Genomic DNA, 54,084 nt, shown 5'->3' with positions numbered 1-54,084 from the left:
CCACCCCATCGGACGAACGCGATCCGACAGGCAGCCCCAGGGCACACCGCGCCCCTGCTCCTCCCTCTCCAGCGTGCTTGCCATCTCCTAGCATGCGAGCCGGCGCAGATGCAATTGATTTTTATTTTCATCGCTCACGCCACCGGCGGGAGCAGCATTTCGACCCCGGTTTGCAGGGATTTTCTGCCGCCCAGTCGCGGAGCGCGCGGCGGTCGGCCCGCGTTGCCCGAGGGCGATCGCGGAGCGCCGGCGTCGCGCCGCGCGAGGATCCTCGGCCCCGGGCTGCGCGCCGTAGTACATAACCACGAGCACATCCCTGGAAGGAGCGCGCGATGGCAAAGCTCATGGTCTACGAGACGTTCTCCAAGTCGGATATCGAGGCGCTGCTCGACGCCGGCGTCATCGTCAATCTCGCGTTCGACGCGTCGCACCCGAAGCAGGAGAAGACGGTCCACCTCGAGCTGCTCATCGACGCCACCCAGGAGGCGATCCTGCGGCTCAGGAGCCGCCACAACGAGACGTACATCAAGCTGAAGGGCGCGCTGATGCAGGGCGCGGGCACCTACAAGCTCGAGTGCCACACCTTCGATCAGGACATCGTCAACAGCTCGCCGAAGTCCTATGAGATCCGTCAGAACCGCGCGATCGTGCGGTACGGCGACATCGGTACCATCATCCAGGACATCGGCTGGTGGTGAGCGCCGGCGCGGGGTGGCCGGCCGGCGTCGGAATCGGAATCGGTGGCCGCCTCCGTATCAAGGCAGCGAATGCCGCTTCAGCGTGGCCCACCCGATCTCGGGGCTCCCCCAGGTCATGCCGCCTCCCTCCGTGGTGCACAGCGTCACCTCCGCGCCGTTTGCGCAGCTCGAGTACGTCGAGCAACCGTCGCTGTCCGCCGCGCTCGGTGATCCCGTGCACCGGTTCAGCTCGGCCCACCTCTCGAAGGTCCCCACGGCGCCGAGGAAGGTGATGTTCGCGCCGTTCGGCGCCTGCTGAGGCCCGCCCTCGTAAGGTACAAGCAAGTCCGCGGTACCCCGGAACGAGATCTCGGTCACCGGCCGCGACGGCTGGCAGGGCTGCTCCGACTCAACGAGAAGGTCGAAGGCGCTGGGAGCGACCGCGGCAAAGACGTCAGCGGCGTTGCAGACCAGGTGGTAGGCCATCCCGCCGCCGTTCGCGACGCCGACGGCATAGACCCGCTTGAGGTCGACACACGCCTCCTCCTGGACCGCTTGGACCAGGGCACGCGCGAACCCCACGTCGTCGACGTCGCGCGACGTCGTGCAACACGGACCGATGTTCCACGCGCCGTCGATGCCCTGCGGCCACGCGACGATGAACCCCTCGGTCTCGGCCAGCTCGCGGTACCCAGAGGCCTCGGCCTCCTCCGCCGGGCTCCCGCCCAGCGTGTGGTAATCGAGCACCAGCGCCATGGGGCCAGCCCCCGTGTAGTTTGCAGGGAGGCGAACGACGTAGCTGCGGGTGGTGTCCCCGACCGTCACCGTGCGCTCGTTGTCGCCGAGCGAAAGCGTGGTCGCCGGGCACGCGGTCGCCGTCTCGCCGTCGCCGGGCGTCCGGCAGAAGCCGCCCTGACAGCGGAACGGCGCGCCGAGCGGCTCGCAGTCGGCGTCGCCGCTGCAGGAAATATCGCAGAACGCAGCGCTCTCGGACGCGTCGCAGGCCGCCTCGGCAGACCGCTCCGCCACGGCCACGCACTCGGCGCCGAAGACGAGCGCCGTACACTCGCGGGCAGCCGAGCAGGCGCGCGTGCAGACGCCGCAGATGCAGGAGAGGCCGTCCGCGCAGCTGGCATCACAGCTCCTGAGAAAGTTGGTCTCGCTCCCGGTCTGAGGGCCGATGTCCCTGCAGGCCGAGCCGAGGAGCGCCCCGCCGGTCACGCTCGCGATGAGGCACGCCGTCACGACCACCCTAGATCTCATCGCCGCCCCCGCTGTCCTGCTGGATCAAGCACTGTCCGATGTACAGGACGACCTGTGTGTACCTGTCCGGCCTCTCGTGCGTCGCGTTGTAGGCTTCGACCTGCTCGCGCAGCTCGACCAGCTGGGCACGCAGGCGCCCCAGCGTCTCGTAAGCCCGCTGTTCGTGCGGATGGCCGGGCCACAGGTCGAGGGTATAGGTGCTCCCCCCGACGCGGTCGCCGAGGCCGGGCGCGGAGCGATCCTCGCGCAGCCGGCACAGGATGGTCTTCACCATCGCCTGGAAGTGATCGAAGATCGCCGCCTCCCACCCCACAGGCGAGCCCAGCAGCACGTAGAGGCTCCCGGCGCTGTATGTCGCGCCCGCGCCCTCCCCGGTCCGCTCGACGCGCGCCGATTCCACGAGACGCCCCAGGGCCGCGTCGAGCTCCGCGCGCTCGATGTGCGTCCGCTGCAGCAGCTCGTCGCGCGCGAGCGGGCCCTCCCGATAGATGATCGCCCAGACCAGCTCGTCGACGCCTTCGCCGGAGCGGAGCGCGCGCAGCGCGCCCAGCTCGTCGTCGGACACCGCGCGATACACCACCTGAGCCCCCTGCCCCGCCTGGAAGATCAGGCGGCTCTCGCAGAGGTCGAAGAGCACCCCGCGGAGCAGGACGTCATCCTCGCCGGCGAACGCCCTCAAGATCTCGGCCCGCGGCGTGATCCCCCGGCGACGGATGTGGTCCAGCACGGCCTCCCAGAGCGACCGGCCGCGCTCGACCGAGCTCTCCGTGATCCGCCGGACGCGGCGCTGATAGGTCCGGAGCCCCATGCCGAACATGTCGGCGCTCACCTTGCGGCTGACCCCTTGCCGCTCGAGCTCGGTGACCAGGTCCTGAAACACCTGGTCTGCGAGCTGGGCCAGGGGTGCGCGCCAGCCGCCCGAGGTCGCCAGCTGGGCGATGAGGACGGTGGTCTGACGAACGATGGCATGAATCAGCTCTACCGTCATAAATTGATGAGTATCGACGAGAAGCCTCGTCGCTCGCCGCAGAGTAACGTCGCGCCGGCCATCAGGGGAGTGACAAACCTGACACCCGCCGGGCCTCGGGCGTGGGGAGGGGCAACGAGCGGCAAACCACGGGGCCCGCAGGGTCGCTGCGGTGTGAGGGAAGCCGCTTCCCTACGTGGACAATGGACCTGAGGTAGCGACGCTGCGGAGCCGCGGACTCATCGAGCCGCTCGGCCTCGGGTCTCCCTCAACCCACGCACCGTCAGCACCAGCTCCTCCAGCGTGTCGACGATGCGGTCGGCGCCCGCAGCCTCCAGCTCCGCGCGCGACCCATAACCCCACGTCACCCCGATCGCCACGAGGCCGTGCGCCTTGGCGCCGAGGACATCGTGTTCGCGGTCGCCGATCATGCAGACATCGGCGGGGGTGAGCGACTCGCGCTCGAGCGCGTGCGCGATGAGCTCGGCTTTGGTCGAGCGCTCGCCCGACAGCTCGGCGCCGTAGACGCGGGGCACGTGCGAGCGAAGGCCGAAGTGGTCGATGATGCGCTCGGCATAAACGGCCGCCTTGCTGGTGACGAGGCAGAGGCCATGGCCCGCCTGGCAGAGCTGCGCGAGCGCCTCTGGCACACCGGGATACACGCTGTTCTCGAACAGGCCGAGCGTGCCGAAGCGCTCCCGATAGACGCGCACAGCCTCCTCGATGCGGGCGCTGTCGCGCGTCGCCAGGATCTCCGCGAACGCCTCGCGCAGCGGCGGACCGATGAAGCGGCGCACCTCGGCGAGGCTGATCGAGCCGTGCCCGAGCACATGGGCCGCGTGCACGAAGCAGGCGGCGATGCCAGGGGCCGGATCCGTCAAGGTGCCGTCGAGATCCAGAAACAACGTGCGCATGGCGGCGCACGTAGGGCACCGAAGGGGGCGGCGGCAAGGGTCGCGAAGAGAAGCATGGGCGACACGTTGAAACCCGCGCGTCCGGCGCGCCCCGCGAAGCCGCTGCGATGCGGTCCCCTGCGCCGGCAGTCGCCGAGCGGGGGATGACAAATCTGTCCAAGGGGGGCGACGACGATCTAGCCGTCTATTCGAGCGGGTCGCAGCGGCAATAGAACAAGGACGGTCGGACGCGAGGCGAGAGCCCGCGCAGGTCCTGGCCAACGCCCCCTAACCGAAGGTGACGACGATGAATTATCCTGCTCTTTCCTCCCGATTGGTGGTCCGCTGCGCTCTTGGGACGGCCGTGCTCTGCCTCGGAGCTTGCAGCTCAGAGAGTGACTTGAACGACGGTTCGGAGTCGGAGAGCGCCACAACCGGAGGGACGACGAGCACCAGCGGCTCCACGACCGGAAGCTCGACGAGCGCTGGGACAGGTGCTGGAACCTCCAGCTCCGTCGGGGTGACCGCGGGGACGAGCGGTGCAGGAGGAGCCCCGAGCGGCGGCACCGGCGGTGCATCCGGCACCGGCGGAGGTGGCACCGGCGGCGCAGATCCGAGCGGACCGGCGTCGGTGGGCAGCACGAGCACGGGCGGCGATCCCGGAACGGGCGGCGGGGATGACGGCCTGCCTCCAACAGGCAACAACTCGGTCGCGTACACTGGCTGCTCGATGGCCAACAACATCGGCACTGGCTACAAGCGCGTCGGCGGCAAGATCATGTGGAACTCGGACAATTATCAAACGGGCGCCATGGTGGTCCAGAACTGGACCAACCCCAGTAGCTCTTCCTGGCAGCTCTTCGACCAGAAGATGGCGTCGATCGGAGGGAAAGACGTCGTCAAAGCCATCATGGTCCAGATCTGCATCTTGTCCCAGAAGGCGACCGACAAGGAGCTCCGTGACATGGTCAACGCGGCGCGCCAGCACGTCAACCCGGGCACGCACATCTACCTCGTGGGTCAGCCGGTCTACAACGCAGGACATGATTGCTTCATCGCGGGGACGGGCGGCGCCGACTGGACCGACATGAAGGCGCAAGAGCTGGCCAAGGACCCGACCATCAACGAGAACATGAGCTATCTCGGGAAGTTCATCCTCAACAACGACGCGGGCGAGGTCAGCGACGGCTGCCACGCCAGCAGCCCGAAGGGCGAGAACGTGCTGGGAGAGCAGGCGAAGGCGTTCTTCGGGGGCTGATCGGGGCGCAGGCCCAACGAGACCGATCTGCGATGTCGACGGGCGCGCGCCACGCGTGGTGGCGCGCGCTGCGGCGGCGAAACCCGGTGACCATGATTTCGCTTGCCCCTCCTTACCACGCCGTCTGCATCGCGTTGTTCGGGCTGCTGCTCTCGGCAGGTTGCACCTGCGGGAACGACGAGAGGACGGCGGCGGACGAGGCGATCGCGAAGGACCGAAGCAGCGGCCGCGCGGGCGCCTGGGCTGGAACGGCGCCAAGTTGCGCCGGGCTGCCGGCGACCTGCGGACCCTCGGGGAACGAGGACTGCTGCGAGAGCTTGCTGGTTCCCGGCGGAGCTTTCGCTCGAAGCTACGACGGCGTGGACTATCTGGATCGGAGCTACCCGGCGACGGTGAGCGACTTCTACCTCGACAAGTACGAGATCACCGTGGGTCGGTTCCGGGCGTTCGTGAACGCAGGCATGGGCACGCAGGCCAGCCCGCCTGGGGATGGCGCGGGCGCACATCCAAAGATCCCAGGCTCTGGCTGGAGCTCGGCGTGGAACACCAAGTTGCCGCCGAACACGGCCGCCCTAAGAAACGCCCTGAACTGCTTTGTCCATCAGAGCTGGATGGACATGGCGGGGAGCGACGAAGATAAGCCGATCAACTGCCTGGACTGGTACGCGGCGTTCGCGTTCTGTGCGTGGGACGGGGGACGGCTGGCGACAGAGGCGGAGTGGAACTACGCGGCCTCCGGGGGCAGCGAGCACAGGTATTATCCGTGGTCGAAGCCAGCGACCTCCACGGCGATCGATGACAGCTACGCGGTCTACTGCGGCGGCACCTGCAGCCTACAGAAGGTCGGTTCGAAGTCGCCCAGAGGCGACGGGAGGTGGGGGCAGTCCGACCTCGGCGGGAACGCGTGGGAATGGACGTTGGACTGGGACCCGGTCCAGTACCCGATGCCATGCCATGACTGCGCCGCCGTGACAGCTGGCGCCTACCGGGCCTTCCGGAGCGGCAGCAACGACGACCTCGCCCCGACCCTTCGGTCAGCCACCCGCCATGTCTACTACCCCGAGCTCCGAGGCAACATCGGGTCGCGTTGCGCCAGAAACCCTTGAGCCTGTCGGTCACCGGCATGCCATGTCACGGTCGCCATCACGCTCTGCCATGACGCCGCACACCGCCGCGGCCGCCTGCGCTACGCGAGGGATCGAGGCTGGGCCGGGCGGCTGGGCGCGTAGGCTCGAAGAAATGCGCGCACCCCCTCGACGAGGAGCTCTCGCATGCGGGCGTCATTCGGGGCGATCGCCGGTCCGAACCCGCTGGCGGCGAGCAAGAAGGTCAGCGCGATGAAATGATCGGCCGCCTGCCGGGGGTTCGGCGCGTCGAGCAGCCCTGCACGCGCAAATTCGGCGAACCGCTCCGCGATCGCCTCTTCCGGAGCGTTCATCATCCAGTGGTCGCGACCGCGCAGCTGGGACAGCTGAGCGGACTCCATCGTCACCAGCCGCAGGAGGGCAAGGTAGTCCACCGAGCCGAGCATCTCGGTCACGACCCGCGCCGAGAAGGTGATCAAGGCGTCCTCCAGGTCCGTCACGTGCGTCAAGGTGTCCTCGATGGCCCGCCGGATCGCCGCCATGAGCAGGTCACCCGTGGACTCGACGACGGCCAGCAAGAGAGCCTGTTTGTCGCCGAAATAGTCATACACCGTCCTCTTGGAGACGCCGGCGCGAGCGGCGACGGCATCGACGCTCGAGCGGTCGAACCCGTCGGCCAGGAACAGCTCCCGGGCCGCCACGAGGATGGCGGATCGCTTTTGCGCGGACCCTTCACGAAGAGCCTTTTGTGCGCCGGTGGAGGACATGCACCTCCAGGTATAGCCCATTTCGGCCTCTTTTTGCCCTGGCCTTTGTATACTACACGGTGTAGTGTAGTCGACGTCAGAGCTACCTGGGCGGAGTGGACCGCGATCGGCAGCTGCTTGCCCTGCCTCGTGGCGGCGGGCGGGTCGCGCCGATCTCTCGCGGATGCGCCCTCCGCCGCTGCGAGCTCACACCGAAGGAAGGCGGACACATGGCGACTTCGCGGAACAAGAAGATCCTGATCTCCGGCGCGAGCATCGCCGGCCCCGTGCTCGCATACTGGCTTCACAGGTACGGCTTCGAGGTCACGGTGGTGGAGAAGGCCGGCGCTGTGCGAAGCGGCGGCTACCCCATCGACATCCGGGGCACCGCGATCGACGTCGTGAAGCGCATGGGCGTGTTGTCGCGCATCGCAGCCGCGCACATCGACTCACGCAAAATCACGTTCGTCGACGGCGACGGCGCGCTCCTCGGGTCGATCCGGCCCGAGGCGCTCACCGGCGGCAAGGAAGGCCGGGATCTGGAGCTGCCTCGCGGAGAGCTCACGACGGTGCTCTACGACGCCGTCCGAAATGACGTCGAGTTCCGCTTCGGCGACTCCATCACCACCTTGAACGAGCACGGCGGCGGCGTCGATGTGCGCTTCCAGAGCGGCCTGCAACGCCCCTTCGACCTGGTCATCGGCGCTGACGGATTGCATTCGAACACACGGCGGCTCGCCTTCGGGCCCGAGGCGCAGTACCACCGTTATCTCGGCTACTGCTTCGCAGGGTTCACCATCCCCAACACCCTCGGGTTCTCTCACGAGGCGTTCATCAGCAACACGCCCGGGAAGGCGGCCGTGCTGTTCGCGGCCGGCGACAGCGATCGCCTGCACGCCTTCCTGACCTTCGCCCGTCCCCAGCCTCCCTTCTCGGAGTTCGCCGACATCGAGGCGCAGCGAAGGTTGACCGCCAGTGTCTTCGCCGGCGCCCGCTGGGAAGTACCGCGGATGCTCGCCGCTCTGCAGGAGGCCACCGATGTCTTCTTCGACGTCGTCAGCCAGATCCACATGCCTCGATGGTCGAAGGGAAGGGTCGCCCTCGTGGGAGACGCGGCCCACGCTCCGTCGTTCTTGTCGGGCCAAGGGACGAGCACCGCCATGGTCGGCGCCTATGTCCTGGCGGGGGAGCTGGCGACCCATTCCGACTTCAGCGCCGCCTTCGCCTCGTACGAGCGCGTCATGAGGCCGTTCGTCGAGGTGAACCAGTCGCTCGCCGGCGGCGGCGCGGCCAGCCTGATCCCCGCCACATCGCGAGCGCTGTGGATCCGGAATCAAGCGCTCCGGATGGCGCCATGGCTGGCGTGCACGGGGCTCGCCGGTCGCAAGGGCCGGAGGGCCTCGACGGCGCTCACCCTCCCCCTCTATGGCGTCCAGGCCAGCGGATAGCCCTCGAGTCGCCGAGCGGATCGCAGGTGCTAAGAATTTAGCACGCGATGCTTGCTAATTTTTTAGCACCGGGCTACGGATGGACGTCATGCCGAAGCCGCCGCTCACGCGCCGAGAGCGCGAGATCATGGAGATTTTGTACCGCCTGCGCCGCGCGACCGCGCACGAGGTGAAGGACAACCTCGCGGATCCGCCCAGCTACTCCGCGGTCCGCGCGCTGCTGCGCCTGCTGGAGGAGCGCGGGCACGTCAAGCACGTCGAGGAAGGGCAACGCTACGTCTACACGCCGGTCGCGGCCCCGAGCGAGGCTCGCAGGAGCGCGCTGGCGCAGGTCGTGCGGACGTTTTTCGGAGGCTCGGTCGAGCAAGCGGTCACCGCGCTGGTCGACACATCGAAGTCCAAGTTATCGCGGGAAGAGCTGGATCGCATCGCCCAGGTGATCGAGCGCGCCAAGAAGGAAGGGGGTTGAGATGAGCCCGATCGAGATGAGTCCGCTGCCGTTCCTCGTCGATGCCACGCGGGGCGCCGTGCTCCTCGGGCTCGCGCTCGCGGTGATGCCGCTGCTCCGCCGCGCGCCGGCCTCCACACGCCGGCTCGTGCTGGTGCTCGGGCTCGCGGCCGCGGCCCTGGTGCCGGTCGCCTCGCGGCTCGCTCCGGCGTGGCGGGTGCTGCCAGTGGCCGAGCTTGGCGTCGCGGACGCGAGTAGACCCTTCGCCGAGCCCATCGGGGATGCCATTGCCCCGCCCTCCGTCGAGCCTGTCTCCCACGCCGTGGTGCAGGCTCCGCCCACGCAGGTCGCCCTGGCAAAGCAGTCCTTTCCGTGGGGCCCGGCGCTCCTTGCCGTGTGGGCGCTCGGGGCGTCTGCGGTGCTCGCTCGCCTCGCCCATGGCCTCGCCAAGGCGCGTGGGATCGCCCGGCGCGCAACCCCGCTCTCGTTGCCCGGGATCACGGCGACCCTCGGCGAGGCGCGCATGAAAGCCCGCGTTTGCGTCAGCGCCGAGGTCGATGTGCCGGCGGTGACCGGGGTCTTTTCGGCGGTGGTGCTGGTGCCGCGGGAGGCGCTCGAGTGGAGCCAGGCGCGCTGGCGGGCCGTGCTGCTGCACGAGCTGGCGCACGTCCGGCAGCGCGATTGTCTTGCCCAGATCGTGGGGCAGCTCGCCTGTGCAACGCACTGGTTCAACCCGCTTGTGTGGCTCGCGGCGCGCAGGCTTCGCATGGAGCGCGAGCTCTCGGCGGACGAGCGGGTCCTGGCGAGCGGGACGCGGCCGACCGAATATGCCGAGCACCTGCTGGCCATTGCGACGAGCGCCGCGCGGCTCCGTGAGGTGCCGGGCGGAGCGCTCGGGATGGCGGAGCCCTCGCAGCTCTTTGCGCGGGTCGAGGCCATCGTGCGACCGCACGCCGGGTCTCTGCGCACGTCGGCGGCGCGGGGCGTTGCCATCACCGCGTCGGCTGCGGCGCTGCTCGGGGTGGTGGCGTGCGTCACCGCCGGCAAGGAAGGACCTGTCGCGGCCGTGGCGGCCAATCCGTCCGGGAGCTCGGCGTCGGTCGCTTCTGCACCGGCGGGCGCGTCCATTCCCACCTCTGCCTCCGCCGTTGCTGTCGCCACGCCGGCCTCTCTGGCCGATCTGACCGCGGAGGTCGCCTCCGTGCTGGGCGCCCCGGCCGATCGCCTGGAGCTCACGATCGATCGCGACATCCAAACGATCGTCGATGAAGAGCTGAAGCGGATGGAGGACGAATGGCACCCTCTCGCCGCCACTGCGATCGTGCTCGATCCAAGAACCGGCGAGGTGCTGGCCATCCATGATCCGAGCACCGCCGCGGCGCCGCGCGTGAGCGGCTCGACCATGAAGTCGCTCACCATCGCGGCCGCTCTCGACGAGGGGGCCATCGCGGTGACCGACAGGTTCTTCTGCGACAAGGGAGCACGGAGCTATGGCAAGGAGATCCTCCGCGACGCGAGCCCGAACGAGTGGCTCGCGGTGCCGCAGATCCTCGCGCTCTCGTCGAACATCGGGGCCTCGCGGATCTTCGACAAGCTGGGCGGCGAGGCGCTCGGGCGCTGGCTCCGGCGCTTTCATCTCGGCGAGGCGATGCGCATCCAGCTCCGCGGCGCGCCGGTCGGCGAGGTCCCTCCGGTCATCGCGGACGGCTCGCTCCGCGGCGGGGCCCTGGCATCGGGCCATGGCGCCGCGATGGCCAGCCCGCTGCAGATGGCCGCCGCTTATGCCGCGATCGCCAATGACGGCGTGTTCAATGCGCCGACGCTCGCCCGGCGCGCGCGGGGCGCGGACGGCGGCGTCCGCTTCGAGCACCACCCGGAGAACGAGCGCGTGCTCCGCCCGGAGACGGCGCGGGCGGTCATGGGCATGCTGGAGCGCGCCGTGAGCGACGAGCAGGCGACGGGCAAAGCGGCGCGTGTGCAAGGGGTGCGGGTCGCCGGGAAGACCGGCACCACGGACGAGGAATCGGCGGCGGGCGAGCCGCGTGCTTACGCGAGCTTCATCGGGGTCGCGCCGGCCGAGCAGCCGCGTCTCGTCATCCTCGTCGGCGCGGTGGTCGCCGCGGAGGGCGCGACGGGCGGCAAGGTGGCGGGGCCGGTGTTCGCGCGCATCACCGCGCGGGCGCTCGGGCGCTGATTCGAGCGCGCCCACGTCGACGGGTACGCGCCGCCGCCCTTTCCCCGGCTACGCGATCCGCTCCTCCCAGTCGATCCGGTACGCGTGCGCGCGCTCCTGCGCGGCGGCGCCGATCCGCAGGAACAGCGGCAGCGCCCTGTCGCGGAGCCACCCCGCGACAGGCCCCGAGACCGCCTTGCGGCTGCCGTTGCGGCGCGCCTGGCGGACGATCGCCTCGACCCGCGGCCGCCGCAGCCGCTCGAACGCCGCGAACGCTCGCTCCGGCTCGGGCTCGTCCCGCAGGCACCTCGCGAGGAGCATCCCGTCCTCCATGGCCAGCGAGGCGCCCTGGCCGGCGTGCGGCGTCGCCGCGTGCGCAGCGTCCCCGATCAGGCAGACCCGGCCGGCGTGCCAGCGCGGCATCGTCAGGATGTCGTGCAGCAGCCACGGACCGAGCACCTCGGGCGTCGCGCGCACCACGTCCGCGATCCAGCCTGGATCGCCCTCGTGGAGCGCGAGGATGCGCTCGCGGAGCGGCCCCGGCGCGGCGGCGCCCTCCGGCGCGGGCTCCCCGCTGTTGTGGAACCACCAGACCTCGCCCTCCGGCGCCGCGAACGCGCCGAAGAACGCGCGCCGGCCAAAGACCATCACGCTCCAGCCAGGATGGAGCGGCGCGCCGGGGCAGCGCGCGAAGCCGCCGAAATCGACGAGGCCTGTGTAGCCCGGCGCCGGCGCGCCGGGCAGCGCCGCCGTCCGCGTGCGCGATCGGACGCCGTCGCACCCGATGAGCACGTCGCCGCGCGCCTCGTCGCCGCCCTCGAAGCGCGCCACGACCTCGCGCGGATCCGAGCAGTCCACCCCTTCGAGCCGCATGCCGTACCGGATCGCGACGCCCCGCCGGGCCGCCTCCTCCGCGAGCGCGGCGTGCAGCGCGCCGCGCCGGATCATCACGAGCCCCGCGCCGAACCGGCGCGCCGCGTCGCGCTGATCGATCACGCCGATGCCCCGACCGCGGGCGTTCTCGAACCGGATCCCGTCGCACACCGCGCCCCGCGCCTGCACCGCGCGCGCGACGCCCAGATCTGCGAGCACGTTCATCCCGTTCGGCGCGACGCCCAGGAACGCGCCCTCCTGCTCCAGAGGGGCCGCGCGCGCCTCGAAGATCGTCGCCTCCACGCCGATGCGCTGAAGGAACATCCCGAGCACCGGGCCCGCGATGCCCCCGCCGATGAGCACCACCCGCCGCACACCTCGCTGTGTCATCTCGCCACCTCCAACCTCGATCCAGGGCCAGCATGGGTGGGACTGACGCTCATTGCCAGTGATGATTCGTGATGGTAATCGTCACCATTCGTGAACTTGTCGACGCTCGATCTCAACCTGCTGCTCGTCCTGCACGCGGTGCTCGAGGAGCGGAGCGCGGCGCGGGCGGCGCGGCGGCTCCGCGTCACGCCGTCGGCCGTGAGCAACTCGCTCGCGCGGCTGCGCGCGCAGCTCGGCGACCCGCTCGTCGTGCGCAGCGGGCGCGGCCTCGTCCCCACGCCCCGCGCGCAGCAGATCGCGCCGCGGCTCCGGGCCGCGTTCGGCGAGATCGCCGGCGCGATCGAGGGGGATCGCGCGTTCGACCCGCGGGCGACCACGCGCGCGTTCACGCTCGCGCTCTCGGACCTCGACCAGATCTGCAGCCTGCCGGCGATCGCGCGCGCGTGCGCGGCCGAGATGCCGCGCGCGACCCTCCGCGTCGTGAGCGTCGACCACCTCGAGGCGACCGGGGGGCTCGGCGGCGGCGACGTCGACGCGACGATCGCGCCCGCGCACCCGCTCCCGCCGGGCCACCACGCCGCGGACCTCTTCGAGCAGGACAGCGTGTTCGTGGTCCGCCGCGGTCACCCGTGCGCCCGCCGCCGGCTCACGCGCGAGGCGTTCAACTCGCTGCGCCACATCGACATCCACATCGCGCTCGGGCGCGGCGGCATCGGCAACCGCGCCGCCGTGGAGGCGCTCGCGGCCCAGGGGCTGCACCGCGAGATCGCCGCCGCCGTCCCGACCTTCTCCGCCGCCGCGGTCATCGCCGCGAACACCGACCTCGTCGCCGCCATGCCGCGCCGCATCGCCGAGGCGCTCGCGCGCCTCGCGCCGCTCACCCTCCTCGAGCCGCCCGTGGCCGCGCTCGTCTTCCGCATGCAGCTCGTCTGGCACGAGCGGACCCACGAGGACGAGGGCGCCCGCTGCTTCCGGGAGCTCGTCATCGCCGCGCTCCGCGACGGCCCGCGGGCGCGCGGCCGCGCGGCGGAGGGCACGAGGAAGAAGCCCAGTGGACCTCGGGACTCGAGGCCTACGTCCCGCTCACCGACAAGGTGATGATGCGGGCGCTCGGAAGGCCGCGGGTCACCGGCAGGGCCACCGGCCGCCGTCGAGGTCGAGCGGCATTTCCATGCTGTTGAAGCCCCAGGCGTTCGCCTGTTCGCAGAAGAGCGACCTGTCGGTCATGTGACCGGAGAACGGATCGTCGTACTCCACCTCGAACACGGCCTTGCCGTTCGCCAGGAAGGAATCGACGAGGATCTCGCACTCTTCATACTCGAAGCACTGCTCGTTCAGCGTCCAGTCGAAGTGCGGCCACAGGTCCTCCGCCTGCTCGATGTCGCCCTTGAGCCCCACGGACATGCCCATCTCGTGCGCGAGATCCGCGATGAACATGTTGTACGCGATCTGGTCTTCATAGGAGAGGGGGAACCCGGAGTCGTTGGCGTAACCGTCGACCTCGTCGGGCTCGATGGCGTCGAAGCCCTTGTCCTTGCAGACCTGGAACCGGGCCTGCATGATCGGCCCGAGGACGTCGATCTGCCGGATGTCGAGCCAGAACGAGCCTTCCCAGTGATAGTCCGGGTTGCCGTTGACCGACTCCGGGAAGTCGCCGGCGTCTGGCCGGTAGTCCTCGAACGCGCCGACGTCGACGTAGCAGATGACCTTGGCGCCCATCGCGTGGAGCGCGGCCACCGTCTCGGCCGGCGTGTACTCCCAGTCGATGTCGTAGACCGTGGGTGGCGGCGACTCGATGGGCGCTCCCGTGGGATCGACAAGGCCCATGTCCCTGGGGTCGTCCAGGTCCAGGGGGTGGTCGATCATCCAGTGCCACGACGTCTCGAGCGCCGGGATCCAGATGCCGGGCTCCCCGCCTGAGGACGTCGATGAGGTGGACGTCGATGACGTGGACGTCGACGCCTGCGTGCTCGAGCTGTCGGGCGGGTCCGGGCGCGAGCCCCCTGCCCCGCCCGGATCCACGCCGGCGTCGCCGCACGCGGCGTGCAGTGCTGCGAGGGCGAAGCTCAACGACTTGACCACCGCGGACCACGATCGATTCATGATGGCGCTCCTCCATCGCTCCGGAGCTCGCCGCCCCGGCTGGGCGCGGCGATGTTCACCCGGGACCCTGGCGCTGCGCCCAGGGGTGTCCTGTGCTTCCGGGTCATCTCCGCCTCGTCAAGAAAGTTGCCAGTGGACGAACCTTGAGCTCGTTAGGCTTCGCAGGCCTCCCTTCCACCGATCGATGTCCCGGCAGGCTACAGGCAAACCATGCTGGGTCAAGCTCTCCGGGACGGAGAGCCCTTCGAAGTCCGCGGTCGCGAGCGACCGAGGGCCCGCTCGCGCCTTCGTCCGGTGTAGAGGTCGCACGGTCCTGCGCTGGTCTCCTTGACAAGGTGGTGCAGCCGTCGGCTACGCTACCTTTCCCCGATGCTGGGCACGAGGGGGTGGGGTCACGGCGGGCTCCCAGGACCGCGAGGCAATCCATGAGCATGTATTACTCTCATCTTCTCGTCCCGCTCGATCCGGGTCTGGTCTTCAAGGCGGAGGCGATGACGGCGTTTCTCGAAGCCACAATGAGCGCTGGGTTCGTCGGGAAGAACCCCGAGCGGTTTGTGCGGACGGACCCCGAGCCCGTTGGGTCCTTCGTGTTCGCCATGTCGCGCGGGATGCCCAAGGCCGGCAAGGATCGCGGGCGCAACCCGGGATCGTGGCTGCGTCCCGACTCCGCGGAGGAGCTCTGCCGTTCCCTGGAGAATGATGACAACGCTCAAGCTACGGTCTGGAGCGAGTTCCGACCGGAGCGACCGCCTCTGCTTGCGCTCGAGGCGCTTCAAGGCGGGGCGCGGTTCGATATGACGCAAGCGCAGTTCGACGACGTCTACTACGTCGCGATCACATGCCATCGTACCCAGGTGCCCGTGTCGATGTCCGCCGACCGCGACTCCGACGATGCGGCGCTCGAATTCGGAGCGCGCATGGATCTCGTGGACGTTCCGCCGGTTGCCATCGCCAATTACCCCTACAAGGCCGGGCACATGGAGATCGCTGGAATCGCCGCCGCTCGATCATGGGTGAGCATCACCTTTGGCAACTACGTTTTTCCGCCTGCGCGGCTCTTCGAAGACCTCTTCTCGCGCGAGGGAGGTCTTCCATTTGCCGTGCCCGACTTCACGGCGCTCGCGGAGCGATGCCTCGGCTGCGATCTCCGCCAAACGTGCCATTGGTGCTGATGAGCCCCGACGAACTCGCCACGTGCAGCTGGCCCGACCTCCCGCCGAGGTATGCGACAGCGCTCCGCGCGGTCGTCGCGTTTGTATTCGAGACCTTCGAGCCACAGGCGATCGTCGCCGCGGGGTCGGTCGTCCGCGGCGCGGGTGATCGAACCAGCGATCTCGACATCTTCGTCGTCCAGGAGCGTCCGTACAAGCAGCGTCTACAGCGGTGGTTCGGCGACGTTCCGGTCGAGATCTTCGTCAACCCGGCACGCGCAATTCGAGCGTACTTCGCCAGCGAGCATGAGCACGGTCGCCCCTCCGCGGCGCACATGATTGCCACCGGCTTCCCTGTGTTCGGCGGCCACGCGATCGAGGGCCTGCGGGAGGAGGCCGCCGAGTGGCTGAAGAAGCGCGCCGTGCTCACTCCGGATGAGGACGCGTTCGCTCGTTATTCGGCGGCGACACTCCTTGAAGACGGCGAGGACATCGTGGAGCGCGATCCCGCCATGGCCAGCGCGCTGCTCGGTGAGGCGGTCATGGCGATGCTCCGGTACCACCTCCGCGCCGAGCGCGGGACTGTGCCAGGGGACAAGAGCCTGCTGCTCGAGGTCGAACGCAGCGACCGTGAAATCGCCGAGGCGGCGCGTCGCTTCTTCGGGGTCTCCACGATCGAGGAGCGCCAGCTCGCAGCGCGAGCGCTGGCTGACCGCACCATCCGTGCGCGGGGCTTCTTCGAGTGGGACTCCGAAAGGATCCCCGTGCCGGACGACTGACACGGAGCGCCGCCCAACGAGGGCTTGCGAACCGAAGCGCGGGTGCGCTGCGCACACCCCACGCGGCAGAAGCCGAGGCGTTCGGCGAGCGGGCGTTGTGCCAAGGTGGGTCCGGTATTTGCCGTCAAACGGTGGGCACAGTGCCCCCGTCGATCAGGTACTCGCTCCCATGGATGGACGCCGCCCTGTCGGAGGCGAGGAACGCGACGAGCTCCGCGACCTCTTCGGGCCATGCGGGACGCCCGATGGGGATGCCACCGAGCGCGTTCATGATGCCCTGCCGGGCCGTGTCTTCATCCGTACCGGCGTTGTCGGCAAGGCGCTTCACCAAGGCGTCGGCGGCCGTCGTGCGGATCCATCCCGGGGCGATCGAGTTCACGCGGACACCCTTCGGTCCCAGCTCCTTGGAGAGCGCCTTGCTGTACGTGGACAACGCGGCTTTCGCGGACGCGTACGCGATCGTCGCGTCGTGGAGAGGGAGCCGGCGCTGGATGGACGAAACGTGGAGGACGACCCCCGCGCCTCGCGCGATCATGCTCGGGAGGAGCGCGCGATCGAGACGCACGGCGGCCATGAGGTTGAGCGACAGCTCGTCGCTCCAGATGTCCTCGGTGAGCGACGCGAAGCCGCCGCCCGGCGCAGAGGAGCCGCCGACGGTGTGGACCAGGATGTCGATCCCGCCAAGCTCGCCCAGGACCGTGCGGACGACGGCGTCCACACCCGCTACCGTCGCAAGGTCGGCCTGTACGAAGACGTTCGGCGACTGGCCTGCCGGCAGCGCAGAGCGCGCCGTGGTCACAGTGAAGGCGCCCCCTGCGCCGAGGCGGCGGACGATGGCCTCGCCCGCCCCCTTGGTGCCGCCTGTGACGAGCACGCGCTTGCCGGCGAACTCCTCAGGATCGATCGAGAATTTGCGGGGCGTGTTCACTTGCATGGGCGATGGTTCCTCCTGGGAGACGATGACCCGAGGCCCAGCACGTGGGCCCCTCACACGCAAAGTTGGGCTAGGCTCATCGGGTGGCAAGAACGCACGAAAAGGTGGGGTACGCACCCGAAGGTGAGTATGACGAGCCGGCCACCCCCGAGATCGCCGCCGAGCGTGTCGAGCAGGCCCTCCAGCTCGTCAAGGGGCGCTGGAAGCTGGTGATCCTGTTCCGCCTCTTCGGAGGGAAGGTGCAGCGCTTCTCGGAGCTCGAACGCGCCATCCCTGGCGTCTCGCAAAAGATGCTGATCCAGCAGCTCCGGGAGATGGAGCGGGACGGGATGGTCTGGCGCGTCACGCACCCCGAGGTGCCGCCCCGGGTCGAGTACGGGCTCACCGAGTGGGGACAAGCGCTCTGCCCGGCGCTCGACGCGCTGCTGCGATGGGCAGCGAAGCGCGGCGCGTCCTCTCCCGTCGATGCGCGTTCGTGATGGCCTGGTTCAGCTGCCACCGGAGGCTGCACTCGAAGGGCTTGCTCCCACCGCGGGAGCATGATATGCCTTCCACTCCGTGCGGATCTTCAGCCGCAGCACTCTCGTCGAGTTCTGGACTCGGCATGCCGATGCCGAGATTCCGCTGCGGCTCTGGTTCTCCATCGTCCAGAATGCCACCTGGACGGAGCCCGCTGACATCAAAGCCGTCTTCGGAAGCGTCGATTTCCTTCCGAACAACCGGGTTGTGTTCGACATCAAGGGCAACAATTACCGTTTGATCGTTCAAGTCAAGTACGGCCCATTGTATCTGGTCTACGTCCGATTCATCGGCACCCATGCCGAATACGACAAAATTGACGCGACGAGCGTATGAGGGCACCGCGATGATCGAGCCTGTTGTGGATAAGGAGAGTCACGGTCGGGCGCTTCGCAGAATCGAAGAGCTCTGGGACGCGGAGCCGGGCTCGCCCGAGGCGCAAGAGCTCGATGCGCTTGCGACGCTGGTCGACGCGTACGAGCGCAAGCAGTTCCCTGTTGCGCCGCCAGACCCGATCGCAGCGATCGAGGCGCGCTGCGAGCAACTCGGGTGGACTCGCAAGGAGCTTGAGCCGCTGATCGGTTCCAGGGCACGCGTCTCGGAGGTCTTGGGCCGCAAACGGGCGCTCACGCTCCCGATGATCCGAAAGCTCCACGCATCGATGCAGATCCCGGCCGAAGTGCTGATCGCCCATCCGCCTCATTCGCGTGGGAAGCCGCCGCCGCGGCGAACGTCGGGACGGAGCACTCATGGTAAAGGCGCGAAGCGCGCCGCGTGAACGGCGCCTTCCATCTGACTCGAATCAGCCGCCGAACAAGCCCATGCTGCCGACCGCACTTCGCGCGGCAGCAGATGGGCAGATCGTTCGGCCGCGTACTTGGACCTGAACTACTTCATCCCACTTGCGAAGCTGCGGCAGGCAGGAACAGCCCCATGACGAATTGGATCAGCGGAGTCTGCGAAACGAACGGCATCAACATCCACTATCTCCGAACCGGAGGCGCCAAGATTCCCGTCGTCCTGCTCCATGGATTGATGGGGAGCGGCGCCTGCTGGACTCCTCTGGCGCGGGCGCTCGAAGGTGAGTTCGACGTCGTCATGCCCGACGCCCGAGGGCACGGCGGCTCGAGCGCGCCGCACCACGGATACCAGTACGACGATCACGCGAGCGACGTCGTGGGCCTCATCCGCGGCCTGGAGCTCTCCCGTCCGGTTCTGCTTGGCCACTCGATGGGCGGCATGACCGCCGCGGTGGTGGCGAGTCGAGGGGCGGGGATCCTCCGCGGCCTCATCCTTGTCGACCCGACGTTCTTGAGCCCCGAGATCCAGCGCGAGGTGCACGCCAGCGACGTCGCCGAGCAACACCGCCAGGCCCTCGGCTTACAGAAGTCTGACCTCGTTGCGAAGGCCCGAGCCCGAAACCCGCACCGCTCGCCCGAGATCATCGAGCTGCAAGCCGAGGCGAGGCTGAAGACCCGCATGGAAGCGTTCGACGTTCTCACGCCGCCCAACCCCGCGTACCGCGACGTGGTCAGCGCGATCGACGTCCCGAGCCTGCTTGTCATCGGTGATGACAGCCCCGTCGTCACGCTCGAGATGGCAACGGAGCTGCGGAGCCTCAACCCACGCGTACGGATCGAACAGGTACAGGACGCCGGCCACGGCCTTCCATTTCAACAACCCGAGCGCCTGGGAGAGGTGGTCCTGTCGTTCTTGCGTGAGCTGGCGTAGCTGCTGCGGTCACTCCGGCTCGCCCTCGGCGAGCGCGACGCGCTGGCCGTTCTCGGTCAGGACGCCGCGCCCGTGCCACACCATCAGCACCGCATAGAGCGCCGCGAGCACGCGAAAGCCGCTGAACAGGCCGAAGCGCTGCCCGAGCGAGCCGCCCGCCACCGCGCCGATCAGGCCCCCGGCCGGTCCCGAGAGCGAGAACAGGCCGCCCACCCGGCCGCGGCCGAGCTCGGCGGTGAGCGCCGCGAAGCGGTTGACGCTCGTGAGGTGCTGCACGCCCAGCCCGAGCCCGAGCAGGACCGCCCCGATCCACAGCGACGCGACGCCGAGGGGGAAAGCGAGCAGGAGCTCGGTCGCGAGCAGCAGCGAGAAGGCGATCGCGTAGCGGGCAGCGTCGCGCAGCGGCGACAGGGCGCCCCCGGCGAGGAGCAAGGTCAGCACGAAGACGGCGCCCTGGAGGGTCACGAGGCTCGCGGCTTGTGGCACCGAGAGGTCGAACTCGCGAATCGCGATCAACACAACGAACACGGCGAAGTAGGACATCGCCATCTGACCGCACAGCTCGATGAGCATGCTCTGGCGCAGCTCGCGGCGAGACAGGATGATCCCGACCTGTCCGCGCAGGCGCTCGAGGAGCGGCGTGGCCGAGCGCCCGCGGCCGGGGGGAGCCCCGGAGAGCACGCGATCGCCGACGAGGACCGTCGCCAGCAGCCCGAGTCCGGTCACCACGAACACGCCTGTGTAGCCGAGCAGGCCCAGGAGCTGCGCGCCGAGCATCGGGCCCACGAAGAACATGCCGAGCGAGTGGGACGCGCGCTGCCAGCCTGCCTTGCGCGGGCCGAGGCGAGGAAGCAGGTGAAGGAACTCGGTCTGGGTCGCGACCATGCGAAACGGGTTGAGCAGCCCGAAGAGGACCACGCCCGCGATGAGCTGCCAGGGCCGATCCATGTGGGTGAAGCCGATCAGATACAGCGCCGCGCCCGCGAGGCCGCCGAAGCGGAACAGCGGCCGGCTGCCGTGGCGGTCGATCAAGCCTCCGACCGGCATCGAGAGCAGCAGCATGCCGGTGAACTGCAGGCCGCCGACCAGGCCGATCTGCCAGGGGGTGGCGTGGAGCGAGGCGGCATACAGCGGCAGGACCACCTTGGCCACGCCGTTGCTCGAGCCCGCGAGCAGGCCGAGCACCATGAAGCCGAGGAGATAACGCTGGGGGAGAGGCGGCGAAGAGGTCGTCATCACGCGAACCGAGGCGAGCGGCCGGTCGATCGGCGCGTTCGTCCGCTGTGCCGAATCGGGTGGTGCTGCCGCGCGGGCGCCCTGCAAGCCACGCTCCCGAGCCGGAGCAGGCCCATGGCGACCGCTGGCTGCTGCGCCAGCAGCACATGCGCAGCACGCGCCTGCTGCTGGCGCAGCAGGGAGCATCCGGTACTGCGGAGACACGTCGTCCGGAGCGGAGGTTCGCGCAGCCTGTCGAGCAGCCGGTAGCTCATCCAGTCGGCCTGGGCGTCGGGGTGGCCGTCGCCGCGGCTGGCGCTCATGAAGCTCATGAGATAGCCGCCAGCGCGGCCGGGCGGCCAGGGCGAGACTTCAGCCCGGCCTGACCCGCTTGGCCGCAGGCCGGCTCGTACAGCGTGCGATCCACGCGTTCACGTTCGCGAAAGGCGAGAGGTCCACGCCGAAGCGGGCCAGGAACGGCAGCGCCGTCACGAGCGACACGTCGGCGAGCGAGAACTGGTTGCCCACGAGGTACTCCTTGCCCTCGAGCGCGCGGTCGAGGATCTCGATCCCGTTCGCGAGGTCCTGCTTCGCGCCCTCGGCGACCTTGGGGTTGCGTTCCTCGGCGGGGAAGCGCTCCAGGGTGTTGCGCAGGAGCCGCGTCGTCGCCTCGAACAGCGTGACGCTGCCCCAGGCCATCCACTTGAACGCCTCGGCGCGATCGGCGTTGAGCGCCGGGAAGAGGCCCTTGTCCACGCCGAAGCGCTCGCCGAGGTAGAGCAGGATCGCGAGCCCCTCGAAGATCGGCTTCCCCGCCGCGACCAGCAGCGGGACCTTGCCGTTCGGGTTGAGCGCGAGGTACTCGGGCTTGCGCTGATCTCCCGCCGCGAGGTCGAGCTTGACCTTCTCGTAGGGGACGCCGAGCTCCTCGAGCGCCCAGTGCACCCGGTCTGCGCTCGTCATGGGGGCGTAATAGAATTTGAGGTCGGACATGCGGCGAGCAGAACCCCGCCGCGCGCGGGCCGCAAGCGGGCTTCGTTCGTCGCGCATGACGCCGCCCGCGCCAGGTGTTCGACTCCTTCTCCTCCGCCGAGATCCGTGCGGCCTACTGCGCGGCCTTCGGATCCATCCACAGCACCTCCCAGTGGTGCCCGTCGAGGTCCTCGAAGCTCCGGCTGTACATGAACCCGTGGTCCTGCGGCGGGTCCGGCTCCTTGCCGCCGCCGGCGAGCGCCTTCTCCACCATCGCGTCCACCTCGGCGCGGCTCTCGCACGTGAGCCCGAAGGCCCCCTCCACGTGCGTCGCGGTGTCGCAGATCTCCCTCTTGGTGAACGTCTTGAAGAACGGCTCGACGAGCAGCATCGCGTAGGCGTGCTCGCCGACGAGCATGCAGGCGGCCTGCTCGCCCGTGAACTTCGGGTTGAACGTGAAGCCGAGGGCCTTGAAGAACGCCGTGGTGCGCTCGAGGTTCTTGATGGGCAGGCTGACGAAGAGCTTGTGGGACATGAGGTTGGCCTCCTTTTGCTCCATGGACGCCCCGCCCGAGGAGAACTCATCGGTCGCTCGAAAAAAATCTTCGCGCCCTGCTCCGGCAGCTCCATGGGCAGGCCAAACGCCGGGAACAGGCGCTCGGGCAGACGGGCGTCGCCGGCGAAGACGATGCAGAGGAGCCGTTCAGCTCGACCTCAGCTCGGTGGTGAACGATGACCGGGAGCGTCACCGGAGCCGCGCGCGGGCGTCACGAAAGACGTCCTCGGCCGGTCGCCCCCGGGACGGATCTGCGTCGAGCGCTGCGTCCCGGAGCGTCGCTTCCTCGGTCCAGAGGCGCCTGTGCTCCTCCTCGGAGAGGCAATCGGGCTGTACCGCGCCGCATGCTACCGCGAGGTCGAGCCGTTCAACGGGGAGCTGTACGCGCACCACGAGCTGGCCACTGCGCGCACGTAACGATTTCCGCTCCCCTGCTGGGAAAGACGGTGTTGACGAGGAGCTCGTGCACCGCCGGGTCCGGGTCGGCGCAGCCGTCGCGGAGCACGGTCAGCCCGTAGCCCCGGTCCGACGCGTCGTACAGCGTGGCCGCGACCATGGCGCTCGTCGCGACACCAGTGAGCGCGAGCGAGTCCACGCCGCGGGCGCGGAGCACCATATCGAGATCCGTTCCTGCGAACGCGCTCGTGCGCCGCTTGAGCACGACGACGTCGTCCGCGGTGACCTCCAGCGCGACCTCCGTACCCGGCGAACCCTCGTGGAACAGGTTACCGGCCCGGTGGAAGGCCGCGAAGACCTCACCCGCCAAGTCCGCGCCGTTGGCCCGAAACGCGGTACGCACGAACACGACCAGCACCCCGGCTGCGCGGGCTCGCGGCAGCAGCTCGGTCACCGGCGGCACCACGGCCTTCGTGAACGGGTAGTTGTCGAGAATCCCGACCTGGAGGTCACCGACGATCAGCGCGCTACTCATGGTGCCAGCTTCTCCATCCGGCGGCCCACCGTCAACAGCACACCGACGCCGGGACGGTCGTCGAGGTTCGCGGGACAGTCTTCTGCCCTCCCTCGGCGATCATGACTTGCCTCAGGCACGACCCTCGATGGCCTGTCGACTGGCACACAAAACCACCATCCGCCAACCTATGGAGTGATAGCTGACAGATCGTTCAAGCCGACGCCGCTTCGCGGCGCGGCTCAACTCAGGCGTTGCGCGGGCGGACGTTTGAACTTGCTGCTCCCTCATCCCATCCCCGGGACGATGTCGCGCTGGCCGTGGACGACGCCTTGCTGCTCGTGAACGAGGTCGCCCTACCTTGGGGGCCAGGTCGTCATACCCCGTGGGCAAGCTCGTCCTGGGGGCAGCGTTCTCCTGCGCGGGCCGAGGGCGGCTGGTCGTGGTACAGCCCATCCCCGACGTGAACGGCGCGAGCGATCGCCCGTCTGCGTCAGACGATGCACCTGGACCGCCGGCGTCCGCGCTCGATCGCGGGCGGCTCGGCTCGAAGGAGTGACGAATGCAGATCGGAATCATCGGCGCCGGCTCGATCGGCGGGTCGCTAGCGAAGCTGTTGGGGAAGCTCGGTCACCAGGTCGTGATCGCGAACTCGCGCGGGCCGGACACCCTCCGCGAGCTTGCCGCCGAGACCGGGGCCACCCCCGTCTCGGCCGCGGAGGCCGCGCGCGGCGGCGAGATCGTGGTCGTTACGATCCCCCAGCGCGCAGTCGTGGACCTGCCGAAGGATCTCTTCGCCGGTGTGCCCGCCGACGTGGTCGTGATCGACACCAACAACTACTACCCGGTCCGCGACGGCAGCATCCCGGCCATCGAGGCGGGGCAGGTCGAGAGCGCGTGGGTCGCCGAACAGATCGGGCGGCCGGTGGTCAAGGCGTTCAACAACATCTACTTCGAGAGCCTGCTCGCGAAGGGCAAGCCGAAGGGCACGCCGGGGCGCGTCGCGCTCCCGATCGCGGGGGATCCGCCGGAAGCGCGGGCGAAGGTCATGCGCCTCGTCGACGAGCTCGGCTTCGATGCGGTCGACGCGGGCGGCCTCGAGGACTCGTGGCGCCAGCAGCCGGGTACCCCCTGCTACATCCACGACCTAGACGCGCCTCGACTGAAGGAGGCGCTCGCCGCGGCCGAGCGGAGTCGCGTCCCCGAGTACCGCAAAGCCTCGGACGACTGGCTGCGATCGCTCATCGCGTCACAGAGCCCGAGCTGATCCGAGCGCAAGCGGAATCGTCGGTCGCAGCGGCTGCCTCAAGGACACAGTATCCTCGGATTGATCCAAGCGTCGCTGATGCAGCGAAGCTTCCCGGGCCTGCCTTCACCGGCTGGGCTTCAGAGCAACAGCAATGACAGTGCTGTTCGTTGGAACCATTCCGACCGCTTGATTTCAGAGGAGACGCAGCATGGACCGATTCACCGGCGGCTGCCTGTGCGGCAACGTGCGAATCGTGGCGTCGGGACTCCCATACCGGGTCGGCCTTTGTCACTGTCTCGACTGCCGCAAGCATCATGGAGCCCTTTTTCACGCTTCTGCGGTGTTCCCTCAGGATGCGGTGACGATCGATGGCGAAACCCGCGACTACGCCGGGCGGTTCTTCTGTCCCCGCTGCGGCTCGTCTATTTTTGCGCGCAGCGCAGACGAGATCGAAGTGAACCTAGGATCCCTGGATGCCCCAGATCAACTGATGCCAACCTACGAAAGCTGGATCGTTCGTCGCGAGTCCTGGTTGCCGCCGTTTCCACTCACGAGACGATACGACCGCGATCGTGACGCCACGGGTCGCTTTGAAGAGTAGGTCGCACGAACGGTTTTCTCGCGCGCCATCCAGGTCGAGGTCGCACGTCGGGCGCACGAGCATTCAGCTCGACCTCAGCCCGGTCGTGAAAGATGACCGGGAGCGTCACCGGAGCCGCGCGCGGGCGTCACGAAAGACGTCCTCGGCCGGTCGCTCCCGGGACGGATCCGCGTCGAGCTCTGCGTCCCGGCGCGTCGCTTCCTCGGTCCAGAGGCGCCTGTGCTCCTCCTCGGAGAGCTCATCCAGGCTTGCCAGAAGCGTCTCTGCGAGACGTGCGCGCTCCGCGACGGGCAGCTTCAGGGCTTCGGCTTCCAGCTCGGGAAGGTTCACGGGGGGATTGTACCGCGCGGCTCGGAGGCCGCGCAGGCGCGCTTCCCCATCGGCGAGGAGATGCCGCGACGACGGCGATGGCCGACGCCGACTGGCGTGGCGCAGGCACGGAGCGACCTGACCGAGCTCGGGCTAGCCAATAGCCAAGCCACGGTCGGTTGCTCCACGTGCTCCAGCACCTCTGCCGCTGCCCGGGCTCGCGGAGCTCCCGGCCGGGGCGGTGCGCGGGAGGCTTTCGGCTGGATGCGCAGGGGCGCAGCGCGCCGCGAGGCGACCTACTCGTAGACGGCGGCGTAGCGGCCGCTGAGCGTGACGATGACGTGGGCCGTGAGCGGGATTTGCAGCTCCGAGCCGAGGTGGCGCAGCTCCAGGGTCATCGCTTCGTCTTCGCGGGTCGGCGTCGGGTCGCCGCTGGGGTGGTTATGGGCCAAGACGAATCTGTGGCCGCGAGTAGCACATATCGATGTCGTTCGTCGTGCGGCTCGAGCCTTGAATTACCAGCGCGAGCCCGCCGATGATCACGAAATCGACACGCTCACCGACGAGCGCTTCAACGACGCGCCGAAAGTCGGTGACCATGGGCTGCCTTCGCCTCCTCGATGAACTCCAGAGCCTTCCGCATCCGCTCGACTCTCTCGGTGGGAGTCAAGCGCAGGTTCTCGGCGATGAGCGATGGATCAACGCCGGAGGGGACTCTTTCGAGTATCCGCTGATCCCAGCTCTTCTCGGCGTCGGAGGGTTCAGCCGCTGTTCGTTCGGCTTTGCGATCATGCATCGGCGTCGGGCTCCTGACCCACTGTACCACGGTGGTGATCCTCGACGATAGCGAGCGAGCATGGCTCCCGAGGCCGGCCGGCTATCGTGCCCTGAGCGCGTACGCCAGTCGCAGTCTTCCCGCCTTGGACGTCGCAGCGGTCGGGTGGCTCCCGTCGCCCGACCTCGCGAGCGCCTTTCTCGCGCGCCATCCAGGTCGAGGTCACACGTCGGGCGCGCGATGCCGGGCCCCCGGTGCGGATGCCGGCGCGCCGGCGGTCGCCGGAGGCGATGCGTGAGTGCGGGTCGACCTCGATGCGGTGCCCTGGGTCGGGTCCCGCGGCGGCGCCATGTGCTCCAGCGCCTCGTGCCGCTGCCTGAGGCCTACGGCGCTGCCGGCCGGGGCCATGCGCTGGAAGCTTGCTCTGGATGCGCAGGGGCGCAGCTCGCCGCCGCAGGGGCGCAGGGGGCGCAAGCGCCCCGCGAGGGTCTACTCGTAGACGGCGGCGTAGCGGCCGCTGGGCGTGACGATGACGTGAGCCGTGAGCGGGACTTGCAGCTCCGAGCCGAGGTGGCGCAGCTCCAGGGTCATCGCTTCGTCCTCGCGGGTCGGCGTCGGGTCGCCGCTCGGGTGGTTATGGGCCAGGACGAAGCTGTGGGCGGCCATGTCCAGCGCCGTGCGCAGGACGGTTGAGCGGCCGACGTGGAGGGCGTCGTCGGAGCCGCGGGCGAGCAGGCGCGTCTCGCGGACGCGGCCGTGGGCGTCGAGCGCCGCGATCCAGAGCTCTTCGTGGACCAGGGACGCGAGCCTCGGGCCGAAGTACCGCGCCACGCGGGCGGCGTCGGTGAGGAGCGCGCCCCGGCGCGCGCGGGCGGCGTGGTAGCGGCGGCCGAGCTCGAAGGCGGCGGCGAGCCGGGTCGCGTCGAAGAGGGCGATCTGGGTGCGCTCGGCGAGCGCCGCGGGTGAGAGGCGACCGAGCGAGGGGAGAGCGGCCGTGCCGAGGATGCGCGGGCCGACGCCGGGTAGGCCGAGCACCATCTCGAGGAGGGCGGCCTCGGTCGCGGTCGGCAGCTCGGCCGCCGTCTCGGCGGGGGCGTCGACGGGGGCGCGGCTCATCGGGCTCATCGGGGCCACCTCCGAGAGCGGGTGAGGGCGCGGGCGAAGAGGCGGCGTGCGAGGTGGAGGCGGGTGGCGACCCTGGGGCGCGGGAGCGAGAGGGAGGCGGCGGTCTCGTGCGAGGAAAGGCCGGTGGCGGCGAGCGACAGGATCTCGCGCAGCTCGGGGCGGAGACGGTGGAAGGCGCGGAGGAGGCCACGGGCGACGAGGCGGGCCTCGGGAGAGGGGGCGGCGAAGGCGGAGAGGCGGTCAGGGTCGACCGCGGGGAGTTCGTGGCGGCGGTGGGCCTTGTCGCGGTAGTGCGACGCCTGCCGCGAGGCGATGCCGGCGAGCCAGGGGCGGAGGGCGTCGGCGGGAGGAAGAGCGGGGGACGGGCGGAAGCGGCCGGCGCGCATGCTGCGCCAGGCGCCGAGGACGGTGTCCTGGGTGAGGTCGTCGAGATCGGCGGGGAGAACGCCGCGGGCGCGGAGGGTGCTGCGGACGAAGGGGGTGTGAGTGAGGATCGCGGTGACGTCCAAGTAGACGGCGGGATGCGCGGCTGGAGACCCGCGCCTGCCAGGCCATTGCCCGGGCGGGCGTGAAGCGCCGGAGCGGACACGGCGGCAGGAGGACGGATTGATCTCTTGGCCCTGTTCAGGGCGTGAACGTACTGTTCCCATGTCGGACCTCGTTCGAGCGGGGTTCGGCCACGCCGCCCGGGGTGTTACCAGCACCCGCGGGCGGCACTATTCGTGGTCCTGCAACCCTACGGGCTGCCGGCAGGAAGCGTCAACAAAAAGCACGGCCAGGCCGCGTTATTCTGGGTCGGGCAACGGTGTACGCACGAGCTGGTGCGAACGCTCACCCTGGACACCGTTCTGGTCTATATCGCCGCGAATCTTCGGCGTTTGCGCCAGAAGCGCGGCATGACCCAGGAAACCCTCGCGGAGGCTGCCGAGCTCGATCTCCGGACGCTGCAGGACATCGAAGGCATGCGGCAGAGCGTGAGCCTGGGCGCGCTCGTTCGGCTCGCGAACGCGCTCGACGTTTCACCGGCGGCTCTCCTCCGGCCTGCGGAGATGCCGGAGATCAAGCGCGGCCGGCCGCGCAAGCGTCCCGCCGGCACCTGACACTCAGACGCCGTGTCCGCGCCTCGACAACCCGCGGCCATCCGCGCGCTTCTCTACTTGGCTCATCGTCGGCGCGTGCTTTGCTGCGGCTTCGGACGCCCTCCCGCTTGGTGGAGAACTCGGCAAGCTGCGGCGACCTGAACAGCACCGCCGCTGATCGGCCGGGCCGTTGCAGAGGCACTCGCTTCGGAGCGGTAGGGCATCGAGGGCCCGCTCGCGCCTTCTTCCGGTGTAGAGACAGCACGGTCCTGCGCAGGTCTCCTTGACAAGGTGGGGCAATCGTCGAATACGCTATCCGCAGGGACCCGATATGCCCCGCTGCGATTGCATTTCACCCGGCGAGCGTGACTGCTCGGCCACGGCTTTGGAAGCGCGTGAGTATGAGTACTAGCCAACCAGATCCCCTTCAGAACATGCACACCTTTCTGTGCTTGAGCGAGGCTACGGGATCACCGATGCCCGTGAACATCCTTCTCCCCTCTGTGCCAACGTCGGTTGAGACAGGCTCCCCCTAGAAATCTGTGGTGAGAGGGCGGAGAATGGACCTGACTCGTGCCGAAGCCTTCCCATCTCCGATCCGTCGATCCTACCCCCGCCCCAGCGGCGCAGGGCGCTGCTCCCCGCCCGAGTGGCGTCGCCGTCGAGACCATGCCGAAGGCGGGCAAGAGGCGGAAGTTCTCGGCGGCGGAGAAGCTGCGCATCGTGCGCGAGGCGGCCGCGTGCACCCAGCGCGGGGACATCGAGGCGCTCCTGCGCCGTGAGGGCATCTACAGCTCCCTCCTGACGGCGTGGCGCAAGCAACTCGCCCTCCACGGCAGCGAGGCCCTCTCGGGGCGCAAGCCCGGCCGCAAGCCGAAGCAGGACGCGAAGGACCGGCGCATCGCCGAGCTCGAGAAGCGCTCGGCGCGGCTCGAGGAGAAGCTCGCGCTCGCTGAGAAGCTCATCGATCTTCAAAAAAAAGTCTCTTCCATTCTGGGCATCAACCTCACGAACGACGAAGAGCGCTGATGGACATCATCGAAGAGCTCGATGACCCGCACGTCTCCATCGCCCAGGCGTGTGCGGCACTCGGCGTCAGCCGCGCCACGCTCTACCGGCAGACCCAGCCCGCGAAGCTGCCCGCGCTGACCGGGCCCGCTCCGAGCCCACGCCGGCTCAGCGACCCCGAGCGGCAAGCCGTGCTCGACGTGCTGCACAGCGACGAGTTCGTCGACCAGCCCCCGCCGGAGGTCTACGCGACGCTGCTGTCGCGCGGCGTCTACCTCGCCTCCATCCGCACGATGTACCGCCTGCTCGCGGCGTCCCGCGAGAGCGGCGAGCGACGCGCGCAGCGTGGGCCGATGAAGCATGTCAAGCCGACCCTCACCGCCACGGCCCCCAACCAGATCTGGACGTGGGATATAACCAAGCTGCGCGGGCCGCTGCCCGGGGTCTTCTACTGCCTGTACGTCGTCCTCGACCTGTTCAGTCGCATGACCGTCGGCTGGCTGCTCGCTGAGCGCGAGAGCGCGGAGCTCGCCGAGCACCTCTTCGCAGAGACTGTCGCCCGCCACGGCGTCGAGCCCGGCTCGCTCACCGTGCACGCCGACCGCGGCTCCGCGATGAGGTCGGAGGGGCTCGCTCAGCTCCTCGGCTCGCTCGGCGTCGTTCGTAGCTTCAGCCGGCCTCACGTCAGCGATGACAACGCCTTCTCCGAGTCGCAGTTCAAGACGCTTAAATACCAGCCCGACTATCCGGACCGCTTTGCCTCGCTGGCTCATGCACGAGCGTGGTGCCAGGAGTTCTTCAGCTGGTATAACGACCTTCATCAGCATTCTGGCCTTGCGCTCTTCACACCTGCTGATGTATTCTACGGCCGCGTCGATGATATCGCGGCTCGGCGCCAGGTCGCCCTCGACACGGCCTACGCCGCGCATCCTGAACGCTTCCCGAACGGCCCGCCCGTCGTGCGCAGGCCGCCCGCTTCGGTAGCCATCAACCCGCTGTCCATCGACGACGACGCCTGCGCGGCCGCGGCGCCGCCGCACACGGGCACGACCAGCGACGCGCCCACCGCCGTGCCGCGGCCGCCCCGATCTCGACCGGTTGGGGCCCAGAGCCGGAACGCGCCCCTCGTCGCGATCCCCTCATAGGATTCTCGTCCGGCCTGTCTCAAACCCGTTGGCATTCTCCGCTCTCCTACTTCAGGAAGCTGGAGCGCGCTTCGACGTTCACCATGCTCGCGCACCTTGCCGCGATTATCGCCAACACGGACGGCGGGGTTTTCGGTGAAGAGTCCAGACTATTCACGCGCAGTGCTCTTGTTTTTAGCCCAGGAGATTCTGCGGTTGAGAGCGCGGTTCGCGAATATGTACTATCCGCTGCCGATGACAGAGCCATCGCTCACGAACAGGTGATCTACTTCTCACAAGCTATCGCTTTACTGGAGTGTCCGGAAGTGGGTGAAACACCAACGGAAGGCTTAATCGCCTTCCTGCTGTTAGCCGCGAACGATCATGTCCATGACTGGCTGTCTCCGGACAATGTTGATTTGGATGCGCTCGATGATGCCGTAGCAGACTTCTGGTTTCTTGGCCTCTTCAACCACGGCGGGGATCCGCTTCAGCAATTGGTTCGCATGGTTCTCATGATGGAGCAGCAGCCGCGCATCAATGCGCTCAGCGATCCGAACAAATGGCACGAGCTACAGCGGCATGCCCTTGGCACGACCTTTCCCGAATATCTCGATTCTTTTCTTGGCCCCATCTTCATGTTCGGCAGACACTGGGGCAAGGACTCCCCCCCCGTAATCAATCCCAGCTCGTTGTTCAAACACACGGACCTCGCTCCGGGGGTCGGTGAACGGTGGATTGCTGAGTTAACGTGGTCGCTCGACGACGCGGCATCTCACCTGGCATCTCGGAAGAGGTCCAACGGCCTGCCTCATGCGCCAACAATATTCTATCGAAAACCATTCGTATCAGTGCGTCCAGATGTAGTTGTTGCTAGTTCGCCATGGATGGTTGCTCAGCAGCTCACGATCGGACTTTGGGGACGATTCAACGCGGCGGCAAATACCATGTTCGGAAGGAGCGGAAATCAGATCTGGTCGAGCACATTTGGCGAGCTGTTTGAGCGATGGTGCCGGAGCCTTGTCGAAGAGGCTCAAGCGCAAAGCTTGTTCGCTGGGACTGTTTTTATGTCTCCGAGCGTAGGGGACGACAATGAGATCGAGGACGTAGTAGTCTTCGAAAACAATCTAGTCATGCTGGGCTCTGTAAAGGCCAAAGTTGTTCGCGAAACAGCTGTCAAGATCGCGCACTCCCGCGAAGATCCGGTTGCATGGCTCAGGTCGTTCTTCTTCGAATCGAGAATTGAGGGCAAGGCCAAGGGGTACCGTGCCGGTGCCTTGTGGTTGCTTCACGATAAAGTCGACCGTATAAGGGCAGGCGAATACGAACCGCGGATCCCTAGGGACGCATATGTTTTGCCCGTGCTCATTGTATTCGACAACGTCTGCGATACCACGATGTTCTACAGGTGGCTGGAGCGAGAATGTATTAGGCAAGGCGTGCTACAACAGGTCGATGTTCTTCCGGCTACTCTTGCGTCTGCCGACAACTATGAAAGCATGATGGCTTTTGCATCTCGTGGAAAATCTGTGTGCGGAATGCTTCAAGAGAAGACTTCGGCGCAATAGAAGTACATTTCGCTTCAGCAGTATCTAATTCATCTCCATCCTCATCTTGAGGACCACCGAATGCCAATTGCTGAGCGAGCTTTTGACAATATTGGCGAAAGAATACTCGACCGACTATTTCGTCGACGTATAGCACCGCACGATGGCGAAGATCCCAACACTGAAGCGGACTAGCGCAAAGGGCCAACATGCACGGCCCAGCCCGAGGCTGCTGCCAACACCGCTTCGCGGCGCAGCAGAGGCGCACGCTGTTGCGCGGGCGCTGGGCGAGCTCCACTCCAGCTATTCAGGAAACCGGTGTATCTTCACAGCGATGCCGCCCTCGCCCGAGCTCATCTTGCCCTGGTCGTCCCAGCTGATGCCGCCCTTACCTGTCGGCCCTTTGTTGACGCTCAGGCTGGCTGATGGTCCGCCGAGCAGCCCGCTTGATGGCCATCGCGGGCGTGCGCGGTTGCGGTCAAGGAGGTATCCGCTCGACGAGCTCCGTCTCGAAGAAGCTGGCTACCCTGGCCGGTGCACGGCGGCGCCGGGGACGGCCTGGACGGCCTGCACCTACGCGGGCGTGACGGCGGCATCGTGCAGCGGGCGCGCCGGCGGCACAGTCAGTGGTCCCAGCGGCAGCGCCGTCTACGACTGGTCCAGCAGGGCTCGGGTCGCACGCCAGTGCTCACGCCGAGCCCGCCCCTGCGGCCGCCACCTCCGCCGCCGCCCTGGCCCGGCGTGCCCCAGCCGCCGTCGCCGGCCCAGTCCGCTTCCCAGCCGGCCTGGCTGATGCGCCCGGTGCCCTCGCCGACGATGCCGCACGCGCCGTCGATCCCGTGGTCGCCGTCCGTGCGGCCCACGTCGGCCACGTCCCCGCGTCCTCGCCGTCTGTGGTTGCTGGCTCCGCGTCGGGGTCAACACTTCTGTCGGTCGCCACGCCCGCCCGCGACGACCTGCCCAGCAGATGCCGCCCTCGCGCCGCAGCCTGCAGGCGGGTCTAGACGCCGAAGGCTGTCACCTGTACGTCGCGTTCGGGAGGGGCGCATGAATTGGTAGATCCTGGGGCGGCGCTGGAACGATCGCGCTTGATGCCGCGCTGCCGACGCCGGTGCCGTCCGTCTGCTTCGCGCGTGCGAATCAGGAGCGATCCGGGGACGCCGAGGTGATCTGCCACCTCGGCGAGACGACGACGACTGGCCGTGACGCCTCGGGAGAAGCTTGCGTTCCGTCCTGAACTGGAGGAGGCCATGTCGAAGAAGCTCGTCTCGCACATCGCAGCACTGTCATTCGTTGGCACTCTCGGCGGGCTGGTGGTCCCCGCATGCACGATCCACATCGGACCAGGGAGCGGTGATGGGATCGACGATACGCAGGCCGATCCTGGTAGCGGTGAGGAGGTCGCTGGCGACCAGGACGACAACGGCGAAGACTCCGAAGTCCCGGCCGTGGAGGATGAAGAGGCGACCACCGCGCTGGAGGAGGCGCTGGCGATCGCCGATCCCTACGAGCTCGCTCTCGTGGATCTCAAGACGCAGTACTCCAGCTACGCGCTCGCCGCGATGATCGAGTCGCAAGGCAGCGATCCTGCGGCAATCGACCCGGCGCTCTTGCAACAGATGATCGATGAGTACGCGCCCATCGTCTGGGAGCAAGCGCAGCAGTGGGTCGAGGGGCTCGATCCGTCGGCGGTCGAGCTGGCGAAGATCAACATCAAGGAAGAATGCGTCGACAAGTGGGACTTCGGCTGCAGGCGTAAGCAGTACTGTGACTTCGAGGACGGCAAGGGTTATGGGAGCTGCGCGGTCACGGGATGTGGCAAGGGAAGGTGCTCGCTGTGCCCGAGCTTTATTGATATATCAGCATTCATCAACAAGGGGTGGTGCACTTACACCTGCGTTCGCGACAAGCAAATCGTGGGCATCAAGATGATCTGGTACGTTTTCATAGACAAGAAAATCGAAGAATGTATGCTGCTCGAGCATCCGGTCCCCTTCGAATGAGGGTTCCATGGCACACGATGACGACATCGTTGATACCGACAGGATCCTCCAGATGGCATTCGAGCATGCCGCGAAGCGCAGGCCCGATGGAAGCTCTGCGCTCTCCGACTTCGAGCAAGCCGCTGCGGCCATCCTGTGGGTGCACGCACTCGCCGTTCCGCGGCTTTTCCTCGGGATGAGCCGCATGCCTCCGCGCGAGCACCTGCTTCGGATAGTCGACTGGTACGTCGCGTACGTTCGTCGCGGTAAGCGCCACGTGTCCCCGGAATTCAGCCCCGTGCCCTACGAAGAGCGCGAGCCTCTGGCCATGCGGCTCCGTGCGCTCATCGAAGCGTGGTTGCCTCCTGGACTGCCGGCGGAGATCACGGAGGTCGCGCGCGCCCTCCTTCACGCCGAGGGAATGTTGGCGCCACCGGGCGGGTGGGACAACTCGCCTGAGCCGGAAATGCCACTGGAGGAATTCCTCTACTGGCCGGAAGGCGTACCTGCGCTGCTGAAATCCAAGAGGCAAGGCCCTGGAGACCGCGAGCACGGGGACTCCTGACCCGGCGGGCAAGAATCCTTTGGCGAGCCCGGCCGATCGAGGAAACCGGGGCGTCTCCACGGCGACGCCGTCCTCGCCCGAGATCATCTTGCCCTCATCGTTTCAGCGGATGCCGCCCTTGCCCGGCGGCCCCAGCGTGTAAGGTGACCGGGCAGCGGGCCACGGCGCTGGCGGAGGGGGCGCACGAGGGAGGAAGAACTGCGCAGCAACCACAAAAGGCGCGCGAGACGACGCCGGGGCTGCGCAGGAGAGCCACCGGGGCTGCGCAGGAGCCGGACGATCGTGACGAAGGACACCAACGGGGGCGCGCAGGAGGGGCGCGGAGGCCGCGCAGGACAGGGGCGAACGTTGCGCAGGACACCAGCGGGGGCTGTAAAGGAACGCGCCCAGGCCGCGCAGGAAACCCCCCGGGGCTGCGCTGGAGGGTCGTCGAGGCCGCGCAGGAGAGCACCGGGTCTTGCGCAGGAAGGCCGATGGCCTGCGCAGGACGGCCGGCGGCGCTGCGCAGGAGGCCGCCGCGCCGCCGCTCCGCCTGGTCCCCCGCCCCGCGATCACCTCACTGCCGTGCACGCCGCGCGCCCAGCACGCCGCCTCCGCCGCCGCCCTGGCCCGGCGTGCCCCAGCAGCCGTCGCCGGCCCAGTCCGCTTCCCAGCCGGCCTCGCTGCTCGGTCCCCCCCGGGACTGCTTCGTGCGCAACACCGCACCCGCAAAGCTGCTGCCTGCGGAACAGGCGCGGCGGCACATCACGCTTCCGCCACCTCGCCGAGCCTCGTCGAGCGCAACCCCTTGCTCAACGCGCGCTCGGCGCGACGGACCGCGCGACCGCGTCGCCACGGCGGGGTGAGGCCATGCCCCGAGCTGTGCGGCCCTGCAAGAATTTCTCGAGTCACCGGACTGGAACGGCGCATGCTCAGGGCGAGCCGCGAGCTGGCGTCCAGGCTCGTTCAAGACTGCGAGAAGAGTGCCATGTCCGCCCTCATTGCCGAGCAACAGACCTACCCTCTGCGGCTGGATGTACGACCGCTGACGCCCGTGATCGGGGCGGAGATCCACGGCGTCGACCTGCGCAAGCCGCTGGCCCCTGCCACGGCGCAGGCAATCGAGCAAACCCTGCTCCAATGGAAGGTGATCTTCTTCCGCGAGCAGGACATCTCCAACGAACAGCTGCTCACCTTCGGCCGCTCCTTCGGCCCGCTGACGCCGGCCCACCCGATCGCGCTGGGGCTCCCTGAGCACCCGGAGATCTGGGAACGAAAGGCCGCCGAGTACAAGGAGAACCACCGGTCGGACCTCTCCATCCCCACCGCCAAGCCGCCGCGCGACTACAAGGGCTGGCACATCGACATCACCTTCGTCGCCAACCCGAACAGGTACTCCATCCTGCGCGGCGTGGAGATCCCGCCGTACGGCGGCGACACGCTCTGGAGCAACCTCGAGTGCGCCTACGACGGCCTGTCGCCCACGATCAAGGCGCTCGTCGACGGGCTCCAGGCCGTCCACCGCACGAGCAGCTACGATAGCGGAGAGCCCAGGCCGGGCCGCAAGGCCGCAGGCCCGTTCGCCGCGCTTCACCCGCTCGTGCGCGTGCACCCGCGGACCGGCCGCAAATCGCTGTTCGTCAACCCGGGGACGACGAGCCACATCGTGGGCCTGCGAGAGCGCGAGAGCCAGGCGCTGCTCGATCTGCTGGCCGACGAGGTGACGCGGCCCGAGTACGCGGTGCGCTTCCGCTGGACGCCCAACGCGATCGCCGTATGGGACAACCAGGCCACCGCCCACGCCGGTCCCATCGACTACGCCCACTTCGACCTGCCGCGCGTCGTTCGCCGCATCACCGTCGCAGGCGAGCTGCCCCAAGGGCCCGACGGGTTCCGCTCGCGGCCGCTCGAAGGCGAGCTGTTCGGCGTGCTCGGTTGACGCCGCGCCCCCCACGCCCTCTCCGCGCCGGCGCCCCGTCCGCCTCGCTGGGGCCCGCCGCCGTCGCCGCCCTGGCCGCCGCCGGTCGTCTCGATCTCGCTGTCGCGCACGGTCACCTTGGCGTGCAGCGCGACGAGGCCGATGCTCGGGTAGCCGTTCTCGCCCCCTCGCCGCCTCGTCCACAGCAGCCGCCGGCCCCGCCCGAGCCTCCCCCGGCGCCTCCCCTGCACGCTGCACACGCCGAGCCCGCCCCTGCGGCCGCCACCTCCGCCGCCGCCCTGGCCCGGCGTGCCCCGGCCGCCGTCGTTGGCCCAGTCCGCCTCCCAAGCCGGCCTCGCTGATCCGTTCGATGCTCGGGTGGGCTGCACGGCCGCCGATCCGTGGCGGACATTGAACCGACGGCAGACCGATGACATCCTGACGCGAGGCGCTGAAGACGGAGACACTCATGGAGAAGCGAACCATCGAGCAGCTCGAGGCGGCGCTCGACGCCGTCAGCAAGGACCTGGCGCCTCGCGTCGAGGAGCTCGCTCAGAAGAGCACAAGCGGCGTCCTTACGCCTGAAGAGCACAGAGAATATACCGAGGTCGTCCGCTTGAACGACATGCTCAGCCTCCTCAAGCTTCAGACAGAGGAGGTATGGAGCATGCGCGCGGCGTCGTGAAGCTGCCGAGCGACACGCGAGAGCTGGTCCAGCGGCGCGCCCAGGGGGCATGTGAGTACTGCCACCTTCCGCAGGACGCATCCATCTTGCCCCATCAGGTAGACCACATCATCGGAAGGCAACATCGTGGTTCGGATGATGCCGACAACCTGTGTCTATGCTGCATTCGCTGCAACTTGAAGAAGGGGCCGAACATCGCGTCGATCGACCCCGAGAGTAAGCTTGTCGTACAGCTCTATCATCCCAGGCGGCACGCGTGGCGGGAGCACTTCGTCACGGAATCGACTGGAGTCATCAACGGGCTTACTGCGGAGGGGCGCGCGACTGTCCAGCTCCTGGACATGAACGACGAGGATCGAGTTCGCCTGCGCGCGTTCCTGCTGCGCCGGGGCCGGCATCCGTGAGGTCGCGGCGATGTGCGCCATGACCAGTTGCCGGAGGGTGAGCGTGGCGCGGGCGAGGCGTCATGTGCGGCGGGCGGTCGGGACCTCGTAGGCGAACGAGCCGCGCTCATCGAGGTGGTAGGCGGAGACGTCACGGTCGATCTTCCGCCCGCCGGCGCTCGTGAACATGCGCCGGGGAAAGACGCGCACGCGGGCCTGCGCGGCGCCGGGGAGCAGCTCGAAGCGGCCGGCGCTGAAGCCATGGAGGCGGGTGACGCCGCGGCCGCCGGGGCCGTCGTGCTCCTCGAGACCGAAGAGGGAGGCGCCCTGCAGGGCGTGACGCGCGTGGCCGCCGCCGTGGGCGGTCGAGGTGGCAGTGCCCTCGTGCATGTGGCCGAAGAAGTGGGCGGCGAAGCGACCGGCCGGGTCGACCTCCTGGCGGAAGTCCTGGCGTGCCTGCGGGTGGAGCCACTCGGGCGGGTGGTGGGTGAGCAGCAGGTTGATGTGATGGCGCTGCAACCATTCGGGGGCGTACTCGTCGCAGACGACGTGGAGCTGGCGCGGGTCCACGGCGAGGCGCTCCTGGTAGTCGCCGCCGGTGAGCTGCAGGAAGGCCGAGTTGAGACCGATGACGCCGAGCTCGAGGCCGTGGAGCGACAGCGAGTACGAGCTGTCGCCCGGCAGGATGCCGAGCGTCCGGCGGTCGCGGACGTGCCACCGGCAGGAATCGACCCACGCGTTGTAGGGCCTGAAGATCTGCGCGAGGCGCTCGCGGTAGCCGAGGCTGTCATTCACGTCGAACACCTGGTCGCGCAGGCGCGCGTTGGCGTGCCACTGCGAGAGGGCGAGCACGTACGGATCGAGATCGCTGGGGCGCCTCAGGTCGTGGTTGCCGGGTACGGTGATCAGCCGCGGCTGCGAGCCGAGCTGGTCGAAGCGCCGCCACAGCCTGTCGAGGGTAGCGTCGAGCTTCTTGAACTCGTCGGCGCTGCCGCGCTGGGTCAGGTCCCCGGTGAACAGAACGAGGTCCCAGGGGCCGCACAGGTCGTGCAGGCGCGCGAGGTCGTCGAACAGCGTGGCCATGACGTTCGGCCACAGCCAGCTCGTGCCGCCCATGCCCTGGTGGAGGTCGGTGAGGTGCAGCCAGCCGACCGAAGCGGGCCTCGCGGGCGTGGACGGCGCTGGCCGCGGGGCGCTCGGGTCTTCCTCGGGAGAGCGGGTCGAGCGCGACAGCTTGGCCGAGGAGTCGACACCCCGAGCGGCCAGGCCGACGGTCGTGGCGTCGCGTCCGGCGGCCGGCTGCGCGGGCTCCGGCGCGGGGGTCGCGGCCGAGGATTCTTCGATCTCGCCCGCGTCCGAGTCCGCGGCGTCTCCGGCGAGCTGGGCCCCCTGCCAGAGCAGCACGTCGACGCCGTGTAGCGAGATCGTGTGTTCCTCGAGGAGCTTGCGGACGCGTGCGCTGTAGTCGAGGTACCCGGTCGGCTTGCCGAGCGCGATGGGCGGGCCGCCGTCGATCGCGGCGAGCCCCCGCGCCATCGTCGTGGTCGCCGGCGAGAAGCGCATGGGATCCCGGGTGTGCAGGATCATCGACGGGAACAGCCAGCCGCCGCCCGGCAGGCTGCCCCCGCGGCGGAGCGCGGCCAGGTGCTCGGCGAGCCAGGCATCGTCGGCTTGCCATAAAGAAGGCACCGCCGCGTTCACGCCGTCAAGCGCGGCGACCAGCAGGTTCGCGTTGTTGCCGATCAGGCCGGTGGCGAAGCGATTGTTCACGTCGCGGCCGTCGACGTGGTCGGCGTTGAAGAGCTGGAGCAGCCGCCGGAGGCCGGTCTCGTCGAGGTGCCCGAGGGAGCCCTCGATCAGCATGCGCGCTCGCGCGAGCGCGCCCTCCCGCCGGGCGATGCGCTCCGGGTGCAGCCTGGCCCGCGTCTGGTGCAACACCTGTTGGCGCTCGAGCATAGGCGGCGACTATACCCGGTCGCGGCTCCCGTCGGCCGCCTCGCGCAAACGGGCGTCGCCCTGGCCGGGCGAGGCCCATCTGAGCGATCATGCCCTCGTGGAAGCTATGTCAGCGCACCACGAGCGCCGCGCCGAAGCACGCCGTCGCGACCAGCATGGTCACGATCGGCGGCGGCGGAAACGCGCGTACGGCGATGGCCAGCAGCGCCAGCGACACCGCCGCGTTCAGCGCCACGACAGCAGGGAGCGCGGCGAGGGCGGGCGCGGCGAGCACGCAGACGGCGCCGTGCAGCGCGAGCACCAGGCCCATGGCCACGCTGAACCCCCTAAAGAGGCCGAGCAGGTCGCGCGACAGCCCCACCATGGACATCCGGTGCGCCCGCATCGCGCCGAGGACCGCGGTCTCCGCGGCGGGCGTCGCTGGGCGACCGAGCAGCAGCGCGGTGATCGCGAGGTGCCCGATCCCGGTGACGACCCACGCCCACGCGCCCACCTGAAACAGCACCTGTGCACGGCTACTCACAATCGGTAAACGGCGAACATGTTCCTCCGCCCCGCCGCAGATCTTCAGAGCTGGCTCGCTGACAACGGTTGGCTTCAGACGCGGTCGTGGAACGTCTCGATCCACCGCCGACGTCGGCGCCGGGCTCCGCCCTTCCGGGCAGCGTACGCATGTCGCTCTGGATTCAGGTTGGCGGCAGCTATCGCGCTGGGGAGCAGCGGGTCGTCCGTCAGCTTGAACTCCCGCGCCATGGACATCAAACACCACTCGGTCTCGGAGAGCGGCTATGTCCCCGGGCACTGCAAGCCCATCGCAGCGCCGACGCACCTCCATGATCGGCTGCAGGTGTCACCGTTGGCGGCGGGAGGGAATAATTGCGCTCCGAAGGTCCCGCCCTGCCCCCTTCCTCGGCGGCCTCGGCGGCGGGCTCGACGCCGCGGCTCGCTCGCTGGACAGTGCGGCAGGCTGGTTCTAGGGCCGACGCCGCCCCTCTTGCCGTCCTCGCCCCGGACGCCGACCCAGCCCACGGGCAGCGGGCCACGGAGCTGGCGGAGGGGGCGCACGAGGGAGGAAGAATTGCGCAGCAACCACAAAAGGCGCACGAGACGACGCCGAGGCTGCGCAGGAGACCCACCGGGGCTGCGCAGGAGCCGGACGATCGTAACGAAGGACACCAACGAGGGTGCTCAGGAGGTGCGCGGAGGCCGCACAGGACAGGGGCGAATGTTACGCAGGACACCAACGGGGGTTCACAGGAAGGCGCCCAGGCCGCGCAGCAGACCCCCCGGGGCTCCGCAGGAGGGTCGACGGGGCCGCACAGGAGGGTGCCGGGTCCTGTGCAGGAAGGCCAATGGGCTGCACAGGACGGCCGACGGCGCTGCGCAGGAGGCCGCCGCGCTGCCGCTCTTGTACGAGCGGAGCCCTGGTCGGGTGGCCTCGCCCTCCGCAGACCGTGCCGACTATGGCCGCCTGTCAAGGCTGATCGATATCTCCGTGAAGCCTGGAGCAGCATCGCAGCAATCGCGGATTCCTGCGCTGCCTTGCTCGCAATCCGGCGCCTTCCCGCGCGGCGCCATGGCGTGACCGACCCACGACGCCCTGGCGGTATGGCACGCGCGGTCGGGCCGTAGCGCATCGGCAATGGACACCCGCTGCAGCATGCGGAGGTCAGCGCGTTCATCGCGACCTTGGGAAGCGGGTGCCATAGCGGTGGGTGTCGCCGGCGTCGATGTCCAGGACCTCCTGGAAAGCGCGCTCATAAACGCACGCGTGCAGATCTCGGGTATACCTCCCCCATGAGCAACCTGGCTGCCATCGGCTTCGCTGTTTCCTCCGAGGACGATTTCCAGCGTACGATCGGCGCCGCGCTCGAGCGCGCCGCTCCGCCGCCGGACCTCGGCACGTCCGCGGCGCACTACCTCTGGTTCCGCGACCCGAGCGGCGCCGCGCTCGCTGCCCGGCTTGACGCCCGAAAGGCGATCGAGTGCATCACCCCCTTCTTCGCCGCGCCCGACGGCGGCACGCGCTGGCGAGTGCACACGAGCGCGCCGCACCTCGATCGCGAGTGCCTGCATTGTAGCGGCGCGGACTGCGACGTGCTCGACCCTTCGTCCGGCGTGATGTGCACGCGGACCGCGCTGCAATTCCTGTTCTTCGAGCCCTATCAGGCCTGGCTCGCGGACGAGCGGACGTTCGAGGTCGTGATCGTCGGCTTCGCCTCGTCTCTTTCACTCTGCACCACGGCCGACGACCTCGAGCGCGCGCAGGCGGCGCTCTTCGGCGAGGCAGAGCCCGGCGTCCCGCGCGAGCCCGGCAAGCCCATGCGCCTCGCGGACCAGGCATTCCTGCCTCACGGCATGTTCGGCGCCGAGGGCGAGCTCGGCGCGCGCGCCCGCGCCCTCCTCACGGGGAACGTCGAGTCGGTCACCGTTGCACGCAACGAGATCGCTGGGAGCAGGTTCGTACACACGCGCGTCCGTACACTCGGCGGTCCCATCGACATCGTCGCGCCGGCGGACGCCGTGGAGGTCCCGGAGCGCGCGACGCTCGCGGTCGCCGACTGCTGGCTGGTCGGGCGACCCGTCGAGGCCCCGCCCCCGAAGACCGGTTTCTTCCGCCGCATCCTCGGCAGGGCCTGAGGACGGCGGGCGGCGACGAATGCATGACTACCCGATGGGACGTCGAAGGCACTCTGGCGCGTTGGTTCGCCGTCGATGCGGACTCCCAGCTTGGTGTCTTCACTGGACCGTACGCGGCGTGGCCTCGGTGGTTGAGCGTGTGCCCATCTCGGCGGATTTCTCGCGGCACAGTGCCGCCCAACTCGCCGGCAGGACCGCAGTGGTTGGGCGGGGAAAGACCGGGGTACGGTCTTTCAGGCACAGGTTCCGGCACATCGCGCCGGGTCGAGCTGGCGCCTGCCGGACGTGTTCGTCCGGGCCGCGCGCACCGGCCGGCCCACCTCGGACATCGCGCGTGACGCCGGCGAGCTCTGACGCTAGACTGAGACCGCCGGTAACGGAGCAGGAGGAAGCACCGTGCAAGCCGCCAAGATCCCCATCGTCATCCCCGCAGACCGTCGGGTAGAGCTGCAGGTGCCCGCAGACCTTCCAGAAGGTCCAGCGGAGGTGATCGTCCTCATCACCGCCCCGCAGAAGGCTGCGCCACGCGACAAGCGGGCGGCGCTTGGCATGGATCGGGGTACGGTCCAGATCGCCGATGACTTCGACGCGCCGCTGCCGGAGGACCTACAGCGAGCGTTCGATGGCGAGACATGAGGTTGCTGCTCGACACACACTGCTGGCTCTGGCTCGTCGCCGACCCTGAGAGGATCAGGCGCGGCGTCGTGGAGATGCTCGTCGCAGAAGGTACTGACGTCTACATCTCGGCAGCGACAGCGTGGGAAATCGTCATCAAGCACGCGCTCGGAAAGCTCTCCCTTCCCATCCCGCCTGCCGAATACATTCCTTCTCGCATGGCCGCCCTCGGTCACCTTTCTCTGCCCATCGAGCAACGGCACACCCTCCAGGTCGCCGGACTTCCCCTGCATCACAAGGATCCATTCGATCGGATCCTGGTCGCGCAGGCCCAGGTCGAGGACATTCAGCTCGTCACCGCCGATCGGCTCATGGCGCCCTACGATGTCCGTGTGATCTGGGCAGATGCATGAGCGTGCAGCGCGACGGTGCCGATGCTCGGGCAGCCGTTCTCGCCCCCTTGCCGCCTCGTCCGCCCCAGCCACCGGCCCCTCCTGATCCTCCCCCCGGCGCCCCCTTGGACGCCGCGCCGCACACGCCGAGCTCGCCCCTGCGAGCGCCGCCGCCGCTGCCGCCCTGGCCCGGCGTGCCCCAGCCGCCGTCGCCGGCCCAGTCCGCTTCCCAGCCGGCCTCGCCGATGCGCCCGATGCCCTGGCCAGGGACGCCGGCGGTGCCTCGCGCGCCGTAGATCCCGTAGTCGCCGTCCGTGCAGCCCACGTCGGCCACCTCCCCGCGTCCTCACCGTCCGTCGTCGCTGGGGTTCGGCGTCGGCTCGCCGTCGCGCCGTAACCGCCCACCCATCGCCGTGGTCGTCGACCGCGGCGAGCGCCGCATCCGGGGCCTGGAGCGCCTGGAGAGGGCGCGGCGGACGGGCAGCCGGAGGCGCCGCGCCGAAGGGACCGCGTTCACGCCCCAGCCTGCGGGCCGCCGCCTCGCGATGGCGGCGCGGTCCGCCGGAACCTGAACGAGCGATGCCGCAACGGTTCGTCCGACGGACCGCTCGTGGCGACTGCGATGAACTATGGGCTATCTTCGCCCGCGCGCTCAGCGCACCACGAGCGCCGCGCCGAAGCACGCCGTCGCGACCAGCATGGTCACGATCGGCGGCGGCGGAAACGCGCGGACGGCGATGGCCAGCAGCGCCAGCGACACCGCCGCGTTCAGCGCCACGACAGCAGGGAGCGCGGCGAGGGCGGGCGCGGCGAGCACGCAGACGGCGCCGTGCAGCGCGAGCACCAGGCCCATGGCCACGCTGAATCCCCTGAAGAGGCCGAGCAGGTCGCGCGACAGCCCCATCATGGATATCCGGTGCGCCCGCATCGCGTCCAGGACTGCGGTCTCCGCGGCGGGCGTCGCGGGGCGACCGAGCAGCAGCGCGGTGATCGCGAGGTGCCCGATCCCGGTGACGACCCACGCCCACGCGCCCACCTGAAACAGCACCTGTGCACGGCTACTCATGACAGCCCTCGTTTCTTTGCCGCCGGTCCCTGGCGGGTGCGCTCCACATGCTGCCGTTTGGACCTAGAGCACGGCCCTGGAGATCTCAATACGGCACCGGATGGCCTCGCTTCCATCTCGGTGGAGAGAGGCTTGCGGGAGCGGAGCGACGGCGGAGTAACCCACGCGCAAACCGTCAGGCGGATGGCTGATCTGGCAGCGCCACCACGCGCCCCGCGTGGGAAGATTCGACGTGCAATCGCGAAACCGCTAGCGTGGAGCTCGGCTGCACGCGCTGGAGGCGACGGGCGCATTGCTGCAGTTCGGAGAGGGGCCGATGGTGTTTCAGGACGTGATCGTCCGACGCGAGATCGGAGGCTCGAGTGTGGTTGTATACGACGAGGCGAATGGTCCGCTCGTACAGATCCACATCTCGGGTCTCGTGACGGGGCCGTGACGATCCGCCGAGCGCCCCAGCGTTCTGTGATCTCTCCTCATCATCCTTGGGCTGCTCGCCGCGGCGCCTCGCCGCCTGCATGCGATAACCCGCCGCCAGGCCCTGCGACGCGACGGATCACGACGTTCGGCGGGCGGACGCAGTGTCAACGTGGGCCAGGTGGGAGACCCCACCTCGGTCGTCAGGAAGGGGTCCTCGCCGCTCGGCCCGAGCTGGGCCTTCGCCGCGTGCCCGGGGGCCGGGCCTTCGCCGCCACCGGCCGTGTTTCGCGTGCCTGGGTCGCATAGGCACCAAGCTGCGCGACGAGGTGCTCGAAGACGAGGCGGACGCGGCGCACGGCGCGCAGATCCTCGTGCATGACGACCCAGGCGTCCAGGTGGAAGGCGAGCGCGGGCAGCACGCGCACGAGCGGCACTGGCCGCCGGCTGAGCGGGAGCTGGCACACCCCGATGCCGAGGCCGGCGCGCACCGCGGCGAGCTTCGCGATGTCGCTGTCGCTGCGGAACGCATAGTCGCGCGGCGTGGTGACGAGCCCGGTGGCGGCGAGCGCGTCGATGATGGCGCGGGAGCCGTCGGCGCCGATGAGGGCGTGGCCCTGCACGAGCCCCGCGAGCGACGTCGGGGCAGCGTGCGCGGCGAGGTACGCCTTGGTGGCGAAGAGGCCGAGCTCGACGCGCCCGGCGCAGCGCCTCACCAGGCCGGCCTGCGTCGGCTCCGCCATGCGCACGGCGACATCGGCGTCGCGGCGCAGGAGATCCTCGGAGCGATTCGTGGCGACGAGCTCGATCTGAAGGCGCGGATGAGCAACGAGGAGCGGGGCGAGCATCCGGGGAAGCACCTCGACGCCAACGACCTCGCTGCACGTGACGCGCACGGTGCCGCGGTCGGCATCGGTGGGGCTCGACACGGCGCGCACGAGGGCGCGCGCGCTCGCGGCGATGGACTCGGCGTAGGGCAGCGTGGCAAGCGCGAGCTCGGTCGGCACCAGGCCGTTCGGCGCGCGGGTGAAGAGCACGACGCCGAGCTGCGACTCGAGCTGCTCGATCTGGCGGCGCACGGTGGGCTGCGCGACGTCGAGGGCACGCGCGGCGGCGGAGAGGCTGCCGGTGCGCATGACGGCAAGGAAGGCACCGTAGAGGTCCCACGAGGGCTCGGCTGGGCTCATCAAAAGATGATGAGCGGATGGACGCATTTGTACAATGTTCATGAGCCCCCGCAGCGACCATGCTCTCCACGTCGCCGGCACCCGCGCCCGCGAATTCACGGAGACGGCGCGCACCACGCGAGGATGGGGTCTACAGGACGGATACCCCGCGCCGGTACGCACGACGAGGAGAACGACCATGACCACCGCCGCGATGCTCCCTGCGCTCGACCTTGCTCCCTCTACCCCCCGCCCCGCGCCGCAACCCACCTGCGAGGTCTCGGCGGGCGGGGCCAAGGGCATGCCGCGCGCGCTCCTGCGCCTCGAGGGCGCGCTCGTGCTCGGAGCAGCGCTGCTCGCCTACGCGCACCTGGGCGGGAGCTGGGGATGGTTCGCGGCGCTGTTCCTCCTGCCCGACCTGTCGCTGCTCGGCTACCTTGCGGGCCCGCGGGTGGGCGCGGTGGCCTACAATGCGGGGCACGGCCATCTGGCTCCGGCGCTGCTCGCGGCCGCGTCGGTCGCGCTTGGCTCGCCGGCGCTGCTGCTCGGCGCGGCGATCTGGGCCGGGCACATCGGCTTCGATCGGATGCTGGGCTATGGGCTCAAGTACGGGACGGCGTTCGGCGACACGCACCTCGGCCGCGTGGGCGCGAAGCGCTCTTTCAAGCAATGATGGTCTCAACGGTCGCCGACCTGAAGACGGCTGCCTCGCTGGTGCGCTCGGCGACGCATGGGGCGGTCCGTACGAGGGCCTTGCCGGGCCGGTACAGCCCGTCTTTCCAGAGGCTCCGCGGCTCTCCGATGACACCTGGCTGACCCTCGCCACGTGCGAGGCCATCGTGCTGAGCCGAGGACGCGTACAGCCGGAGCGTATCGCCGAGCGCTTTCGTCACGGGTTCGAGGCTGGCCGCATCTCCGGCGTAGGCTCTGCGACGCTCAAGGCGCTTCGCGATCTCGCCGCTGGTGCCCACTGGGCTCTTGCTGGAGCTCGCGGTGAGTTCGCCTCAGGCTCGGGCGCTGCCATGCGCGCGGCGCCGTTGTCGTTCTTCCTGGACCCGAGCGTCGAGGCGGACCGTCGAACGATTCGTGACGTCTCACGGATCACACACCACAGCGACGAGGCCTACGCCGGTGCGCTCGCCGTCGTCGTCGCACTACGACATTGCGCGTCCCATGGGACCGTTCCGCAGGATCTCCTCTCCGTGGTCGCGGCCGATCTGCCGGACACGGCGGTTCGCGATCATCTGCTTGATATCGCCGGCTTTCGAGGCTCACCGAGCGAAGCCGCTGTCCGGTTCGGGTGCTCCGGCCATGTGGTCGAGGCCGTACCGATGGCCCTGTTCGTCGCAGCGGCGACCACGGACGAGCCCATCGGGGCGGTCATCGCGACCGCAGTCTCGCTGGGCGGTGACACCGATACCATCGCGGCCATCGGGGCCCAGATCGCCGCCGTCGGGGGACGGCCGATCCCGGATGAGCTCGTCGCGAGGCTCCCCGAGCTTCCGCAGATCACTCCGATACTCAACCGGTTCGTATCCCTGCTGAGATGACGACCGGGGCCGGGCTCGGCGAACAAGCGGCTGGAGCCGACGAACCCGGCGGCGTGGATGGCCGGAGCCTCGCGACAGATCGGACGGGCGTCGCACGCTAGGACGTCGGCATCGGCGGGCTTCGCGGCTCACCCGCGAGCCGTTAGACAGCGCAGGGCAGGCGAAACAGTCCGCTTGAAGGGGGGAGACTGTGGCCTGCGGGCGAAAGGCGTGTCACCTTCTCCCGGGAGGCCCGTCAGGCAATCGAAGGCATCGAAGGAGCCAGGTGCGATGAGAAAACCGGAGCTGGTGAGGTTCGAGATTGAAGGTGCCGAGATGGCGGTCCGCCTGGCGGGCGATCGGGAGAAGCCGGCGATTCTCCTGATCCACGGATTTCCGAGCTCCTCGGAATCGTTCCGGAACGTGATCGGCACCCTCGCGCGAGACTGCTTCGTGATCACCCCGGACCTTCCGGGGTTCGGCGGCTCCGGGCCGGTCGAGCGCCCCTCATTCTCGCGTTTCGCGGACATGATCGACGGACTGCTCGCGCGGCTCGGAGCCGGGGCCTTCCACCTCTACCTCCACGATTATGGAACGGCGGTAGGACTTCATCTCGCCACGCGCGCGCCGCGCAGGATACGCAGCCTCATCGTCCAGAATGCCAATGCCCATGAGAGCGGGATGGGGCCGCAATGGTCGGCGACCAGGGCCTATTGGGACGATCCTACGCCGGAGCGGGAAGCCGAGGCGACAGCGCACCTGACCTTTGAGGGGACGCGCGACCAATATGTGGGCGGCGTGCCCCGGGACATCGCCGAGCGCATCGATCCCAGGCAGTGGGAGGAGGACTGGCGGATCATGTCGCTCCCCGGCCGGCTCGAGGCGCAGCGTGCGTTGGTGCTCGACTATCGCAGCCATGTCGCGCGGTTCGGGGAGATCGCCGATTATCTCGCTCGCTGGCAACCCCCGGCGCTGATGCTGTGGGGGCGGCACGATATCTTCTTCGATCTCGAGGAGACCCTCTCCTGGATGAAGGCGCTCCCGCGCATGGAGGCGCACATCCTCGACGGCCCGCATTTCCTGCTGGAGACCCATCCGGCCGAATGCGCCGCGTTGATGAGCGCCTTCGTCCGGCGCGTGGAGGGGCCGCGTTAGGACGCGTGCACCGTGAGCTCGTACAGGAGAGCCTCCTCGCGTTGGTCCTCGCCGAGAGCGCTCGTAGTAATTGTACGACGCGCTGCGACGAGCTTGCGCTCGCCGCCGAAGCGCCGGTATCTTCGGCGAGCGGAGGCGGTAGGGCGCGATGCGATCGGTCGTCGTTTTCCTGAGGGACACGATGGAGTCTGCGGTCACGGCGTACCTCGACGCCGCCTACCCGGAGCAGCGGGAGCCGTGGGTCGTGTTCGTGGCGGGTGACGCCTGCCTGTACATCAACCTGTACCGGCACGGCCCTCTTGAGCACGAGCCGGAGGACTGGGCCGATATCGTGCAGAGGCTCGGCGGCGAGCCGGCGACCTGCGTGATCGCCGACGTGTCCGGGCGGCACCCCGGCGACGAGCAGGTGGCCGGGTTCGTGGCCGGGCTGCTGTCCCGGTTCAGCGGGGCGGCGATGGACGACTACACCCCGCACCTGTGGTCGCTGGACGAGCTACGGGCCGGGCACCGGGTTCGTGGGCACCCGTTCTTTGACTACAAAGACTGGTTCGCGGAGAAGAGCTGACAGGGCCGAGCCATGCGCTGCACCTCACCTCGCGGGCCTGTAGGCTCTTCCAGATTCGTGGCTCCCCCGCCCGCCGGGCAGGTGAGCTTGTGCGTTCGCTATCCTCAGGTGCATTCGTGTCGAAAGTTGATCTCAAGAGGGAGCTCAAACATCTCTACCAGGCATCCGCGAAGGAGGTGGTTCAGGTCGAAGTGCCGACATTTCAGTTCCTCATGATCGACGGCGAGGGCGACCCCAACACTTCACAGCAGTATGCCGCGGCAGTGGAAGCGCTGTTCTCCGTTGCCTACGCGACGAAGTTCATGATGAAGAAGGGGGCGCAAGGAATCGACTATGCGGTCATGCCTCTCGAAGGCCTCTGGTGGTCGGACGACATGTCCGTCTTCACCTCCAACGACAGGTCGAGGTGGAAATGGACGATGATGATCATGCAGCCTCATTTCGTGGAGGAGGCGATGATTCACGCGGCCATGGCAGAAGCGAGGCGAAAGAAGGCGCTCCCCGCGGTGGACGCGCTCAGGCTGGAGAGCTTCACCGAAGGATCATGCGCTCAGGTACTTCACATTGGCCCCTTCACTGAAGAAGGGCCGACCATTCAGCGAGTCCATGATTTCATTGGTGCGCGATCGGCGCTTGCAGGGAAGCACCACGAGGTGTATCTGAGCGACATACGTCGCGCCGATCCGGCCAAGTGGAAGACCATCATCCGCCAACCCATGGTGCGATAGCCAACAGATCGTTCGAGCCGACGCCGCTTCGAGGCGCGGCTCGACTCAGGCGTCAGGTCGCAGAAACACAGTCTCTCTCACCACCACCCGTCCTCGGAGGTTCTATGAAGCGAGTCACTGGAATTGGCGGCATCTTCTTCAAGGCCAAAGACGCTCCGGCGCTGCAGGCTTGGTACAAGCGGCACCTCGGGATCGATGTCCAAGAATGGGGTGGCACGGCCTTTACCTGGACCGACGGTGAAGGCAAGCCGGTCGCCGGAACGACCGTCTGGTCCATTGCTTCGGCGCAAAGCGACCAGTTTGCGCCCGGCGCGGCGACGTTCATGGTCAATTACCGTGTCGAGGATCTCCACGCCCTCGTCAAGGTCTTGCGCGAAGAAGGCTGCAACGTCCTCGAGAAGATTGACGATTCCGAGTACGGGAAGTTCGCCTGGGTCATCGATCCAGAAGGAAACAAGGTAGAGCTCTGGCAGCCGCCTGCCGGCCAATGACCCGGGGCAATCGGCCTCGGCAGCCCTCTCGCGCCGCAGCGCTCGCCTTCCGAAGGAGCTATGAGCGCTGTCGATGCCGCTCAGCGGACTACGCGCGGCTCCTGGACGCGGCATGGACACCTGTATACGCTCGTCGAATGAACGACTTGTTCGGCACCGACTCGAACGATCTGTTCCCGCCCGCCGACCGGGCGAAGATCGAGGCGCTCACGGAGGATCCGGACGCGAAGGTGGGCTACGAGCTGACCAAGGGGATGCTGGTCTGGTCGGATGAGAAGCCGCGCGACGTCGAGCTGTCGACGTTCGAGAAGATGATGATGCTCCTGTCCTATCGATCCATGATGTACCGGCCGGAAGGGTTCCGAGATAGCCAGGACGAGTTCGTTCGTGACTGGTTCGCGGCATGCCGCGCGACATGGGAGAGGGCGAGGGCCAGCGGCCTCCGGTGGATCGGCTTCGCGCCGTCGCGCACCGATCCCGCGAACCTCGCGCTGCTCCTCGAGCTCGAAAAGATCGAATTCTCGGACATGTAGCCCAGCGGGTGCTCCCGCGGGCCTTCTGCTCGACGGCCTTCAAGACCTTTCACACGTCCCCTCGTGGGGCCCACCTTGCCTCTTCGATGGCCGACATGGCCATTCGCTCACGCTGCCGAGAGACAGAAGGGGGTCCAGTGCGCCGGGTGTCGTGGGCCGCTGGCGTGGCGGGGTGTCGTGGGCAGCTGGCGTGGCGGGTAGAGCGTCAGTAAGAACTACTGTCGCTTGACAGGGCCTGGGGAGCTCACGGCTCTTCACCGGCGAGCGGCGGGCCTGCGCGCGCCGGCTCACGCTTGCTACGCGCCAAAGGAGCCCGCGCCGTCGCGGAGCAGGGCGAAGCCGCGCTTGGCCATGCGGCCGAGCGCGGCGCGGATCTTTTTGTCGGGCTCGCCGCGGAGCAGCCGCGCGCGGTGCTCTCGGATGATCGTCCACTCGAGCGCCGTGATGAGCGCCGCGATGATCTGGGGAGCGGGGTCGTCGCCGCGCGCGCCCACCGCCTCGCGCAGCGCCTCCGCGAGGAGCTCCTCGCTGCGATCGAAGAGCGCGCGCTCGCGCGCCTTGAGCGCAGGGCTCGCCTCGATCGTGGCGAGGAACGGCAGGACCCTCGCCCCCTCGTAGGCCGACATCGCCCCCTTCTCGCGCAGGCCCCGCTCGAGCGCCGCGAGCACGGGCTCGCCCGGGCGGCGCGCTCGGACCATGCGCGCGGGCTCTCCTCCGACCTCCTCGCCGCGATCGAAGAAGAGATCCTCCTTCGTCGCGAAGTAGTTGAAGATCGTGTTCACCGAGACGCCCGCGGCCTCCGCCACCTCGGCGACGGTCACGCGATCGAAGCCGCGCTCGATGAAGAGGCGCGTGGCGACGTCCGAGATCGCGAGCCGCGTCGCCTGCTTCTTCCGCTCGCGCAGGCCGGCCGGCGGCGGGGGCGCCTCCGGCTCGGCGCGCTTCTGCGCCGGGGCGCGCTTGGCCGCCGGGATCTTGCGGTCTCTTGAAGATTGATGTGACATAAAATTTGCACTCACTACAAATTTGGATCTACTCTCAGTATGTACCAGCCGGAGGCGAGGCTCATGACGCAAATGACGCAAATCGACGGTGACGAGGTGGAACGGGTGAAGGTGCTCATCGTGGGCGGCGGCGTCGTCGGCCTGTCCGCGTCGCTCTTCCTCGCGCAGCACGGCGTGCCGTCCCTGCTCGTCGAGCGCCACGCCGGGACGAGCATCCACCCCCGCGCGCGCGGCGTGAGCGGGCGGACGATGGAGCTCCTCCGCGGGCTCGGGCTCGAGGCCGCGGCGCGAAAGGCCGGAGAGGCGATCGCGCCGAGCATGGGCGTCTACAAGGGGCGGACGCTCTCCGAGGTGATGGCGTCGCGCCGCTCGAACGGGCTCGTCATCCGCTGGCTCCGCGAGCGGATGATGCGCGGCGAGGGATCGCCCAAGAGCCCGACCTCGCCCTGCCGGGTCACGCAGGACCACCTGGAGCCCGTGCTCCTCGAGGCGGCCAGGGCGCGCGGCGTCGACGCGCGCTTCTCGACCGAGCTCGTCGAGCTCACGCAGGACGCCGAGGGCGTGACGGCGACCCTCCTGGATCGAGGGAGCGGGGCGCGGCGGCGAGCTCGCGCCGACTACGTGATCGCGGCCGACGGCGCGCGGAGCCCGGTGCGGACCTCCCTCGGCGTCGGCCACAGCGGCCGCGGCGTCCTCACGCACCAGCTCAACCTCTACTTTCGCGCCGATCTCACCGAGCTCGTCCGCGGGCGGGAGTTCAGCATGTGCCTCGTCGAGGACGGCGATCTCCGTGGGCTCTTCGCGTCGGTCAACAACACCGATCTCTGGGTCCTCCACGTGCCGTTCGACCCCGACAAGGGCGAGCGCGCCGAGGACTTCGGGCGCGAGCGCTGCGAGGAGATCATCCGCCGCGCCACGGGCATCCCGGATCTCGCGGTGGAGCTCAAGGGCGTGATGCCCTGGCAGTCCGCGGTTCGCGTCGCCGACGGGTTCCGCCACGGGCGCGTCTTCCTCGCGGGCGACGCGGCGCACGTGATGCCGCCGTGGGGCGGCTTCGGCGCGAACACGGGCATTCAGGACGCGCACAACCTCGCGTGGAAGCTCGCGGCCGTGCTCGCGGGGCGCGCGGGCGAAGGGCTGCTCGACACGTACGACGTCGAGCGGCGGCCCGTCGCGCGCGCCGTCGCCGACATCGCGGGGGACATGAACGACGAGCGCGGGCTCATGACCGGCAGGTCCGGGCTCGCGATGCTCTGGACCATGCGGCGCGCCTTCCCGTACTTCGTGGTCGGGTACGGCTACGCCTCGGAGGCTGTGATCCTCGAGCCGGGCGCGCCTCCCGGCCCGGGCGCGACAGATCTCCGGGGGCGCCCGGGCACGCGCGCGCCGCACGTGTGGCTCTCGCGGCAGGACGCGCGCATCTCGACGCTCGATCTCTTCGGGCGCGGCTTCGTGCTGCTGGCGGCCGAGGGCGGCGACGCGTGGTGCGAGGCGGCGCGCAAGCTCGCGCGCCGCACGGGGATCCCGCTCTCCGCGCACCGCGTCGGCGGCGACGTGAAGGATCCGAGCGGCGCGCTCGGCGGCGCATACGGGATAGGGCGCGACGGCGCCGTCCTCGTCCGCCCTGACGGATTCGTCGCCTTCCGCGCGCGGACGGCGAGGGCGGCGCCGGAGGACGTCCTCGCCGACGCGCTCGCGAGAATCCTCGTTGCACCGGCTCTGCGGGCCGCAGGCCGTGGCGTGAGCGCGGCTCCCTGGATGCATGGATGAGTTGCTACGATTCCGCGGGGGCGAACCGTCGCGATGATGCCGAGCGCGCGATCCCAAAGGCGGGATGGCCTGGTCCGACGGGCCCACGTGCGCAGAGTGAGGCCTCGGGTCGAGACCCGCGGACTAGGTGGTGACCTGCGCGCGCCCTCGCCGGCTCGAGTGGAGGGGCTGGTATCTTTGCCGAGACTGCGGACGGGGGCCCCGGCCGACACATTCGACCAGCTTGCCGCCCTCGCGCCGGGCAAACCGATGTTCATCGCCGAGACCGAGTTTCCGGCGCAATCGACCGAGCTCCCGTCATCCGGCCTCACCTTCGAAGGCACGGATGGTCGGCCCATGACGAGGTCGCGTTCGAGGCGTGGCGTGGCCACGAATCACGCGCGGGAGACGGCGCTGTGGCTGCGTCTCCTTATCCCTCGGCCCCCTGGACGCGCGTCGTCGCTCGCGGCATGAATACGGCGTCTGCCTCGAGCATCAGAGGCGGCATGGCAAGACCGTTCGAGTCCATCGGTTCGACTTCCGGGCTTCACCGGCGTGCCTCCGCCGCCCTGCTCCTCGCCGCCTTCGGCCCCACGAATGAATGCGGTCCGAGCGGGCCCGGCAGCAGCAGCAGCAGCAGCGGCGGCGGCGCGGGCGGCGG

Annotated in this window: 60 protein-coding genes and 1 pseudogene (1 of these 61 running past the window's edge); 35 read left to right on the top strand and 26 right to left on the bottom strand. The window is 68.8% G+C overall.

The annotated features are described in order from the left end of the window. Positions 1–332 precede the first annotated feature (332 nt). On the top strand, positions 333–698 hold the full coding sequence (locus WMF19_RS37880; protein ID WP_437325319.1) for a hypothetical protein: 366 nt from the start codon (positions 333–335) through the stop codon (positions 696–698). 57 nt (positions 699–755) lie between these two features. Here the strand turns inward: WMF19_RS37880 and WMF19_RS37875 are convergent, their stop codons facing one another. The 3 genes from WMF19_RS37875 to WMF19_RS37865 form a co-directional block, all read right to left on the bottom strand. Beyond that, positions 756–1,940, bottom strand: coding sequence for an alpha/beta hydrolase family esterase (locus WMF19_RS37875; RefSeq protein ID WP_437894819.1), 1,185 nt, complete (start codon positions 1,938–1,940; stop codon positions 756–758). Beyond that, positions 1,930–2,928 (bottom strand): hypothetical protein, encoded by a 999-nt coding sequence (locus WMF19_RS37870; RefSeq protein ID WP_437894818.1) that lies wholly within the window; start codon positions 2,926–2,928, stop codon positions 1,930–1,932. The genes WMF19_RS37875 and WMF19_RS37870 overlap by 11 nt, the downstream gene beginning before the upstream one ends. A gap of 218 nt (positions 2,929–3,146) precedes the next feature. Beyond that, complete coding sequence (locus WMF19_RS37865; RefSeq protein ID WP_437894817.1) at positions 3,147–3,821, bottom strand: HAD hydrolase-like protein; 675 nt, start codon at positions 3,819–3,821, stop codon at positions 3,147–3,149. A gap of 379 nt (positions 3,822–4,200) precedes the next feature. On the opposite strand from WMF19_RS37865, the gene WMF19_RS37860 reads away from it, so the two are divergent. Both WMF19_RS37860 and WMF19_RS37855 read left to right on the top strand, forming a co-directional pair. After that, positions 4,201–5,058 carry a hypothetical protein gene (locus tag WMF19_RS37860; protein ID WP_437894816.1) on the top strand — a complete coding sequence of 286 codons (858 nt, stop codon included), beginning with the start codon at positions 4,201–4,203 and terminating at the stop codon, positions 5,056–5,058. Positions 5,059–5,150: 92 nt separating this feature from the next. Then, positions 5,151–6,164, top strand: coding sequence for a formylglycine-generating enzyme family protein (locus WMF19_RS37855; RefSeq protein WP_437894815.1), 1,014 nt, complete (start codon positions 5,151–5,153; stop codon positions 6,162–6,164). Positions 6,165–6,244: 80 nt separating this feature from the next. Here the strand turns inward: WMF19_RS37855 and WMF19_RS37850 are convergent, their stop codons facing one another. Continuing rightward, complete coding sequence (locus WMF19_RS37850; RefSeq protein ID WP_437894814.1) at positions 6,245–6,931, bottom strand: TetR/AcrR family transcriptional regulator; 687 nt, start codon at positions 6,929–6,931, stop codon at positions 6,245–6,247. A gap of 188 nt (positions 6,932–7,119) precedes the next feature. Between WMF19_RS37850 and WMF19_RS37845 the strand changes: the two genes are divergently transcribed. The 3 genes from WMF19_RS37845 to WMF19_RS37835 all read left to right on the top strand — a co-directional run bounded on the left by WMF19_RS37845 (position 7,120) and on the right by WMF19_RS37835 (position 10,979). Beyond that, positions 7,120–8,337: an FAD-dependent monooxygenase gene (locus tag WMF19_RS37845; RefSeq protein WP_437894813.1), complete on the top strand. Its 1,218-nt coding sequence runs from the start codon at positions 7,120–7,122 to the stop codon at positions 8,335–8,337. 88 nt (positions 8,338–8,425) lie between these two features. Next, positions 8,426–8,806 carry a BlaI/MecI/CopY family transcriptional regulator gene (locus WMF19_RS37840; RefSeq protein ID WP_437325327.1) on the top strand — a complete coding sequence of 127 codons (381 nt, stop codon included), beginning with the start codon at positions 8,426–8,428 and terminating at the stop codon, positions 8,804–8,806. 1 nt (position 8,807) lies between these two features. Further along, the gene (locus tag WMF19_RS37835) at positions 8,808–10,979 is read left to right on the top strand and encodes a penicillin-binding transpeptidase domain-containing protein (RefSeq protein ID WP_437894812.1); all 2,172 of its coding nucleotides are present in this window, start codon (positions 8,808–8,810) and stop codon (positions 10,977–10,979) included. 48 nt (positions 10,980–11,027) lie between these two features. Here the strand turns inward: WMF19_RS37835 and WMF19_RS37830 are convergent, their stop codons facing one another. Continuing rightward, a complete protein-coding gene (locus WMF19_RS37830; protein ID WP_437894811.1) occupies positions 11,028–12,221 on the bottom strand; it encodes an FAD-dependent oxidoreductase in 1,194 nt (397 codons plus the stop codon). Between the two features lie 90 nt (positions 12,222–12,311). Here WMF19_RS37830 and WMF19_RS37825 point away from each other — a divergent pair, with 90 nt between their 5' ends. Then, positions 12,312–13,319, top strand: a complete 1,008-nt coding sequence (locus WMF19_RS37825) for a LysR family transcriptional regulator (RefSeq protein ID WP_437894810.1) — start codon at positions 12,312–12,314, stop codon at positions 13,317–13,319. A 27-nt stretch (positions 13,320–13,346) separates the two neighbouring features. Here WMF19_RS37825 and WMF19_RS37820 read toward each other — a convergent pair whose 3' ends face one another. Beyond that, complete coding sequence (locus WMF19_RS37820; protein ID WP_437894808.1) at positions 13,347–14,324, bottom strand: endo alpha-1,4 polygalactosaminidase; 978 nt, start codon at positions 14,322–14,324, stop codon at positions 13,347–13,349. A gap of 491 nt (positions 14,325–14,815) precedes the next feature. Here WMF19_RS37820 and WMF19_RS37815 point away from each other — a divergent pair, with 491 nt between their 5' ends. Both WMF19_RS37815 and WMF19_RS37810 read left to right on the top strand, forming a co-directional pair. Next, the gene (locus WMF19_RS37815) at positions 14,816–15,496 is read left to right on the top strand and encodes a hypothetical protein (RefSeq protein ID WP_437894807.1); all 681 of its coding nucleotides are present in this window, start codon (positions 14,816–14,818) and stop codon (positions 15,494–15,496) included. Further along, positions 15,496–16,254 carry a nucleotidyltransferase domain-containing protein gene (locus tag WMF19_RS37810; protein ID WP_437894806.1) on the top strand — a complete coding sequence of 253 codons (759 nt, stop codon included), beginning with the start codon at positions 15,496–15,498 and terminating at the stop codon, positions 16,252–16,254. Before WMF19_RS37815 ends, WMF19_RS37810 begins: the two co-directional genes overlap by 1 nt. Positions 16,255–16,378: 124 nt before the next feature. Here the strand turns inward: WMF19_RS37810 and WMF19_RS37805 are convergent, their stop codons facing one another. Further along, a complete protein-coding gene (locus tag WMF19_RS37805; protein ID WP_437894805.1) occupies positions 16,379–17,188 on the bottom strand; it encodes an SDR family oxidoreductase in 810 nt (269 codons plus the stop codon). An 83-nt stretch (positions 17,189–17,271) separates the two neighbouring features. On the opposite strand from WMF19_RS37805, the gene WMF19_RS37800 reads away from it, so the two are divergent. The 4 genes from WMF19_RS37800 (at position 17,272) to WMF19_RS37785 (ending at position 19,438) form a co-directional block, all read left to right on the top strand. Beyond that, complete coding sequence (locus WMF19_RS37800; protein WP_437894804.1) at positions 17,272–17,667, top strand: winged helix-turn-helix transcriptional regulator; 396 nt, start codon at positions 17,272–17,274, stop codon at positions 17,665–17,667. A gap of 79 nt (positions 17,668–17,746) precedes the next feature. Further along, positions 17,747–18,043 (top strand): type II toxin-antitoxin system HigB family toxin, encoded by a 297-nt coding sequence (locus tag WMF19_RS37795; RefSeq protein WP_437795367.1) that lies wholly within the window; start codon positions 17,747–17,749, stop codon positions 18,041–18,043. A 10-nt stretch (positions 18,044–18,053) separates the two neighbouring features. Beyond that, positions 18,054–18,485 (top strand): helix-turn-helix domain-containing protein, encoded by a 432-nt coding sequence (locus tag WMF19_RS37790; protein ID WP_272102548.1) that lies wholly within the window; start codon positions 18,054–18,056, stop codon positions 18,483–18,485. After that, positions 18,482–19,438, top strand: a complete 957-nt coding sequence (locus WMF19_RS37785; RefSeq protein ID WP_437894803.1) for an alpha/beta fold hydrolase — start codon at positions 18,482–18,484, stop codon at positions 19,436–19,438. The genes WMF19_RS37790 and WMF19_RS37785 overlap by 4 nt, the downstream gene beginning before the upstream one ends. 9 nt (positions 19,439–19,447) lie before the next feature. On the opposite strand, the gene WMF19_RS37780 is transcribed toward WMF19_RS37785, so the two are convergent. From WMF19_RS37780 to WMF19_RS37760, 5 genes are all read right to left on the bottom strand, one after another. Next, a complete protein-coding gene (locus WMF19_RS37780) occupies positions 19,448–20,674 on the bottom strand; it encodes an MFS transporter (protein WP_437894802.1) in 1,227 nt (408 codons plus the stop codon). Next, positions 20,674–20,976 (bottom strand): hypothetical protein, encoded by a 303-nt coding sequence (locus WMF19_RS37775; protein ID WP_437894801.1) that lies wholly within the window; start codon positions 20,974–20,976, stop codon positions 20,674–20,676. Before WMF19_RS37775 ends, WMF19_RS37780 begins: the two co-directional genes overlap by 1 nt. A gap of 49 nt (positions 20,977–21,025) precedes the next feature. Next, positions 21,026–21,646, bottom strand: a complete 621-nt coding sequence (locus tag WMF19_RS37770) for a glutathione S-transferase family protein (protein ID WP_437894800.1) — start codon at positions 21,644–21,646, stop codon at positions 21,026–21,028. A gap of 112 nt (positions 21,647–21,758) precedes the next feature. Next, positions 21,759–22,160, bottom strand: a complete 402-nt coding sequence (locus tag WMF19_RS37765) for a VOC family protein (protein ID WP_437894799.1) — start codon at positions 22,158–22,160, stop codon at positions 21,759–21,761. A gap of 388 nt (positions 22,161–22,548) precedes the next feature. Then, complete coding sequence (locus tag WMF19_RS37760; protein ID WP_437894798.1) at positions 22,549–23,112, bottom strand: cysteine hydrolase family protein; 564 nt, start codon at positions 23,110–23,112, stop codon at positions 22,549–22,551. Positions 23,113–23,653: 541 nt separating this feature from the next. On the opposite strand from WMF19_RS37760, the gene WMF19_RS37755 reads away from it, so the two are divergent. Beyond that, the gene (locus tag WMF19_RS37755; RefSeq protein WP_437894797.1) at positions 23,654–24,358 is read left to right on the top strand and encodes an NADPH-dependent F420 reductase; all 705 of its coding nucleotides are present in this window, start codon (positions 23,654–23,656) and stop codon (positions 24,356–24,358) included. 190 nt (positions 24,359–24,548) lie between these two features. Then, positions 24,549–24,941 (top strand): GFA family protein, encoded by a 393-nt coding sequence (locus tag WMF19_RS37750; RefSeq protein ID WP_437795389.1) that lies wholly within the window; start codon positions 24,549–24,551, stop codon positions 24,939–24,941. Between the two features lie 105 nt (positions 24,942–25,046). Here the strand turns inward: WMF19_RS37750 and WMF19_RS37745 are convergent, their stop codons facing one another. The 6 genes and pseudogenes from WMF19_RS37745 to WMF19_RS37720 all read right to left on the bottom strand — a co-directional run bounded on the left by WMF19_RS37745 (position 25,047) and on the right by WMF19_RS37720 (position 27,659). Then, the gene (locus WMF19_RS37745) at positions 25,047–25,271 is read right to left on the bottom strand and encodes an addiction module protein (protein ID WP_437894796.1); all 225 of its coding nucleotides are present in this window, start codon (positions 25,269–25,271) and stop codon (positions 25,047–25,049) included. Positions 25,272–25,546: 275 nt separating this feature from the next. After that, positions 25,547–25,714: pseudogene (locus WMF19_RS37740) on the bottom strand (JAB domain-containing protein); the annotation flags it as partial. Next, on the bottom strand, positions 25,692–25,850 hold the full coding sequence (locus WMF19_RS37735; protein WP_437894795.1) for a DUF6036 family nucleotidyltransferase: 159 nt from the start codon (positions 25,848–25,850) through the stop codon (positions 25,692–25,694). The pseudogene WMF19_RS37740 and the gene WMF19_RS37735, both read right to left, overlap by 23 nt. Further along, positions 25,822–26,076, bottom strand: a complete 255-nt coding sequence (locus WMF19_RS37730; protein WP_437901786.1) for a hypothetical protein — start codon at positions 26,074–26,076, stop codon at positions 25,822–25,824. Before WMF19_RS37730 ends, WMF19_RS37735 begins: the two co-directional genes overlap by 29 nt. 438 nt (positions 26,077–26,514) lie before the next feature. After that, the gene (locus WMF19_RS37725; protein WP_437901715.1) at positions 26,515–27,141 is read right to left on the bottom strand and encodes a JAB domain-containing protein; all 627 of its coding nucleotides are present in this window, start codon (positions 27,139–27,141) and stop codon (positions 26,515–26,517) included. A gap of 5 nt (positions 27,142–27,146) precedes the next feature. Then, positions 27,147–27,659, bottom strand: coding sequence for a sigma-70 family RNA polymerase sigma factor (locus WMF19_RS37720; RefSeq protein WP_437894794.1), 513 nt, complete (start codon positions 27,657–27,659; stop codon positions 27,147–27,149). Between the two features lie 213 nt (positions 27,660–27,872). Here WMF19_RS37720 and WMF19_RS37715 point away from each other — a divergent pair, with 213 nt between their 5' ends. From WMF19_RS37715 to WMF19_RS37700, 4 genes are all read left to right on the top strand, one after another. Then, positions 27,873–28,250 carry a helix-turn-helix domain-containing protein gene (locus WMF19_RS37715; RefSeq protein ID WP_437894793.1) on the top strand — a complete coding sequence of 126 codons (378 nt, stop codon included), beginning with the start codon at positions 27,873–27,875 and terminating at the stop codon, positions 28,248–28,250. 648 nt (positions 28,251–28,898) lie between these two features. Then, complete coding sequence (locus tag WMF19_RS37710) at positions 28,899–29,258, top strand: transposase (RefSeq protein WP_437894792.1); 360 nt, start codon at positions 28,899–28,901, stop codon at positions 29,256–29,258. Further along, a complete protein-coding gene (locus WMF19_RS37705) occupies positions 29,258–30,382 on the top strand; it encodes an IS3 family transposase (RefSeq protein WP_437894791.1) in 1,125 nt (374 codons plus the stop codon). The genes WMF19_RS37710 and WMF19_RS37705 overlap by 1 nt, the downstream gene beginning before the upstream one ends. A gap of 83 nt (positions 30,383–30,465) precedes the next feature. Continuing rightward, positions 30,466–31,929 carry a hypothetical protein gene (locus tag WMF19_RS37700; RefSeq protein WP_437894790.1) on the top strand — a complete coding sequence of 488 codons (1,464 nt, stop codon included), beginning with the start codon at positions 30,466–30,468 and terminating at the stop codon, positions 31,927–31,929. A gap of 602 nt (positions 31,930–32,531) precedes the next feature. Here WMF19_RS37700 and WMF19_RS37695 read toward each other — a convergent pair. After that, positions 32,532–32,780: a hypothetical protein gene (locus WMF19_RS37695; protein ID WP_437894789.1), complete on the bottom strand. Its 249-nt coding sequence runs from the start codon at positions 32,778–32,780 to the stop codon at positions 32,532–32,534. Positions 32,781–33,158: 378 nt separating this feature from the next. On the opposite strand from WMF19_RS37695, the gene WMF19_RS37690 reads away from it, so the two are divergent. Both WMF19_RS37690 and WMF19_RS37685 read left to right on the top strand, forming a co-directional pair. Beyond that, complete coding sequence (locus tag WMF19_RS37690) at positions 33,159–33,911, top strand: transposase (protein ID WP_437894788.1); 753 nt, start codon at positions 33,159–33,161, stop codon at positions 33,909–33,911. A gap of 7 nt (positions 33,912–33,918) precedes the next feature. After that, complete coding sequence (locus tag WMF19_RS37685; RefSeq protein WP_437894787.1) at positions 33,919–34,455, top strand: hypothetical protein; 537 nt, start codon at positions 33,919–33,921, stop codon at positions 34,453–34,455. A 556-nt stretch (positions 34,456–35,011) separates the two neighbouring features. On the opposite strand, the gene WMF19_RS37680 is transcribed toward WMF19_RS37685, so the two are convergent. Beyond that, positions 35,012–35,155 carry a hypothetical protein gene (locus WMF19_RS37680; protein ID WP_437894785.1) on the bottom strand — a complete coding sequence of 48 codons (144 nt, stop codon included), beginning with the start codon at positions 35,153–35,155 and terminating at the stop codon, positions 35,012–35,014. A 267-nt stretch (positions 35,156–35,422) separates the two neighbouring features. Between WMF19_RS37680 and WMF19_RS37675 the strand changes: the two genes are divergently transcribed. The 3 genes from WMF19_RS37675 to WMF19_RS37665 all read left to right on the top strand — a co-directional run bounded on the left by WMF19_RS37675 (position 35,423) and on the right by WMF19_RS37665 (position 37,441). Then, a complete protein-coding gene (locus WMF19_RS37675; protein WP_437894784.1) occupies positions 35,423–36,373 on the top strand; it encodes a TauD/TfdA dioxygenase family protein in 951 nt (316 codons plus the stop codon). Positions 36,374–36,821: 448 nt separating this feature from the next. Beyond that, positions 36,822–37,037: a hypothetical protein gene (locus WMF19_RS37670; protein ID WP_437894783.1), complete on the top strand. Its 216-nt coding sequence runs from the start codon at positions 36,822–36,824 to the stop codon at positions 37,035–37,037. Continuing rightward, positions 37,013–37,441, top strand: coding sequence for an HNH endonuclease (locus WMF19_RS37665; RefSeq protein WP_437894782.1), 429 nt, complete (start codon positions 37,013–37,015; stop codon positions 37,439–37,441). The genes WMF19_RS37670 and WMF19_RS37665 overlap by 25 nt, the downstream gene beginning before the upstream one ends. 60 nt (positions 37,442–37,501) lie before the next feature. Here the strand turns inward: WMF19_RS37665 and WMF19_RS37660 are convergent, their stop codons facing one another. Together WMF19_RS37660 and WMF19_RS37655 are read right to left on the bottom strand one after the other, a co-directional pair. Continuing rightward, positions 37,502–39,376, bottom strand: coding sequence for a metallophosphoesterase family protein (locus tag WMF19_RS37660; RefSeq protein ID WP_437894780.1), 1,875 nt, complete (start codon positions 39,374–39,376; stop codon positions 37,502–37,504). A 109-nt stretch (positions 39,377–39,485) separates the two neighbouring features. Continuing rightward, positions 39,486–39,881, bottom strand: a complete 396-nt coding sequence (locus tag WMF19_RS37655; RefSeq protein WP_437894779.1) for an LIC_13387 family protein — start codon at positions 39,879–39,881, stop codon at positions 39,486–39,488. A gap of 1,292 nt (positions 39,882–41,173) precedes the next feature. On the opposite strand from WMF19_RS37655, the gene WMF19_RS37650 reads away from it, so the two are divergent. From WMF19_RS37650 to WMF19_RS37640, 3 genes are all read left to right on the top strand, one after another. Next, positions 41,174–42,016 (top strand): hypothetical protein, encoded by an 843-nt coding sequence (locus tag WMF19_RS37650; RefSeq protein ID WP_437894778.1) that lies wholly within the window; start codon positions 41,174–41,176, stop codon positions 42,014–42,016. A gap of 396 nt (positions 42,017–42,412) precedes the next feature. Next, on the top strand, positions 42,413–42,652 hold the full coding sequence (locus WMF19_RS37645; RefSeq protein ID WP_437741883.1) for a hypothetical protein: 240 nt from the start codon (positions 42,413–42,415) through the stop codon (positions 42,650–42,652). Then, positions 42,649–43,044, top strand: a complete 396-nt coding sequence (locus WMF19_RS37640) for a type II toxin-antitoxin system VapC family toxin (protein WP_437894776.1) — start codon at positions 42,649–42,651, stop codon at positions 43,042–43,044. Before WMF19_RS37645 ends, WMF19_RS37640 begins: the two co-directional genes overlap by 4 nt. Positions 43,045–43,675: 631 nt before the next feature. Here the strand turns inward: WMF19_RS37640 and WMF19_RS37635 are convergent. Together WMF19_RS37635 and WMF19_RS37630 are read right to left on the bottom strand one after the other, a co-directional pair. Then, positions 43,676–44,089 (bottom strand): LIC_13387 family protein, encoded by a 414-nt coding sequence (locus tag WMF19_RS37635; protein WP_437894775.1) that lies wholly within the window; start codon positions 44,087–44,089, stop codon positions 43,676–43,678. 617 nt (positions 44,090–44,706) lie between these two features. After that, a complete protein-coding gene (locus tag WMF19_RS37630) occupies positions 44,707–45,690 on the bottom strand; it encodes a LysR family transcriptional regulator (RefSeq protein WP_437894774.1) in 984 nt (327 codons plus the stop codon). Positions 45,691–45,868: 178 nt separating this feature from the next. Between WMF19_RS37630 and WMF19_RS37625 the strand changes: the two genes are divergently transcribed. From WMF19_RS37625 to WMF19_RS37595, 7 genes are all read left to right on the top strand, one after another. Further along, the gene (locus WMF19_RS37625; RefSeq protein ID WP_437894773.1) at positions 45,869–46,342 is read left to right on the top strand and encodes a DUF4260 family protein; all 474 of its coding nucleotides are present in this window, start codon (positions 45,869–45,871) and stop codon (positions 46,340–46,342) included. Next, positions 46,266–47,219: an ADP-ribosylglycohydrolase family protein gene (locus tag WMF19_RS37620; protein ID WP_437894772.1), complete on the top strand. Its 954-nt coding sequence runs from the start codon at positions 46,266–46,268 to the stop codon at positions 47,217–47,219. The genes WMF19_RS37625 and WMF19_RS37620 overlap by 77 nt, the downstream gene beginning before the upstream one ends. 270 nt (positions 47,220–47,489) lie before the next feature. Beyond that, on the top strand, positions 47,490–48,353 hold the full coding sequence (locus tag WMF19_RS37615; RefSeq protein WP_437894771.1) for an alpha/beta fold hydrolase: 864 nt from the start codon (positions 47,490–47,492) through the stop codon (positions 48,351–48,353). Between the two features lie 148 nt (positions 48,354–48,501). Continuing rightward, positions 48,502–48,918, top strand: coding sequence for a hypothetical protein (locus WMF19_RS37610; RefSeq protein ID WP_437894770.1), 417 nt, complete (start codon positions 48,502–48,504; stop codon positions 48,916–48,918). A 116-nt stretch (positions 48,919–49,034) separates the two neighbouring features. Beyond that, the gene (locus tag WMF19_RS37605; protein WP_437894769.1) at positions 49,035–49,646 is read left to right on the top strand and encodes a GyrI-like domain-containing protein; all 612 of its coding nucleotides are present in this window, start codon (positions 49,035–49,037) and stop codon (positions 49,644–49,646) included. Between the two features lie 104 nt (positions 49,647–49,750). Further along, positions 49,751–50,137, top strand: a complete 387-nt coding sequence (locus tag WMF19_RS37600; protein ID WP_437325365.1) for a VOC family protein — start codon at positions 49,751–49,753, stop codon at positions 50,135–50,137. 137 nt (positions 50,138–50,274) lie between these two features. Further along, complete coding sequence (locus tag WMF19_RS37595; RefSeq protein ID WP_437894768.1) at positions 50,275–50,670, top strand: hypothetical protein; 396 nt, start codon at positions 50,275–50,277, stop codon at positions 50,668–50,670. A gap of 296 nt (positions 50,671–50,966) precedes the next feature. Here WMF19_RS37595 and WMF19_RS37590 read toward each other — a convergent pair whose 3' ends face one another. After that, the gene (locus WMF19_RS37590) at positions 50,967–51,674 is read right to left on the bottom strand and encodes a TetR/AcrR family transcriptional regulator (protein ID WP_437894766.1); all 708 of its coding nucleotides are present in this window, start codon (positions 51,672–51,674) and stop codon (positions 50,967–50,969) included. A gap of 72 nt (positions 51,675–51,746) precedes the next feature. Between WMF19_RS37590 and WMF19_RS37585 the strand changes: the two genes are divergently transcribed. Beyond that, positions 51,747–53,444 carry an FAD-dependent monooxygenase gene (locus tag WMF19_RS37585; RefSeq protein WP_437894765.1) on the top strand — a complete coding sequence of 566 codons (1,698 nt, stop codon included), beginning with the start codon at positions 51,747–51,749 and terminating at the stop codon, positions 53,442–53,444. A gap of 526 nt (positions 53,445–53,970) precedes the next feature. Here WMF19_RS37585 and WMF19_RS37580 read toward each other — a convergent pair. Then, positions 53,971–54,084 carry the final stretch of a hypothetical protein gene (locus WMF19_RS37580; protein ID WP_437894764.1) on the bottom strand. It continues 288 nt past the right edge of the window, so 114 of the gene's 402 nt are visible here — the last part of the coding sequence; its start codon lies beyond the right edge, outside the window — the gene reads right to left on this strand; its stop codon occupies positions 53,971–53,973.

Source organism: Sorangium sp. So ce124 (genome assembly GCF_051525235.1).
Taxonomy (GTDB): Bacteria; Myxococcota_A; Polyangia; order Polyangiales; family Polyangiaceae; genus Sorangium; species Sorangium atrum.
This window is presented reverse-complemented; position numbering and strand designations above follow the sequence as displayed.

Excerpts from the sequence above, each read along its gene's own strand:
- WMF19_RS37735 (WP_437894795.1), bottom strand. The coding sequence starts at position 25,850 with ATGGTCACCGACTTTCGGCGCGTCGTTGAAGCGCTCGTCGGTGAGCGT.
- WMF19_RS37665 (WP_437894782.1), top strand. The coding sequence starts at position 37,013 with ATGGAGCATGCGCGCGGCGTCGTGAAGCTGCCGAGCGACACGCGAGAG.
- WMF19_RS37880 (WP_437325319.1), top strand. The coding sequence starts at position 333 with ATGGCAAAGCTCATGGTCTACGAGACGTTCTCCAAGTCGGATATCGAG.
- WMF19_RS37845 (WP_437894813.1), top strand. The coding sequence starts at position 7,120 with ATGGCGACTTCGCGGAACAAGAAGATCCTGATCTCCGGCGCGAGCATC.
- WMF19_RS37590 (WP_437894766.1), bottom strand. The coding sequence starts at position 51,674 with ATGTCACATCAATCTTCAAGAGACCGCAAGATCCCGGCGGCCAAGCGC.
- WMF19_RS37640 (WP_437894776.1), top strand. The coding sequence starts at position 42,649 with ATGAGGTTGCTGCTCGACACACACTGCTGGCTCTGGCTCGTCGCCGAC.
- WMF19_RS37725 (WP_437901715.1), bottom strand. The coding sequence starts at position 27,141 with ATGAGCCGCGCCCCCGTCGACGCCCCCGCCGAGACGGCGGCCGAGCTG.
- WMF19_RS37750 (WP_437795389.1), top strand. The coding sequence starts at position 24,549 with ATGGACCGATTCACCGGCGGCTGCCTGTGCGGCAACGTGCGAATCGTG.
- WMF19_RS37850 (WP_437894814.1), bottom strand. The coding sequence starts at position 6,931 with ATGGGCTATACCTGGAGGTGCATGTCCTCCACCGGCGCACAAAAGGCT.
- WMF19_RS37625 (WP_437894773.1), top strand. The coding sequence starts at position 45,869 with ATGACCACCGCCGCGATGCTCCCTGCGCTCGACCTTGCTCCCTCTACC.
- WMF19_RS37855 (WP_437894815.1), top strand. The coding sequence starts at position 5,151 with ATGATTTCGCTTGCCCCTCCTTACCACGCCGTCTGCATCGCGTTGTTC.
- WMF19_RS37875 (WP_437894819.1), bottom strand. The coding sequence starts at position 1,940 with ATGAGATCTAGGGTGGTCGTGACGGCGTGCCTCATCGCGAGCGTGACC.
- WMF19_RS37820 (WP_437894808.1), bottom strand. The coding sequence starts at position 14,324 with ATGAATCGATCGTGGTCCGCGGTGGTCAAGTCGTTGAGCTTCGCCCTC.
- WMF19_RS37600 (WP_437325365.1), top strand. The coding sequence starts at position 49,751 with ATGAAGCGAGTCACTGGAATTGGCGGCATCTTCTTCAAGGCCAAAGAC.
- WMF19_RS37815 (WP_437894807.1), top strand. The coding sequence starts at position 14,816 with ATGACGGCGTTTCTCGAAGCCACAATGAGCGCTGGGTTCGTCGGGAAG.
- WMF19_RS37630 (WP_437894774.1), bottom strand. The coding sequence starts at position 45,690 with ATGAGCCCAGCCGAGCCCTCGTGGGACCTCTACGGTGCCTTCCTTGCC.
- WMF19_RS37595 (WP_437894768.1), top strand. The coding sequence starts at position 50,275 with ATGAACGACTTGTTCGGCACCGACTCGAACGATCTGTTCCCGCCCGCC.
- WMF19_RS37585 (WP_437894765.1), top strand. The coding sequence starts at position 51,747 with ATGACGCAAATCGACGGTGACGAGGTGGAACGGGTGAAGGTGCTCATC.
- WMF19_RS37790 (WP_272102548.1), top strand. The coding sequence starts at position 18,054 with ATGATCGAGCCTGTTGTGGATAAGGAGAGTCACGGTCGGGCGCTTCGC.
- WMF19_RS37690 (WP_437894788.1), top strand. The coding sequence starts at position 33,159 with ATGTCGAAGAAGCTCGTCTCGCACATCGCAGCACTGTCATTCGTTGGC.
- WMF19_RS37675 (WP_437894784.1), top strand. The coding sequence starts at position 35,423 with ATGTCCGCCCTCATTGCCGAGCAACAGACCTACCCTCTGCGGCTGGAT.
- WMF19_RS37685 (WP_437894787.1), top strand. The coding sequence starts at position 33,919 with ATGGCACACGATGACGACATCGTTGATACCGACAGGATCCTCCAGATG.
- WMF19_RS37760 (WP_437894798.1), bottom strand. The coding sequence starts at position 23,112 with ATGAGTAGCGCGCTGATCGTCGGTGACCTCCAGGTCGGGATTCTCGAC.
- WMF19_RS37765 (WP_437894799.1), bottom strand. The coding sequence starts at position 22,160 with ATGTCCCACAAGCTCTTCGTCAGCCTGCCCATCAAGAACCTCGAGCGC.
- WMF19_RS37660 (WP_437894780.1), bottom strand. The coding sequence starts at position 39,376 with ATGCTCGAGCGCCAACAGGTGTTGCACCAGACGCGGGCCAGGCTGCAC.
- WMF19_RS37835 (WP_437894812.1), top strand. The coding sequence starts at position 8,808 with ATGAGCCCGATCGAGATGAGTCCGCTGCCGTTCCTCGTCGATGCCACG.
- WMF19_RS37710 (WP_437894792.1), top strand. The coding sequence starts at position 28,899 with ATGCCGAAGGCGGGCAAGAGGCGGAAGTTCTCGGCGGCGGAGAAGCTG.
- WMF19_RS37865 (WP_437894817.1), bottom strand. The coding sequence starts at position 3,821 with ATGCGCACGTTGTTTCTGGATCTCGACGGCACCTTGACGGATCCGGCC.
- WMF19_RS37775 (WP_437894801.1), bottom strand. The coding sequence starts at position 20,976 with ATGAGCGCCAGCCGCGGCGACGGCCACCCCGACGCCCAGGCCGACTGG.
- WMF19_RS37810 (WP_437894806.1), top strand. The coding sequence starts at position 15,496 with ATGAGCCCCGACGAACTCGCCACGTGCAGCTGGCCCGACCTCCCGCCG.
- WMF19_RS37700 (WP_437894790.1), top strand. The coding sequence starts at position 30,466 with ATGCTCGCGCACCTTGCCGCGATTATCGCCAACACGGACGGCGGGGTT.
- WMF19_RS37635 (WP_437894775.1), bottom strand. The coding sequence starts at position 44,089 with ATGAGTAGCCGTGCACAGGTGCTGTTTCAGGTGGGCGCGTGGGCGTGG.
- WMF19_RS37770 (WP_437894800.1), bottom strand. The coding sequence starts at position 21,646 with ATGTCCGACCTCAAATTCTATTACGCCCCCATGACGAGCGCAGACCGG.
- WMF19_RS37755 (WP_437894797.1), top strand. The coding sequence starts at position 23,654 with ATGCAGATCGGAATCATCGGCGCCGGCTCGATCGGCGGGTCGCTAGCG.
- WMF19_RS37610 (WP_437894770.1), top strand. The coding sequence starts at position 48,502 with ATGCGATCGGTCGTCGTTTTCCTGAGGGACACGATGGAGTCTGCGGTC.
- WMF19_RS37670 (WP_437894783.1), top strand. The coding sequence starts at position 36,822 with ATGGAGAAGCGAACCATCGAGCAGCTCGAGGCGGCGCTCGACGCCGTC.
- WMF19_RS37620 (WP_437894772.1), top strand. The coding sequence starts at position 46,266 with ATGGGCTCAAGTACGGGACGGCGTTCGGCGACACGCACCTCGGCCGCG.
- WMF19_RS37840 (WP_437325327.1), top strand. The coding sequence starts at position 8,426 with ATGCCGAAGCCGCCGCTCACGCGCCGAGAGCGCGAGATCATGGAGATT.
- WMF19_RS37805 (WP_437894805.1), bottom strand. The coding sequence starts at position 17,188 with ATGCAAGTGAACACGCCCCGCAAATTCTCGATCGATCCTGAGGAGTTC.
- WMF19_RS37780 (WP_437894802.1), bottom strand. The coding sequence starts at position 20,674 with ATGACGACCTCTTCGCCGCCTCTCCCCCAGCGTTATCTCCTCGGCTTC.
- WMF19_RS37870 (WP_437894818.1), bottom strand. The coding sequence starts at position 2,928 with ATGACGGTAGAGCTGATTCATGCCATCGTTCGTCAGACCACCGTCCTC.
- WMF19_RS37830 (WP_437894811.1), bottom strand. The coding sequence starts at position 12,221 with ATGACACAGCGAGGTGTGCGGCGGGTGGTGCTCATCGGCGGGGGCATC.
- WMF19_RS37705 (WP_437894791.1), top strand. The coding sequence starts at position 29,258 with ATGGACATCATCGAAGAGCTCGATGACCCGCACGTCTCCATCGCCCAG.
- WMF19_RS37615 (WP_437894771.1), top strand. The coding sequence starts at position 47,490 with ATGAGAAAACCGGAGCTGGTGAGGTTCGAGATTGAAGGTGCCGAGATG.
- WMF19_RS37650 (WP_437894778.1), top strand. The coding sequence starts at position 41,174 with ATGAGCAACCTGGCTGCCATCGGCTTCGCTGTTTCCTCCGAGGACGAT.